Origin of the sequence: Paenibacillus sp. MDMC362, from assembly GCF_003269305.1 — a bacterium.
Classification (GTDB): domain Bacteria; phylum Bacillota; class Bacilli; order Paenibacillales; family Paenibacillaceae; genus Paenibacillus_AQ.
Genome location: NZ_QLYT01000016.1, coordinates 115,343 through 173,013 on the forward strand (window position 1 = coordinate 115,343; position 57,671 = coordinate 173,013).

A 57,671-nucleotide genomic window follows, 5' to 3' on the forward strand; every position below is an offset into this window, starting at 1 on the left:
CTGGGTCACGGGGCAGATGGTCGATGCAACCGGCGGTTCTCATCTGTAACGATGGCTGGCATCATATCCTCCGAAGTTTATACTTTCTGATATCTTAACAAAGAAGCGATCCGTGCCTGGCATCAACGCCAAGCAGGATCGCTCTTTTCCTTGTATCTGTGATTTAGTTGGATTAGCCCGTCCGCACAACCGACTTCCGCTCCGGATCCCAGCGCCATGACGGATCCTTCCCCCGCACATGCAAGCCTCCTACCCATTTATCGATCGTTCCGGAGCAGGCATAGTCGGTCTTCCCGGTTAATACCTCACGCCCCAGGCTCGTTACTTGCAGCAGCCGATCTTGGAAATGGGGTACAGCCCGTTTGAAGTCGGGAAACGGTGCTGTACCATCGATAACCAGCAACGAATCCGGACCCTCCGTCATCTTCGCCAGGTAATACCAGAACTCCAGATCTCCCATTCCGAGTGTATGGAGCTTATCACCTACCTCTCGGAACAACTCATACGGCTTATGGATTCCGCCCGCTACAGCCTCTAACGCGGTCTGTTCGATGATCCCGAGTCCATTGTGCATAGAGGGCAGCCGCGCCAGATGGGCTTCGAATGCAGCCCCAGCAAAAGGCAGTGCCGAGGAATCAACCTCCAGCATGCGCTGTTGTCTCTCCGGCAGATCCGAGGTATAGCCTTCCCACAACATGCTGCCCAGCCTAAGCTCTTCTTCTCCAATCGTGTGCCATGTGCCCGATAAAGTCTCGAGCTGCTCCGTGCTAAGCTGCCCCAGCCCGCGAAAAAGCTCGATGCCCGGGTAGGCGCCAATGCACAGCAGACTCAGCTTCGTTTTTCCCAATGACTGTTCCTTAAACCAACGCAGCAAATAGGCCAGCATGGTCTGGTCAAACAGATCATGCTCAAACCAGAGCACGATTTCATCATAATTCCGAAAATCCTGCAGCTTCCTCTCCTGCGACTCGCAGGTCTCGATGTATTCCTTCTGCGGAATCCCGAGCGTTTGCTCCAAATACCGAGCTCTCGTTCTCCGATGATCCGGCTCGTCCATCTTCGTGTAGACCGGGCCAAACGTATAGAGCTCCCTCCACACCAGAATATCTCCTTGAATGTTTCCTTGCTTCAGCTTATCCCCTACCGAATCCCCGTTAACGATATGCAGCATACGTTTTCCTCCCTCATACAGATCGGTGAACACCGATACAAAGTCGGCTACGTGCAGCGTGTTCTTCAGCTTCCGTCGGGCATCAAAGAGTCGCTTCTTCAAAGCCGCCAGGGATATATCCAAGTATTGCGAGATCTCCCGCAGGCTGTAGCCTTGAAAATAATAGAGCTGGACCGCAATCCGCATGCTTGATGGCAAATCCGCAATCGTGGCATGCAGCTGGCGAATCATCTCTCTCTTTTCCACGACAAACTCCAAGCTTCGCTGGTCGCCAGCCGGCAATTCCATCTCATGCAGCGATAACGTCTGAAATTGCTTGCGGCGCATGTCTCTGTAGCACTGCCGCTCCACAATCACTTTGAACCATCCGGGAAAACGCCGGGGATCCTGCAGCTTGTGCAGATTCGCAAAGGCCTCCGTAAAGGCCTCCTGCACGGCATCTTCCGCCAAATAAGAATCCTGCAATTTATCGTAGGCCACGGCCAGCGCCATGCCGGTAAAATGCCGGACCAAGCTTCCTTGTGCCTCCGCACTGCCCTGACGAGCTTCCTCAATCCACTGGAACACGTTCACTAAAACCTCCCTTCACGGTGTCTCTATCCCTTAAGTGCCGATCTGAATGAAAAAGGTTACCTCTCTTCAGGAACTCTGCACCGGATGGATGATATATCGAAAATTCTCCATCGCCTTCGCCGGCGCCTCCCAGGCACGGTTCAGACCATCCGATTCCTCTTGACATTCACCTAACACCTGTGTGATGATACTCACCAAATCATCTTGTTCTCTCTTTACATCCGAAAAGAGCTGGGTTAGATGAATTTAAGAACAACATACCACACGGCTATGAGAAGAAATAGTAGCTTATCTCTCGAGGTCCAAGCGAACCGGCGAATGGTGCGAGGCCCGGTACCCCGGAATAAGTGAATGGATCTTCTCGCTTCAACCCGAACCTTTCGGCTGTGCCGGAGCAGTAGGCCTTGACGGTTCTCCACCGTTATTATGGAGATATGGCAGGAATAATGGTTCTTTTCCCCATTTCCACGTCATGCTAAAGCGCGACTGTACAGTCGAATTTGGGTGGTACCGCGAAGATTACACTTCGTCCCATAGAGGGATGAGGTGTTTTTGTGTTGTTCGTAAACCATTAGGAGGTGTTTTTATGCAACGATTATTGTCAGGCATCAAGCCGAGCGGAGATTTGAATATCGGCGGGTATGGAGGTGCTCTTCGTCAATACGTGAAGCTGCAGCATGAGTATGAATCGTATTTCTTCGTGCCGGATCTGCACGCGGTAACCGTCTATCAGGATCCCAAGGAGCTGCACCAGCGCACGCGGGACATTGCCGCTCTGTACATTGCGTCGGGCATTGACCCCGATAAAGCGACGATCTTTCTGCAATCCCAGGTCCCCGCGCATGTAGAGCTCGGGTGGTTGCTGGAGACGCAGGCGCATTTCGGTGAATTAAAACGAATGACCCAATTCAAAGAGAAATCCGAAGGTCAAGAAACGGTAAGCTCGGCGCTCTTCACGTATCCCGTCCTGATGGCTGCCGATGTGCTGCTCTATCAGGCAACGCATGTGCCTGTCGGCGACGACCAGAAGCAGCATCTGGAACTGACCCGCGATGTGGCCGAACGCTTCAACAACCGGTATGGCAGCACGTTTACGGTGCCTGAACCGATCATTCAGGATATTGGCTCCCGCATCATGGGTCTTGACGATCCGTCCAAGAAGATGAGCAAGAGCAATCCGAACAAAAACAGCTGTGTCCACATGATGGATACGCCGGAGGATATCCGCAAGAAATTCTCGAAGGCCGTTACCGACTCAGACGGCGAGGTCCGGCATGACTGGGAGCAGAAGCCGGCGGTCAGCAATCTGATCGAGATTTATTCGGTATTCTCCGAGGAAGCCATCTCCGTCATCGAGAAACGGTATGAAGGCCACGGATACGGCACGTTCAAGAAGGAATTGGCCGAAGTGGTCATCGAGAAACTTCAACCGATCCAGGAGAGGTTCCATCAAATCGTGAATTCCTCCGAACTTGATCGTATCTTGATGGACGGAGCGAAGCGGGCTTCCGAAACCGCTGGCCCAACACTGCTTGCCGCCAAGAAAGCGATGGGATTGGTCACGTTCTGAAAGAACCGAGAGGGCGTCCCTTTAATATCTGCATCCTGCTTCAGGAATCAGATCAAGGGGATGCCCTGCTTATTTTTGCTGCCTTGCCTTTTTGCGTTGTATGCCGAGAGCACGCCGGCTGTCTCTTGCGGATACGCGCGACTCAACACCTTGGCATATGGGGCTTCCTTGAAGCCGTCACATCATAAAGAAAAAAGGAGCTGTGCTGTTCAAACAAGCCCCTGATTGCTTATAATCGGCTATCCTATGTGCAGTACAAGGGGCCCCCATCATGAATTTAAATATAGCTCTGCGTATCTCTATTTCTTGCGAACTTGTAGGTTGCAATCAGCGATAATGCCAGGGCAAAAGCCAGTAGAATCGCCACATTCAATATAATGTCGGTCAGCGTGCTTCCTTGCTGAAGCTTGCCGAACGTATCGAGCAGCCAATACTGCGGCAGGAAATCGGCAATTCGCTGAATCGCTTCGGGCATCACGGAAAGCGGGAACACACACCCCGCCAGCAGCGAAGTCGGCATGATCACCATCGTCTGGATTCCGTTCGCCATCATGGTGCTGTCCGAGAATGCGACAATGACCTGCGATAAACTGACCGCGACCAGAGCGAACAGCGACAGAATCAGGAACATCTGCCAGAGCGGAATGCCGGGCTCGATATGAAAGAACCGGGTCATGACAAACAAGGTGGCCGCAATCTGGATCATCATCAGAACGATGTTCACGATGGCATTCGAGAAGACGTAACTGCGGGCCGTAATAGGCGACGATAAGAGTCTATAGTACGTACGGTTCTCGCGATCCCGGATCGTTAATGCCGATAGATTCACGGCGGAGAATAACATGAACACAACCAAGTAACCAATCGTCCGGTTGGTCATATCATGATTGGCCGATTGATCCGCAACCGTAGTCGTGGACAATTGAAACGTTGAACTCCGATAACCGCTGTATAATTCGTTAAATGCGGCGGCATCGCCACCCGCCATAACTCCCATGGATGAAATATTCCGGATGTACGCGTTCAGATACGATTTGACATACCCCGTAACCTGAGCTCCCTTAATCGATTCGATCCGGACCGGCTCGGGTGCCCCCTGAATTACGCTCTGCGCAAACCCCTCGGGGAAAATCAGCACCGCATCCAGTTCACCCGACACAACCAAGTCATCCGCTTCCGATTCCTCAATAACCGATGCCTCGGTATGCTCCAAATGAGCAACATAATCGATCATATCTTGCGTGACCTTCTGTTCGATATCGTGGTTGACGATGCCAATGTTAACGGAAGTCTCTCCAGAACCCTTGTAGATTAAGGTGGATAGCAGAATACCGACAATAGGAAGCGCGATAACGAGCAGCAGATTTTTATAATCCTTCAACGAGGTCAATATCGTCTTTCGAATGAGCCAGAGCATATCCTTCATCATTACAGCCCTTCCCTTCTCCGCATCGAAATCATAGCTACCGCTAAGAGCAGGACGGAAAATCCCGCATTCAGCATCATCGCATGCACGGCTGCAGTCCCATCGCCTGAATAGATGATTTGCAGCAGAGCCTCATTGGACCAATGCAGGGGAGAATATGTTGCGGCCTCCCTCATGAATCCCGTTGTGCTTGCAACCGGCGTATATCCTCCGCCGAAAAACGCAGCCAGTTGAATAATGACCATGATGACAGCTCCGGCTGCATTTCCCTTCAGCACGTAACTGATGCCGAGCCCCAGGCTGAGCGCAAACAGGATCTCGGTGAACAAAACCAGGAATACCATAATTGGGTTCTCCCCCCAATAGGCATTAAACATATATTTGCTGATCAGCACAACGATGATGACAAATACGGCATTGATTGCAAGCGTGCCCATTATTTTTCCGGCAAAAATCTCGGCTTTCGTCACCGGTGAGGCCAACAGGCGCTGCGCGGTGTTTCGCTTTCGCTCACTATCGATGAGTCCGCCTGCCGTCAAGGCGCTGTACAGGATGATCATCGTAGTGACCGCAATCGAAAAATAATCAAGCGAACCCGGCTGCCTCGCCCCCTGAATGGAAGACTCCAGCACATAACTCCCTCCATCATCAACAAGCGGCTTGTTCTCATATGCCGAATCGATCTTCGCGGCTTCGGCTGACAGCCGGTACCGGTCGGTAAATGCGGACAGCATCCCCTGGACAATCCCGTTCTCCGTACTGTTGCGGCTGTTTCCATCATAACGGATGCCTTGGCCGTCCATTTCCACGTAACCGGTGTATCGGTTGTTTCTCACTTCCTGCTCTCCGTCCATGCCTTCCTCGACTTGCTGAAAGACAATGCCCGATGAGCGCTCCGCCTCCTGCATGAAAACCTGCCATTGCTCCGTAAGCTCGGGTCCTGCGCCGTCGTTATGGTATAACAACCGGATATCTCCAATCGCGGTACTGCCGTTAAAAGCATTCGAAAGCGCCGTCCCTAGAATCAGAATGAGCAGCACCGGGGTTGCCAGCATGAATACCAGCATCCGCGGCTCCCGGACGATCTTCATCTCCTTCAGCGCGATTCTCAGTACGTTCATGTACTTCCACCTCCCTCTTCCTAGGTCCGATTAATCCCGAAGGCTCCGGCCGGTCAACGTTAGGAACACTGTTTCCAAATTCGGCTCGGACGCTTGAACGGAACGAATTTCAATGCCTTGCGCCATGAATTGCTGAATGATTTTATTTAGGTTATTGACCCCTGCGTCGGAGCTGATGTGCACGATATTCTCCTTCACTTCAACCGATTTGACGCCTGCAATTTCCTTCAGCTTGCTCGCTTCAAGATGGGCGGCCGTTTGCACTTCGATCCCGATATCCTTCTGGTCGGTAATAATGGCCTTCAGCTGTGCCTTCGTGCCCTCTGCTATGATCTTGCCGTGGTCGATAATGGCAATCCGGGTGCAGAGCTCCTCCACTTCCTCCATATAATGGCTCGTGTACAGGATCGTGCTGCCCATCTCGCTCAGCTTCCTGACCGCGTTTAGTATATAATTCCTCGATTGGGGATCAATGCCGACGGTCGGCTCATCCATGATGATCAGCTTCGGTCTGTGGGCAATCGCGCAAGCGATATTCAGTCGTCTCTTCATGCCTCCGGAGAAGCTCTTCGGGTACATTTTATGTTTGTCGCTAAGTCCGACGAAGGCAAGCGCCTCTTCGGCTCTGCTTCTAAGCTCCGATCCTCTCAGACCATACAATCCTGCAAAAAAATGAACATTCTCATAAGCGGTCAGATCCTCATATATTGCGACCTCTTGCGGAACCATGCCGATCTGCTGCTTCGCGAACTTTCGATGCTTCATCAGATTCTTGCCCAGGACATGAACCTCTCCCTTGGTCATGGGCATGAGCGACGATATGATATTGATGGTTGTGCTCTTGCCTGCACCGTTCGCACCCAGGAAGCCGAAGATCTCGCCTTCCCGTATGTTCAACGACAACTGGTCTACCGCTATGAAATCCCCAAACTTCTTCGTGAGCCCTTTTATCTCCAGCACGTTCATACATATTCGCCTCCATATTCCATCCACGCATCAACCGGTGGACTTGATCTGCATTTATCGTACGAAAAAAGGATGCCCTTGCGATAGTGCACAAGTTCATCCTTACCCATGAGAATCTTCATGTTGTTGATGATCCAAATCTTCACCCTTGTGGGGAGGGAATGTCATTTTGACCCGATATCTCTAATCCGCCAAATGTGCTTACCGAGTTTTAGCTATAAGGAATTAAAGTGGTCACCGAGAAGCCGTCGGAGCCATCCACGATCACGGTTCCATTCACGACCGCGGCGCGTTCCTCCATGCCTATGATCCCAAGCCCCTTGATGACCTTCTGCATGCCCTTGCCGTTATCGCTGACCTTGGCCTTGATCATGGTGCCCAGAACTTCGATATGTAACGAGACTGCCGTTGCATTCGCATACTTCATCGTATTGGTTAATGCTTCCTGGGTGTTATCCTGAATGATTTTCCACTGAAGCGGCGTAATCACATCCATATTGCCCTCATGCGTTAATACGGTCTTGATCGGGTGCTGGGCGGAGAACTCCTCTAAGAATAAACGCATTCGGTTAATGCCGAGCTGTTCCGTCGGAGGCTTTACGTTCTTCAGAACCAGCCTGATGCTCTCAATGCCTTCTTTGGAGATCGATATGGCATTCTGCAGCAGCTCGGCGGACTTGTCCGGATTCGTTGTCATCAAGCGTTTGGCCGCTTCCATCTGAATCAACGCTCCCGTCATGGAATGCCCGATCTTGTCATGAATTTCCTGAGACAGCCGATTTCGCTCTTCCAGCTTGAACATATATTCAAACTGCCGGATGTACTCATTATTCTCGCTCAGTCGCTGGGTCAACCGATCCAGTTCACGATGCATCTGCTCGTTCTGCTCCTGATAGGATGTGACTCGGTTTATAAAAGTCCTCAGCATCGTGAGATAAATATAGGATAGAACGGATATAAAGACATAGGTCATGGCAAGCTCCTGAGGCACCATAAGCGCTGGAACCAGCAGCGGGATCAGGATCATCCAGCTCCTGCGAAGATATAAAGACAGCAGCTCATACAGATTCGCGGGAAGCAGCATGAAGAACAGCGGATGGATGTAGAATGAGGACGCCACGACGACAAGAATAGCCAGTACCATGAAGTATGGCTGTGTATTGCGACTCTTGAAAATATAGACGGATATATTCACGGACAGGTAGAGAAGCGTGACCAGTATATACCATGGCGTTATCGCAAGATCAGAGGCATACGACTGGCCGATCACATACAGGAACAGCATGCTTTTGAAAGCGATGACCCACAGTTCGGCATATTTTCGGCGTTCGCTCACTTATTCACTTCTCCCGTCAGATAAAAAATCGCAATCTGGGTCCGATGCTCAAGACCTGTCTTGCTGAGAACCGAGGTGATGTGATTGGCAATCGTACCTTCGGAAATAAACAGTTTCTTCGAGATTTCCTTGTTGGCCAGCCCTTTGGCGATGAGCGCCATAATATCCAGTTCCCGTTCGGTGAATAGACTCCGGTCGAACTTGTCTTCCTTATCTTCCTTGTCAGGCTTTCCGGGAGACAGCCCGGATTTGATTTTATCCAGTACGACGTCCTGCAGCACATGATGGCCGTGGTACACGGTTTTGATTGCATCGCGAATCCGTTCCGGGTCGTTATTCTTCAGCAGATAACCCTTGGCGCCATTCAGGATCGCATCGGTAATGTATTCATCGTCGTCGAAGGTCGTTAAGATCAGCGTCTTGGTCTTGGTACGCTCCGTGAGCTGCTTCGCGGCCTCAACGCCGTTCAGATTCGGCATCCGGACGTCCATCAGCGCCACATCCACTTCATGCGCTTCGCAATAGGCCACCGCTTCCTGGCCGTCTTCAACGGTCGCCACGACGTCAAACTCATCAAACGTAGTCAGGATGATTTTCATACCTTCCCTGATAAACGAATTATCGTCCGCTATGATCACTTTAATCTTCAACTTACGCTCACACTCCCTTATTCAGGATTATACAGGCTGTCATCTTGAAGAACGATAGTATTTTATTCACCTAATAAAAGGGGGCCTCAAGACCAGCGGACTGCTGCCATGTTCCCGGCTAACATGCACCAACCTGCTTGAGCGAAGCAAAAAAGCAGTGCGGGTGTAAACCCACACTGCCCATTGGCCAGCCTAATCTATTAAGAGACAGTCATCGACTTTCTTTTGTCGGAATGGCTCCCCTTCTTCAGCACCGAGGCAAGCAGCAGAACAAGGAAACCTCCGGCGATAGACCACAGTACGGCAGCATTCGCGGAAGATGCGGAAACGCCGTCAAAATACATCACATCTCTTAGAGCCGAAGCAGCAAAGCGGAGCGGCGTCCACGAGTACAGCCAATCCTGTGTTGCCTGCGGCAGAAACTCCGGCGCCATATTGAGAAGCGGCATCGAGAAGAACATCAGGAGCACCAAGATGCCCATAGCCGGGATTCCCATCCAGTTGAGCAGGGTCGACTGAAGGAGGAAAAAAGCGGAACCTGCCAGCCACAGCATCAGCCAAACACGGCTCCCGTTGGTAAACTCCATGCCATACCAGGAGGATGCCATCCATACCAGGAAACCGGAAGCCAGACCCGCCAGCAGCATACCGGCAGCGCCTTGCAGCACAATCGAGGTCCCCCTGCGGCTGCCACCAGCTACGGCTTTCTGCAGCGCCTGGAACAAGAACACGCTAATGATCAGGCATCCAATCCATAAAATCTGTATCAGCATGCCCGGTGCATTGCCGCTTGCGTGGTTAGTCCCGACAGGGTGAACAACCTCCTCCTGAACCTCAAACGGAGCAAGGAGAGCCTGTGCGGTTGTTACAGGCAGCATATCCGTCTGCGTGCTGATCATGGTCAATGCCTGGTTGGAGAGCTGCGCTCCCGCCATCTTCATCGCTTGCCCGAGCATCTGTTTCACCGCTGTGGATGCCTGCGCGCTCATCCCCTCGTTCACCAGCACCTGTACCACAGCCGGCTTCGGAGCAGGCGATTGCAGCGACAAGATGCTCGCGCTTAAGTCCTCGGGCAGGATAAGGGCTCCATAATACTTCTGGCTGTCGAGCCCTTCCCGTGCCTCCGCTTCCGAATTTACGATGTTCCACAGAATGGGCAGCTGTGAGTTGCCCTGCAGCATCCCCTTCATCATATCGCCAACAGCAAGGGGTTCGCCGTTCGGTAACTTCGCCGGCTGATCCAAGACGACCAATGCAACGGGCAGAGACTTCGGCTTCGCTCCCGCGATCGATCCCATCATGGCCACGCCGAAGACCGACAGGGCCAGAATAACAACCAATGCGCCGATCCACAGCATGTTTTGTCTTAAGAAACCCATATCTACCACTCCTCGTCATTAATGAACATACTGTTGATTAAAGATCACAGCGTTAATTATAATGAAGGGAGACTTTTGTTCAATCATCAGCTTTCGGCGGAGTGTTCATTACTCATCAGTGTTCAAGCATTCTGTTGATTAAGTGTTCAAATTGTACTGGAGGGAAGTTCCTTGATCAAAAAGACGGATCGCCGGCAAATTCGGACGAATCAGCTGTTGCGGCAAACCTTGTTTGAGCTCATGGACGAAAAAAACATAAACGCGATTACCGTCACCGATATCGCCAATCGCGCCAATCTCAACCGAGGTACCTTCTATCTGCATTATCGGGACGTGCCGGATATGCTGGATAAGCTCAAAGGAGAGGTGCTCCAGAAGATTAAGGATATCGTCGTACATATTGACCCCAGGGATTCCAGAGACTATGCGGAAAAGGGAGAGCCTTATCCGGCGTCAGAACAAATATTCGAGGAGCTCATCCGTCATGCCGCCTTCTTGAGAGCCATTGTCGGCCCGAATGGGGACATATCCTTCGTGCGGCAATTCAGGGAATTCATGAAAGATCATATGTTTGCTAAGCATGCGTTCAGAATGCCCGCAGGTGAGAATCAAATCATTCCGAGCGATTACCTGATTGCGTATATGACCTCCGCCAATATCGGCCTGGTCATACACTGGATCGAGTCCGGGATGAACAAGTCCGCAAGAGAGATGGGGATCATGATGACCCAGCTGATCAACTACGGCCCGTTGATTACTTCAGGAATTATCCAAAAACAATAATGCAACGTAAAAAAGAGAAGCGGGGACTCCCTCGCTTCTCTTCTGTGCTTAATGGCATATAGGCACTTTGCCTGCTTCGCTAATTGATCAATTGCTTTACTAATTCGCGGTTTCGCTCCTTGAATACCTCATTATGCGAGGAGACCATCGCGTACTTTTTGGCATCCGGCTCAATGAACTGCTTCGCGCTGTTCACCGCGTTCGCGGCATCCTGGAAGGCGCCCGCAATCAGGTGCAGCTTCCCGTCAAAATGCAGGATGTCGCCCGCGGCATATAATCCCGGTATGGAAGAGTTGCAGCTTGCGTTCCCCGCGATATAGTAATCATCCACCCGATGAATATCGAGCTGGCTGTTCTCCAAGAGCGACATATCCCGTTCATAGCCATGGTTAATGATCACTTCGTCTACGGCCAGATAGGAAACTTCCCCCGTCTCATTATTCGTCAATTCCACCCGCTCGATCACCTCATGGTTATCCGAAGCAATAAGCTTCGTGATCGATGTATTGAGATGGCAAGTGGCCTTGCTGTTCATCAACTGATCGACTTGGGCTTCATGGCCTGACAATTCGCCTTTGCGATAGGCCAGGTACACCTTCTTCGCCACAGGCTCCAGCTCGTTCGCCCAATCCACGGCCGAGTTTCCTCCGCCGGACACAATCACCGTTTTGCCCTTGAAATGCTGCAGGGACTTCACCGTGTAGTTCAGGTTCGACACCTCAAACCGCTCGGCTCCTTCGATATCCAGCTTCTGCGGATTCAGGATGCCTCCGCCGACCGCCACGATGACCGTTTTGGACAGATGCACGCCGGAATTCGCCGTATGTAATTCGAACAGCCCTTCCTCATTGCGGGTGATCGATTCAACCTTCTCGTTTAACAGCACTTCGGGATTAAACGTCAGACCTTGCTGAACCATCTGCTCGATCAGCTTCGCGCCCGGAACGGGTGTCAGTCCGCCGACGTCCCATATCATTTTTTCCGGATAGACGTGAACCTTCCCGCCAAGCATGGGTTGATATTCTATAATCTTGGTTTTCATGCCGCGCAGTCCACTATAAAAAGCAGAATATAATCCTGCTGGTCCTCCACCAATAACCGTTACATCAAATATCTCTTTCCCACTCATGCATTTCACTCCCGGTCTATAGATTAAAAGGCTGTTTGTGATCACCTTGTAACGTAAATGATTATCATTATCAATTAGTATACGTTGCCTTTCACCGTTTTACAATCAATCATTTAGAAAAAATTCATATTGTCACAATTTCGCCTATATTTAGGTTTGTATCACTCTTCCAAATCTATATATGGATATTATTCGGCTGAAAAATGAATATTATTTAAAATTTCCATTAAGATATTTATTGACAACAATGCGGCCCCACATTATATTTATGGATGAAATTGAGAATCATTATCGTTTGATAGCTAACTACTCTGGAGGTGAAATGATGATTCGCCTAAGTACAGATCGAATAAGCGTCGGTTACGGCGAGAATCTGATATTGAATCGTCTTAACGTAGATATTCCCGATAAAAGAATCACAACCATTATTGGGCCGAACGGCTGCGGCAAATCCACTCTTTTGAAGGCTGTTACCCGCATTATTCCTTACCAGTCCGGTGCTGCCATTCTGGATGGAGAAGAAATCGCCAAGATGAACACCAAGCTGCTGGCGAAGAAGCTGGCCATTCTGCCCCAAACTCCGGAAGGACCGGGCGGTTTAACGGTTGGCGAGCTTGTCTCCTATGGCCGATATCCTCATCAACGCGGTTTTGGCCGCTTGACCAAGCAGGATATGGAAGTGATTGACTGGGCGCTGGAGGTTACCGGGACCCAGGATTACAAATATCGCTCGGTGGATGCTCTATCGGGGGGACAAAGACAGCGGGTGTGGATTGCGATGGCACTTGCTCAGGAGACCGAAATGATCTTCCTCGACGAACCGACAACGTATTTGGACATGGCGCATCAGCTCGAGATCCTGGAACTGCTGGAGAGGCTTAACATCGAGCAGGAGCGTACCATTGTTATGGTTCTGCATGATTTAAACCAAGCCGCCAGATTCGCTGATTACATAATCGCGATGAAGGATGGAGACATCATTCAGGCCGGAGATCCGGAAGCCGTCATTTCACACGACGTATTAAAGAAAGTATTCCATATCGACGCCGAGATCGGCCGCGATCCGCGCACCGCAAAACCGATCTGTATCACATACAATCTATTAAAAGGGGAAAAAGAGGATGTACTCAAAACGGAGCAAAACGACAACTACGAAGAAACTACTCATCCCGTTTATAGCGCTGCTGCTCATTCTTAGCGCTTGCAGCAGCAAGCCTGCGGAGACAAGCAGCAATCATACAGGAACGGCCGAAACACCGAAAACGGAACAAAGCGAAGCTCCATCCGGGACCATTACATATGAGTCCGAGAACGGACCCGTCGAAGTGCCTGCCAATCCGCAGCGCGTGGTTGTGCTGTCCTCTTACGTAGGCGACCTGCTTGCACTCGGCGTCAACATGGTGGGCGTTGATTCCTGGTCCAAGGCCAATCCCGCATTTGCGGACAAAATCAAGGATGCCGAAGAAGTCACGGATGAAAGCCTGGAAAAAATCATCGAGCTGGACCCCGACCTCATCATCGGCCTGTCCACTATCAAGAACGTCGATAAGCTGAAAGAGATTGCCCCAACCGTGACCTTCACCTACGGAAAAGTCGATTATTTGACGCAGCATCTTGAAATCGGCAAGCTTGTGAACAAAGAAAAAGAAGCCCAAGCCTGGATCGATGATTTCAAGCAACGGGCGCAAAAAGCCGGTGAGGACATCCGTGCCAAAATTGGAGAAGACGCCACCGTATCCGTTATCGAGAGCTTTGATAAACAGCTTTATGTATACGGCGATAACTGGGGGCGCGGTACTGAAATCCTGTATCAGGAAATGAAGCTGAACATGCCGGAAAAAGTGAAAGAAATGGCACTGAAGGACGGTTACTATGCCCTTTCCGCGGAAGTGCTGCCGGAGTATGCCGGCGACTATGTTATTCTGAGCAAATTTGCCGATGCCGATACGTCCTTCCAGCAAACCGAGACGTATAAGCAAATCCCGGCGGTGAAGAATGGCCGCGTATACGAAGCAGACGGAAACCGGATTTATTTTAATGATGCCACCACGCTGGAGTACCAACTGGAGTTCATTACGGAACACTTTTTGGGCAACTAGCATTTAGGCTGCCTTTGCTCAGACTTATTTCGATTGCATATTCCAACTTTAAGATGAAAAGATGATTCCATTGACAATGCCTACGAAACGGTCCATTCCTATTTCCATCAAATTGATTGCAGGCATCATCGTATTTATAGGCATGTTTGTTGTTGCGATGGTGTTCGGCGCAGCTGAAACCAGCATCAAGGATGTATGGTTTGCCCTTACCACCTCGATGGAGGGCGAGAAATTATCCCTCCTTCGCGAAATCCGCCTGCCCCGTGAGGTTGCCGCCATTCTGGTCGGAGCCGCGCTTGCGGTCTCCGGCGCCATCATGCAGGGCATTACCCGCAATCCGCTGGCGGATCCCGGCCTGCTTGGCCTTACCAGCGGGGCGAATGCAGCGCTTGCCTTCACGCTGGCTTTCCTGCCGGCTGCCAATTATTTTGGCATTATGGTGGCCTGCTTCATCGGAGCAGCGGTCGGTGCCGTGATGGTCTTCGGCATCGGAGCCATGCGAAAGGGCGGCTTCTCTCCCTTGCAGATGGTACTGGCTGGCTCAGCCGTATCCGCATTCCTGTACGCCATTGCTGAAGGAATCGGCATTTATTTTAAAATATCCAAGGATGTGTCCATGTGGACGGCAGGCGGTGTGATCGGCACATCATGGGGACAGCTGCAGACGATATTTCCGTTTATTCTCATTGGAATTCTAATTGCCATCGTGTTATCAAGACAGCTGACCATCCTTAGCCTGAGTGAAGAAGTCGCCGTCGGTTTGGGACAGAACATTGCTGCTATCAAAGGCATCCTGTTTGTCGTGATTGTTCTCCTGGCTGGAACCTCTGTGGCCTTGGTGGGAAATCTGGCCTTCCTCGGCCTGATGATTCCCCATATCGTCCGCGGGATCGTCGGAACCGACTACCGCCATGTCATTCCGATGTCCGCCCTCGTGGGAGCCATCTTCATGCTGTTTGCCGACACGGTTGGACGTACGCTGCATGCTCCTTACGAAACACCCGTAGCTGCTCTGATCGCCATCATGGGATTGCCCTTCTTCCTGTTTATCGTACGCAAAGGAGGGCGGGGACTGTCATGATTCATCCATCGTTAATAAGAAAACAACGCATTACATTTCTGGTCTTGTTGATCCTTACAGTGGTTACAGTCCTCGTTGGTCTGGGTCTCGGTTATTCGTCCGTTAGCTATGACCGGATTATTCCAACCCTGCTGGGCCAAGGCAGCTTCAAAGAGAAATTCATTATCTTCGATGTGCGCTTGCCGCGCATGCTTATTACTTTGCTGGCCGGAATGGCGCTCGCCTTATCGGGTGCCATTCTGCAGAGCATTACCCGAAATGATCTCGCGGATCCCGGAATTATCGGCATTAACTCGGGGGCCGGGGTCGGCGTAGCCGTATTTTTCCTGTTCTTCCCGATCGAAGCCGGCTCCTTTATATACATGCTGCCCTTGGCGGCATTTATCGGAGCTGTGCTAACGGCCGTAGGCATCTACCTGTTCTCTTTCCGAAAAGGTGAAGGCCTGCAGCCCGTTAAATTGGTGCTTACCGGTGTCGGGTTCTCCATGGCACTCTCGGGCGTCATGATTGTGCTCACGTCGTCTGCCGAGCGGACCAAAGTCGATTTTATTGCCAAGTGGCTGGCGGGGGGGATATATGGAACCGATTGGCCCTTCATTGCGGCGCTGCTGCCCTGGCTGATCATCCTGATTCCGTTCACCCTGTACAAAGCGCAGCGCATGAATCTGCTGGGATTAAGCGATCCCGTGGGCATCGGCGTCGGCGTATCCATTGAGAAGGAGCGTATCGTGCTGCTTCTGGCTGCCGTAGCGCTTGCAGCATCCGCGGTATCCGTTACGGGCGGGATTACATTCATCGGACTCATGGGTCCACACATTGCCAAAGCCCTGGTTGGCCCGCGGAATCAGATGTACATTCCGATTGCCGTATTGATCGGGGGCTGGCTGCTGCTGCTCGCGGACACGATCGGACGCAATATCGTGGATCCTGACGGCATCGCCGCAGGCATTATGGTCGCCATCATCGGCGCGCCGTATTTTGTATATTTGCTGCTGAAGAAAAAATAACCATTATTCTCTGTTTAACTGAATGCCTAAGCCCCTATTGCACTATTTCAGGTGTAATAAGGGCTTTTTTGACTGGTTTGGCTATGGCTGCCGTCATTTTCGAGCACAAAATAAAGAGGGCACCGCATGGATGCCCTCTTTATCGCGTAGGGAGTAAGAAATCTCGTTCGGCCGAGTGTTAGCCCTTTACTTCTTCCCCCGGTTGGCCGCCTCCTCCAGGCGCCGGAACCGTTTCAGATCAGCCTTCCGAATCGGAATCGGCTCTCGGCTCAGCAGCTTCACTACGGCAATGACCAACAACAGCAGCAGCACCGTAAACGGCAATGCCGCAATCAATGAAGCCGTCTGCAAGGCTTCCAGCCCGCCTGCAAACAGCAGTACACCGGCTATGGCTGCCATGAGCGTGCCCCACACGATTTTTGCCACTTGAGGAGGGTTCAGACTGCCATAAGTGGTCATGCTGGATAAGATGTAGGTTGCTGAGTCCGCTGATGTTACCAGGAACGTCAGAATAAGTAAAATCGCCAGCACATTCATGACCATGGAGAAGGGTAATTGGTTAAAGAGCTGAAACAGAGCAGATGTCACATCTGCATTAACGGCTGCGGCAATCCCTGTGCCCTCGTGCAGGTCAAACCAGATGGCCGTCCCGCCGAATACCGCGATCCATAAACAGGCAATGACTGGCGGCACAACCATCACGCCCACAATGAATTCGCGAACCGTTCTTCCCTTGGATACCCTCGCCACGAAAGCTCCTACATACGGAGACCAAGCAATTGCCCAGGCCCAGTAAAAGATCGTCCATTCCCGTACCCATGTACCTTCGGCATAGGGTTGAAGCCGCAGGCTGTACGATACGAAATTCGTAATGTAATCGCCCAGCGCCAATGTAAAGGTCTCCAGAATGAAAACGGATGGTCCGCTAACAAACACAAACAACAGAAAAATGAGCGCCATCGCGAGGTTCAGGTTGCTTAAGTATTTAATCCCTTTATCAAGCCCGGTTGTTGACGAGATCATATAAGCAACGTAAATAAGCCCCAGCATGATTAATTGCAACCCAACGCCGTTGTTTACTCCCATAATCGTGTTCAAACCACCGCTCATCTGCAGGACGCCAAGTCCAATGGAAGTCGCGATGCCCATGACTGTTGCAATTACCGCTAGGATATCAATTGTATTCTTCACAGCGGGCTTCGAGCCGGTGACAGGCTCCAGTGCTGTAGACACCAGCCCATCCTTCTGCTTACGGAATTGAAGAAACGCGATCACAAGTCCGACAAGGGCAAACACGGACCACTGACTAATCCCCCAATGAAAAAAAGAATAGCCCATAGCCACACGCGCTGCGTCCACACCTTGTGCTTGGACGCCCCCGAACGGCGTCTTAAAAAAATGGCTCATGGGTTCGGCCACGCCCCAAAACACCAGCCCTACACCAAACCCCGCAGAGAACAGCATTCCGATCCAGGTGAAGAACGGATACTCGGGCTTCTCCTTATCTCCGCCAAGGCGAATCGTTCCGTATTTACTGGCTGCCACCCAGATCAAAAAGATAATAATCACAAAGATCGAGAGCAGATAGAACCAGCCGAACGTATTCGTCGTAAATCTGTACAAATACCCTGCCACTTCACCGAATGCTCCAGGCATAGCAGCCCCTAGAATAGCAAGAATGGCAATGATAACGGCCGAAACCGTAAACACGATATTCTTGAACATATGCTCCACCTCAGGCTATTAAGTCATCCATTCCTATACAGTATTTGTATTTAAACCAGAATTGATGTACTTCATCGGTAAAAGTGTGCAGCAGGGGATGATTCTTCTGATCGAGGGGAACTTGAAGTACTATTCGTTAGGAACCTGTTGCGTATCGATATGCTGTTGTCCCAGAATGACCATTTGCTCGAGCACCGCTTTGAAATGGGTACCGAACTCCGTTATGGAGTATTCCACCTTGGGGGGGGACCTCTTGATACACCGTCCGTTTCACGATGCCGCTCTCCTCTAACTCACGCAATTGAACGGTAAGCACATGCCTTGATACTTCCGGTATTCTCCGATGCAGTTCACCAAAACGCAGCGTTTGCTGAAACAGTTCATACAGCACTCGAGGCTTCCACTTTCCACTAATCATGTGCAGGCCCACTTCAGCCGGGCACTCATACCGCTCATCCTGATATGGCATATGTATTGCTGAACCTCCTTTAAGTCATTGGTCATAAATAGATGACTATGTCATAAAATTGTGCGTACTTATCACAGCTTTCATTTTCAGATAGGCTATGGCTATCATCATACAGAAAGAGGAGATTCAATGAAACCGTCCATTCCCGCAAGCCGAGTCTGGAAGCCGGAGGTGATGAATGCCGCATTTGCTGATGCATATAACTCAGGGGACATCGATCAAATGCTGGCGTTGTATGAACTGAACAGTATTCATGTCCACAGCAATGGAAGCCTGGAGATCGGAATTCATTCCTTCCGCCATACGCTGGAGGAACTGCTGCTGCTTCAGGGCAAGATGGTCTCCACCAATCTATACTGCATTCCCTTTGAAAATATCGCTATGCTGCGTGCCCATTTCACCTTGCATACCGTGGACCCGGATGGCCAACCTCTTGTGCTGCAAGGTTATACCTCCGAGATCGTGAGACAACAGCCTGATGGAAGCTGGCTGTACATTGTGGACCATCCGTTTAGTTCGGATGTTACGGAATGAAGAGGAGTCGTGTTTGTCACGGTACAAAAAAAACAATCCGGATGGTCATAAACCATCCGAATTGCCTCTCAAAGATGAATTGCATTATTCCTTCACGAATTCCTTCGTGCTGCGCACGGTATCGATTGGACGAACCATACTCTCGATCTGTTCGCGCTTTGGCTCCAGGAATGGAGGCAGGGACAATTTCTCGCCCAGAGTTTCATATGGCTCATCTCCCATGAAGCCTGGACCGTCCGTTGCAAACTCAAACAGAATTTGAGGTGCAACTCGCGCGTACAAGGACTGGAAGAAATAGCGGTCTACAAAGCCCGACGTATGGAATTGAAAGTCGTCAAGACGCTTGATCCAATGCTCCAGCACCGAGCGGTCCTCTACCCGGAAAGCCGCGTGGTGTACAGTGCCGAAGCCCTGCTGAGCTCTTGGAAGCACGGCGTTGTATTCGACAACCACCTGTGCGCCATTGCCGCCTTCACCAACCTCAAACAGGTGAAGCGAACCTTCCTTGCCGATTTCCTTGAATTCGAGCACTTTCTCCATCATATCCTTGAAATAATCGAAGTTGGACACCCGTACAAACACCGGGCCAAGTCCTGTAATCGCGTGCTCCAGCGGAATCGGTCCCTTCTGCCAAGGAGTTCCTGAAGCCACGCCCTCGTTGTTCTCATCGGAGATGAGCTGATACTGCTGATCGTCAAAATCAACAAAGGCGAGTGTCTTTTTGCCAAACAACTCTTGAATGCCTTGATGCTTTACATCCAGCCGATCAAATCGCTTGACCCAATATTCAAGCGCTGCATCGTCAGGAACACGGAACGAGGTTTTGTAGATCTCGTCTGTGCCGTGTCTGCCTTGCGGGATACCCGGAAAATCAAAGAAGGTCATATCGGTGCCGGCACTACCCTTGTCATCCGCAAAGAACAGGTGGTATGTTTGAATATCGTCCTGATTAACTGTTTTCTTCACAAGTCGCATGCCGAGCACATAGGTGAAAAACTCGTAGTTCTTCTCGGCACTGCTCGTAATGGCTGTTACATGGTGAATTCCTTTTAATCCGTTCATGGTTAATTTCCCCCGTCTCTTCTATTTAGAAAGTGTTTGCCCGACCTTCAAAAATTATTATTTCGACTTAAAACATCTTTAATTTAAGATAATAATATCACGACCATTCTGTTCCGTCAACCTTCTAAGTTCAATATCTTATTTTGGTCGTGAATGATATAAAAAAACGGCCGGACATAAGAACATCCGGCCGTTCTATTTCTATTCCTTATAAGAGTGTCCTCATGTCCGTTACACGCCAGTATTGGATAATCCAATGACAGGAAACAGCTGGATGCGCTGGTGGGTCTCCTCGTGATACAACCAACCATCCCGAACATGGTCCACAAACAATATGCCGTTCAGATGATCAATCTCGTGCTGCATACATCTGGCCAGATAATCTTCGCCTTCGAGGATCACCGTCTGGCCTTGACGATTCAATGTCTTTACCTTAACCTTATTGGCCCTCTTCACATATCCGTAATACCCCGGATAGGACAGACAAGCTTCGGGGCCCATCTGTTCCCCGTCCATCTCTACGATTTCCGGATTAATCAGCTCGATCAAACCTTCTCCGCAGTCCATGACAATAAGCCTTCGTAAAATACCGATTTGGGGTGCGGCAAGACCAGCGCGCCCTTCACTGTCATACAGCGTCTCCGCCATATCATCCAGAATCTTCATTGCTCTGGCGTTTACGGTATCGACTGGCCGGGCGATCTTTCGTAAGATCGGATCACCGAATGGCACAATAGCTTTAACCGTCATTCACTTAAGCCCCCTTAGTTCTAGAAGGAGGTGTATGCACCCATAAGTCACCTGGAGTACACTCTAAGGTTGTGCAAAGGGCATCTAACGTCTCTGCCTTCATCTGCCTGGGCTGGTTCGTCAGCAATGCACTAATGGAAGCAGCTGATAAGCTGTAATTCGCCTTCTCTTTCATCAGCCGCGCCAAAGCGGCTCCCGACCATATCCCTCTCTCCGCCATCACATTACGTAGCATCCATTCGAGCAAAGGGTCCCCTCCCATCCCACGAAAAATTAGCTTGCACCTTATTTTATTAGGTAATACCTAATATCTCAAGCCCAATTTTTTAGGAGCTAACGAAAGTCGTTCTCTCCAAGATCTTAACGATCCTTAAGAGACACTTAATCGGAAACGAGTTCAGCCTGCACAATCAAACGATGTGTAGCCTCGTAGAGAGGATCGCAAGTGATCAGTGTAATGATCTGCTCATCCGCGTCTCCTTCCAGGACAGATACATCGGTCGGTTCTACGATGGAAATCTGGCCGACTCGGTAAATCAATTCACGGCCATCCGTCTTAATGATGATCTCATCCCCATATGTGAGCTCATTTAATCGATTGAATAGACGTCCGGTCTTATGGGCCCGGTGGGCTGCAATGGCAGCATTACCGGCTTCTCCGAGTCTTGCCGTCCCTGTAACGTGAGCAGCTGCATTCTTCATATTCGACTGGGTTGCTCCCTCCAGAATAGGAAGCTCTAATTCTAATTTGCTAATGGTGATAATGCCGATAGGCGAACCTTCTTCATAACCAGTCTGTTCCTCCAGTGTTGAGTCCGCTGTCTCTCCCTCGTCCAGGATCCGGGACAGCTCCTTGTAATGAACAGCAACATTATCTCGAGCGGAACCCTGTTGAGCCTCAGCCTCAATTTGCGCTGCTTCCTTCAGTAAATCCCTTTGTTGGCGGTCTGCATTCCAATCGCGGAGGAACGGATATAAGAATATGAGAAGTCCGACAAGAATCAAGCCAACCGAAAGTTTCCGCATGAACAGCCCTCCTTCCCTACTATGATTGAAATTCAAATCCCCCTCTCCAGTTTACACGCAGGGAGAAGGGGATATCATCAAATTATTGACGTTTGTTACGCAGACGGCGGCTTAAGAAGAAGCCTGCAAGCATGAGTGCCAGTCCTCCGAGTTGGAACGGTACTGGATTGCTCTCCCCTGTTTTGGGGAGCGTCGCAATTGGGCCGCTTTCCGGCTTAGTTTCATGAACCGGATTACGATTCGTATCATTCTCGGCGGATGGTGTAGAAGGATCTTCCGGCTTCGCCGTCTCGTTCCCAACCTGGGTGTCATCATCTTCCGGTACCTCTACAGGGATTGGTACTGGATCAACTTCGCCCGGTACGACGGGATCGGTTTCCCCAGGTTGTACAATTTCCCCGGGAACGGTTGGCGTTGCTTCATCGGTATTACCACCTGGTGTTTCGCCACCCGGTGATGTACCTGGGTTTGGATCCGGATTGCCCGGATTCGGATCGGGGTCCCCCGGATTTGGATCCGGATTACCTGGGTTTGGATCCGGGTTCCCTGGATTGGGATCCGGATTGCCCGGATTTGGATCCGGGTTCCCTGGGTTTGGATCCGGATTGCCCGGGTTTGGATCCGGGTTCCCCGGGTTTGGATCCGGATTGCCCGGATCCGGGCCCGGTCCTGGCGGAACGCTATCCTTGCTATTCGTTATGGTGATTCGCTTGATGTTGCCAGTCTGTTTAATGCTTGAATCGATCGTAATGGATGTAGTTGCTTGATCGATTACATATCCTTGAGGAGCCGAAGTCTCCTTGAGAATGTAATCGCCGTAGAGCAGCTTCGTAAACAAAGCCTTTCCAGCTGCATCGGTTGTAAGCGTCACTTCAGGACGCTTGCCTTGCGTGTCTTGAAGAACAAACGTTGCTCCTTCCAATGTAAGCGACGGATCAGCCTTGTCCACCTTCAAGACCTCCAGACTTCCTCGAACGCCCGAACCGCTGCCGGAGCCAGAAGACATGCGAACTTCGAATCTTTGTTTACTATCTGTAATTCCAGCCGTAATGCCTTTACCTTCAAAGCCAGCCGAATTGCTGACAACTTCCCGGTCGGCAGCATCAATCAGCGTCTCGTATTCCAAAATGTAAGGACGATCTATCGGGCTCAAGAATTCCAATACGAACTTCTCGGTATCGCCATAGATAAATTGCAGTTTATAATCCGAAGGATTAACGAGTGTGTCCGTCTTCGTGACCGTTCCGTCCATCGCAACCTTGGTCTCGTACAAGCGGAAGGAATCCTCGACCAAGATCAGGTTGCCTGACGGCTCGTCGCTGACTTTGGCTGCTTCCACGTAGGACTGACCCCGATTAATATGCAGCGTCCACTCGATCTTTTCGCCGTTTTGGACCCCGGTCTTCGCAACATACTCTCCGCCCCGCGGAACTCTAGCTGAACCATTCCAGCTGGAGACAGGCGTATTGTCGTCCATCAATATCGCTTCGTTGGCGATCGATTCCCGCTCTATGATTCGATCACCCAACGCGGTTTTGAACGTGATCAGGAACGGAGCGTCAATCTTATCCTTAAAGGCAATTTGCAGTTCATTTCCGTTCGTCTCCGACGGCACCGTTACCGAATACTGAGTGGATGGGATTACAACCCCTCTACTTGTATTCCCTGAAGCGTCTACATTCAGGTTATACACTTCTAATGACCCATCTACGTACTGCTGTGGAGAAACCAGCTTGTCCTTAACGACAGGTTTGTCCACACTATTGAAATTGTAATTCCCCTGGATGGTCCAGGTAATCTCCTTATAAACGGCATCATAGACTCCCGATTTATCCCCGTTTTCAACAGTCAATGGGTTGGGCTTCAGGCTCGCGTTTCTAGTCGCCGAGAACGGCTTGCCGCCTTCCTCCCAGGATAAATCGGCACGGTTCCAAAAGCTCTCGTTATCCTTATTTTGGCGGAGATCATAGTCAAACTTGGTTGTGTACGTGATAATGATTGCCTTGTCAATAGGCTTAAGGAATTCTACGGTAAAGCCCTGGTCAGGGGTGCTCGCATCCACCGTATAATCTGAACCCTCATCCCAAGGGGTACCGACAGCATCCTTTACAACGATGGGGCCAGTCAGCTCAAGCCCGCCATTCGTAAACAAGTCCTCCAGTATCACGTTGTCCATGCTGTAAGCGTCTTGGTTAAGCGTGATTTTCCATTTGATCGTTTTGTCCTTGTAGTCGATGCCATCGTTGCTTTTTATAAGCGCCTTGCTCTGCATCCATTGCTCGGCTCTTCTCGTCACACCGTTCGCATACACGCTGTTCGTTACAGTTTCGTCCTTAATGACACGCCCGCTTGCCTTGGTCTGATAAGTTATCTCGTGCTCAGTGGTAATGTCTTTTTCAAACTTTAGATCGAACCCGGTTTTCCCTCCGCTGCTAACCACCGGCGTAAGGACATAATCTGTTCCTTCCGTCAGAATCACACCTGTCTGTGTGTCCTTGACTTGAAGTGAACCGTTTACTAACTCTTGCGTTGAGTTAAAACGATCTTCAAGCCTAGCATCCGCTGCCAGAATGGTGGTTTCGCGGGAATTATACAGGATGGACCAATCGATCGTCCGGGTTTTCTCATCGTAATGCACCTTGCTTTTCGTTAAAATTTCCCCACGGTCAATTGTCTGTTTATTCTCGGCATAAGCCTTCTGCTGACCGTTATCCAACAACGTTGCCGTATTGAGGAATTCCGATGTATCCCCTGCGTCAATCGTCGTAGAGTACTCGATTTGATACGCCGAATTCATCGGCGAACTCTTGGTGACGACTAATTTAGAAGCATCGGAAGTGTCGATACTAAACTCTCCGATGGCCGCTTCGGCGCCAACCGCGGTGCTGCCATCCACATTAACGGTGAGATGGTTGATCTTCACGGAGCCTGTTTCCAGCGTAAGCCCGGAGGGAATCAGATCCACTATAACGGGCTTGTCTATCCGTTCCAAGACCGTATTGACTTGAAGCGTCCATACGATCGCGGACGGTTTGCCCCTGGCATCATTGACAACCTTGCCGCTCTTGTCCAGAAGATTGCCTTTTGCCGGCTTCACCGGGATAATGATTTGCTTCACGCCATCCCGAAGCTCAATCGGGATTTCAACATCCGGATTACCGCCGCTGATTCCCTCTTTGCTTAGCTCGGTCTGGAATCTCAGCGTTCCCCGGACTTCGGAGTTTTCCACTTCCGTGTTGAACGTCATCACAACATGACCGTCCACAGATACGGTGAAGGTCCCCACATCCCCGATGTCCGTCTCAAGAACCCCGTTGATGCTGTTGTACAGTTTGAATGCCTTGGGCAGATCGAACTCAAACGTTGAGCCATCCACATAGTTATGATTGTCCCCAAGCTCCCAATCGTAGAGCAGGATGACGTCGGAGCCTAGCTCTACCCGACCCGCATTCGGATTGTAGACCGAGTCGATGACGGTCCCCTTCGAATCCTGGACAGTGACATTCGTCAGAATGCTCTGCCCTGAGCCTGCCCCGTATACCGCGTTAGTAACGGATGTTCCGTTACCCGGACCTGATGCAGGATTAGCTGCCCCAGCCGCGCTGACCCTCTGCCCATTGAATGTGCCAAAGCCCGTACCAAATATACCCTGGACCATCAAGATGACAATGAGAGCCAGCATGCTTCCTTTCCTTTTCATAGTTTAACTCCACCTCTAAGTATGATTTCATCTGTTTTTAGTAGAATATTATGACAAGTGGCAGTGTTAACAGATGCTACAGCCTGTAATTATACAGGGTGGAACTCGACAATTTCTCTACATTAAACAGATTAAGCTGGTTTCGACTTGTTCCGCCCAAGTGCCTTACGACTAGCGCTCTTGGACCTCCCGGCAAGGCTGGTCCCGATCACCCCGATAATGACGAGTGCTGCGCCGATAACATGATAATAAGCCAGCTCTTCATTCAAAAAGGCGACACCTCCGAAAATCGTGACGACGGTAGCCAGATTGTTAAAGATGCCCATTCGGGATGCTTCCATCTTGGATAAGGAATAATTCGACAGTAGCGATGTTCCAAGGGAGGATAGAACGCCAAGATACAGAACGGCCCATACGAAGGACGGATGCATGAACGGGTCAAAATAATGGACAAGCGTCCCCTGCGCGGCATGTTGAGCGGCCGATATCAGGTTAAACAGCACGAATCCGATCATCGACATGATGAACGTTATATCCAGTACCGGCTGCTTCTGCGTTAGCTTGCGGGCCATCACGCTGTAAATAGCGTTGGAAAGCGCCGACAGCAGAATTAGCACAATCCCAAGTGTACTCGATGTCTCGAAGGAAACACCCTTCAGCACGAAGATAGAAATGATCCCTGTCACCGACAATACGGTAAACAGCTTCTGTGCCCAGCCGGAGCGTTCCTTCAATAGCAGCGATGCCAAGAGCATCGTAAAGATCGGTACCGTAGCGTGGATGATCCCGGCCTCGGCTGAAGAGGTGTAGACCAAACCGAAGGTTTGGAGCGTGAAGAACAGGAACGGATAAAAAATCGCCAGCGGCACGATGGTCAGCAGCCGTTTCAAATCCAGCGGGACCTTTCTACGGGCTATGAGAAGCGCGAGCGATGCGGCAATGAACGAAATGGTGAACCGGTGTGCCAGCGTATCCAACGGGTTAGCATGGATCAGCGCCAGCTTTACAAACATAAACGAAAAACCAATGATGGCCGTATATCCTAACGCGGCGGCATAGGCACGGCTTGTATGCGGTATATTCATACTATGTATTCTCCTTCATCTTCTTTTTTTGATGACAACCGGAAGGTTGATGCATTTGTTACTTATCTTACGGCAGGGAGAATCCTGTTACGATTTGAAATAGCTGAAACTGTACCGGTACAGTTCATGCGATGAAGGAAGTAATGACAAAAAGGGCTGTTTCCCACCATCCCAAGATGATAGGAAACAGCCCCGCAATACTTTACCTTGTATAGGTTTCATAACAGGCATACCCAGGCCAGCCCGTTATCAATAACAATTATCATTAATCACGCTTAATCGAAATCCAGCCATCGCCCTCCAGGTGAAGCGTCGCACCGAGCGCTTCTGCCATAAACCGGAGCGGAACGTAGGTAGATCCGTTGTTATGAACGAATGGAGCTGCCTGCAGCGTCACGTTTTTACCGCCGACGCTGGCTGTTTTGGAGCCTACGGTCAATACGATTTCTTCCCCTGTCAGATCATTGACGACTGTAATTTTCTTGGAACCTTTGGTCCACTTCACTTCGGCGTCCAATTGGTCTGTCAAGTAACGAAGCGGAACGAAGCTCTGATTGTTCTTCTTGATTACACCATATCCATAATCATCGCTTTCGGGACTAAGAAACATCGTTTTGTGCGTGATTTTCAGATCATCCTTCAACACGTTATAGATTTGGGAATCCTTCTCAAAGTTCCGCAGCACTTGACCCGGCGTCACCGATTCATTCAAGACGTCCAGCACGCCTTTGGACGTGTCCACCTGATTGGCCTTCACTGCGCCGCCGATATTCCACACTTCGCCTTCGGAATACACCTTGAATGCTTTCAATGGCAGGTCCTCGGAAGCCGGAAGCGCGACGGTCAGCTCCAGCGCATTCTTGCGCGTATTCAGCTGCTCATCGAAATAGTAGTCCAGCTTGAGGATCGTATCCTTGCCGAAGACGGTTTCGGATCCCGGAAGCTCCTCCAGTAACTGTTCCTTCTGTTCGTCATAGTTCTCCGTGAATTCGATCAGTGCGCCGTGCACGATCTCGTAGAGCGAAGCGACGACCTCCTCCTTGGATTCCTGTGGCAGGAGTTCTATATCTTCGCCGTAGGCCTCGCCGATGCTGGTTATCATCGGATAAATGGCATCATAAGCATCGCCGATCACTTGCTTCAAGCCCGCTTCATCTTTAAGCAGACTTTCGGCGAAAGGCTTAACCATGTTCAAGATCTCTTCGCCGGTGAGCTCCATGTGGAGATGCGTCAGGTTCAGGCTTTCTCCGTTCACCTTCTCCTGAGCGGACTTCACCGCAATTGTTGATGGATTTGGAAAATGCTTCAGCACGAGTCCGGCAGCCTTCTTCACGACATCTTGGATCGCCTGTTCGTATTGACTGGTATCAGGCAATCCGGGAACGGTCGTATCCATCGATAAATAGAACGGCTGCTTGGCGCCTTCCAATTGAATCGCCATTCCTTTGGAATCCATGGACACATGAAGCGGAATCTTCTTGTCCGAATATTGGATACTGCCTTGAATGGACACCGTTTTGCTATCCTGCACGATGGCATGGTCCATATTCAGAGATAACGAATTAATGAGATCAATTGCTTCTTTATCTTCAGTCGATAGGGCCTTGTCCGATGGCACCACCTCGAATCGAATACTTGCTTTGGATTCGCTGGATTTAACATCGAGACTGGTAAGCAACGCCTTGTTGATATCCAGTCCCCCGACGGCCTGACATCCTGTCATAACAACCAGCACAGCTGCAACGAGTACAGTCAACCATTTGAACTTCTTATACATAACGATATTTGTCCCCTCCCAGGTCATAGGCTCAATTCTATTATGGGAAGATAGGAAATGTTTGTAAATAGGTATTTAAGCCTCGTCATATACGCACACGCGGATGGGTCCCACAGATAGCACATATCGACATTTTGCTATACACTGGGAATGAAATGCTGCAGTAATTTGCTAGTTCACTAGTCAGCTTTTTTAGCACCGGGAAGGTTTGCTAAGGGGGCTTTGATCAACCTTATAAAGCGTGGTGAATCTCTTGTTTAAAATTATGTTAATCGAAGACGACGTAACCCTATTCCATGAAATGCAGGAGCGCTTGTCCAAATGGTCGTATAACGTTTATGGCGTACGGGATTTCAGTGCCGTACTTCAGGAATTTACAGCGGTTCAGCCCGATCTGGTCATTATCGACATCCAGCTGCCGAAGTTTGACGGGTTCCATTGGTGCCGAATGATTCGCTCCCACTCGAACGTGCCGATTATCTTCCTGTCTTCCCGCGATCATCCGACCGATATGGTGATGTCCATGCAGCTTGGAGCCGACGATTTCATTCAGAAGCCGTTCCACTTTGATGTCCTGGTTGCCAAAATCCAGGCCACTCTGCGCCGGGTATACAATTACAATACCGAACGGACCGAGCTGAGAACATGGCGGGGAGCCACCGTCGAATTCGGTAAGAATACCATTAGCAGCTCCCAGGGCACCGCTGAACTGACAAAGAATGAAATGTTCATTCTGAAAATCCTCATGGAGCGAAAGAATCAAATCGTCAGCCGTGAGGATCTGATCAAGAGTTTATGGGATAACGAGCATTTTGTCAGCGATAATACGTTAACGGTCAACGTCAATCGGCTGCGAAAGAAGCTGGAGCCCCTCGGGCTTGATCCCTACATCGAAACCAAGGTGGGACAAGGTTATATCGCCACGGAAGAGGCCCATGCATGATGATCGCCTACATCCGGGAACGACTAAGCTGGATTCTGTTCTTCGTGTTTCTGCAGCTGCTGTTTCTGTTCATAGCCGCCATGGACTCCCAGATCCCGTTCTTGCCCATTCTTTATATCGTTTTTCTGTCGATGCTGTTCTTCCTGGTGTTTCTGTTCGTGAGGTATAACCGGGAAACCAAGTTTTACAAAAGCCTCCAGTCGTGGGATGACACTTATGATTTAGCCGCCATCAGCGAGCCGGAGCACCCCTTTGAGGCGATTGCCATGGACATCCTCTCCCTTCAAACCGAGCGCTTCAAGAAGGAATCCTCCATGCGTCTAATGGAGATCCAAGGGGAGAAGGACGAGCTGTTATCCTGGATTCACGAAGTGAAAACCCCGCTCACCACGATGCAATTGATGATCGAGCGCATGGAGGATGAAACGTTAAAGGCTCAGCTTCAGTATGAGTGGCTCCGCATCCATCTGCTGCTTGACCAGCAGCTGCACCAGAAGCGCATCCCCTTTATCCGGAATGATCTGCTGATCGAGAAATTCGCGCTTGAGCCAATCATCTTCCAGGAAATACGTGCGCTCAAGTCTTGGTGCATGCAGAAAGGCATCGGATTTGACGTTTCCCTTGGGGTAACGGAAGTGCTCAGCGATGCCAAGTGGCTGGGCTTTATCATCCGTCAGCTGCTGACCAACGCGGTCAAATACAGCAGCGCTTCGGACATCAGCATCGAGAGTGATCTCACGGATGACCATGTCAGACTTGCCATTCAGGATGCCGGACGCGGTATTGATCCGAAGGACATGCCCCGTATTTTCGACAAAGGCTTCACCTCGACCACCTCGCATCAGGACAGTGCCGCGACCGGCATGGGGCTCTATTTGACGCAAAAAGTAACCGATGCCCTGTTGATTCGCATTCAGGTGGAATCAAGGCCCGGCATCGGCACAACCTTCACCTTGATCTTTCCGAAACGGAATGATTTTGTGAGCGTTACCGGCATGTGACAACAATGTCACATGCTTTTGCGCTTTGTTCGGCGAATCGAAGGAAAAGGCGCTGCGACTCCTTTATGATAAGGACAGATAACGAAGGAGTGAGTGAAATTGGCAATTCTTGAAGCAAACCAAATTCATAAAAGCTACGGCAACAAATTCAATAAACAGGAAGTGCTGAAGGGTATCGATATCCGCGTGGATAAAGGCGAGTTCGTCAGCATCATGGGCGCATCGGGCTCGGGGAAAACCACGCTGCTGAACGTGCTTTCCTCAATCGATAAAGTGAGCCTCGGCAGCATCAAGATCGAGGGTAAGGAGTTTACGGGCCTGAAGGAGAAGGAGCTGGCGGAGTTCCGGAAGCATCATCTGGGTTTTATTTTTCAGGAGTACAACCTGCTGGATACATTGACCGTCAAGGAAAACGTGCTGCTGCCGCTCTCCATTAAGAAAGTCTCGAAAAAAGAAGCGGATCAGAAATTCCAAAAAATCGCGACCGAGCTTGGCATCTACGAACTCAAGGATAAATATCCGAACCAAATTTCCGGGGGACAGAAGCAGCGAACCTCCGCGGCTCGCGCATTTATCCATGATCCCAGCATTATTTTTGCCGATGAGCCGACAGGCGCGCTGGACTCAAAGTCCGCTTCCGATCTGTTGAACAAGCTAAGCGAATTAAATCAGAAGATCGATTCCACGATCATCATGGTTACCCATGATCCCGTGGCCGCCAGCTATTGCACCCGGGTCGTCTTCATTAAGGATGGACAGATCTATACCCAGCTGAACAAGGGTGAGCAGTCCCGGCAGGCCTTCTTCAATGACATCATCAAAACTCAGGGCGTGCTAGGCGGTGTTCAGAATGAACATTAATTATCTGATCTACCGGAATTTGAAGAAGAATATCAAGAATTATTATCTGTACGTATTTGCGCTCATCTTCAGCGTGGGTCTGTACTTCGCATTTGTCACGCTGCAATATGATCCGGCGATGGATGAAGCGAAGGGCTCTGTGAAGGGAGCAGCAGCGCTTGGCGCTGCCTCCGTGCTGCTCGTGGCAATCGTAGCGATATTCCTGCTGTATGCCAATACGATTTTTATTAAACGGCGCAGCAAAGAGATCGGGCTGTTTCAGCTCATCGGACTGACCAAGGGCAAGATATTCCGGATCCTTAGCGCGGAGAATCTGATTCTGTATTTCGGTTCGATGGTCATCGGTATTTTTGCCGGCTTCGCGGCTTCGCGCTTAATCCTGATGATACTGTTCAAGGTGACCGGCGTAGATACCGAAGCGGCTTTATCCTTCTCCACCGAGGCGATGATCCAGACCGTGATTGTGTTTGCCGCCATCTACGTTCTGATTATGATCATGAATTATACATTCATCAAAAGACAGAGCATTCTGTCCCTCTTCCGCGCCGTATCCACAACCGAGAACCAAATCAAGAAAATGTCATTCGCCGAAATGTTATTCGGACTGCTCGGCATCGGACTCATCCTTCTCGGTTATTATGTATCGACCAAGCTGTTCAGCGGAGATTTCACCACCATGAACGAGCTGTTCATGGCCATGATCCTGATCTTGGGATCGGTTATCATCGGGACTTATCTGTTCTATAAGGGGTCGGTCAGCTTTCTATTCAACGCGATTCGGAAGAGCAAGGGCGGTTACTTGTCCCTGAACGATGTGCTGTCCCTCTCCTCCATCATGTTCCGCATGAAATCGAATGCGCTGCTGCTGACCATCATTACGACCGTATCCGCACTTGCGATCGGACTATTGTCACTCAGCTATATCTCATACTATTCTGCGGAGAAATCGGCCGAGCAGGGCGTGCCCAACCATTTTGCGGTAGCGGATCAGAAGGACTATGCCGCCTTCACCCAGTCACTTACGGATGAAGATATCGAATTTACGAAGACCGTACGGGACGTAATCCAGGTGAATGCGGACCTATCCGACATTATCGGGGCCAGCCTGGAAATCTCCGGGCAAGTGGATTCCAGTTCCATGATCATCCCGGTAATCAGTGATGCCAGCGTGAAGGGCAAGGATGTTTCCCCCGGGGAGACGCTGTTCACGGGATACAGTGACGCAATCCAGCAATTTATGGCGATTCAAACCACAGGGGAAATTGAACTCATAAGCCCTAAGCAAAGCTTTAAGCAGAAGCTGATCGGCTTGGACAAGGAAGCCTACGTATCCTATTATTATGCAAGCGGCGGGCTGCCAACGGCGATTGTGGACCAGACCGTATTTGATAAGCTGGTTCAAGACCTGGATCCGAAGATCCAGAAGAAGTCCAATGTCTATCACGGCATTGATATTGTGGATCCAAATGCTGTGGATCAGGCCAATCAAATCTTTAAGAGCCTCGACATTAGCGAGGGAACAGGGAACCTATCTCAGACGGAAATGGCCTTCAACCAGAAGAGCAATATGGGCTTGATGATGTTTATCGTAGGATTCCTGGGACTTACCTTCCTGATTACTTCAGGATGTATCCTGTACTTTAAGCAGATGGATGAAGGTGAAGAGGAGAAGCCGAACTATACCATTCTCCGGAAGCTGGGCTTCACGCAAGGAAACCTGCTGAAGGGGATTCAGATCAAGCAGCTGTTCAACTTCGGCATTCCGCTGGTCGTCGGGTTGTCCCACAGTTACTTTGCCGTTAAATCCGGCTGGTTCTTCTTCGGAACCGAGCTCTGGCTGCCCATGGTCATAGTTATGCTGTTGTATACGGCACTGTATTCCATATTCGGGTTGTTATCGGTCATGTTCTATAAACGGGTAATTAAAGAAGCGTTATAAACGAGGTGCATGGGTGGCCCAGGGAAGATTCGGGTACCATCCATGCATTTTTCGTGTGCAGGGAGATGTCATTAGCAATCTGGGAGCAACGAAGCTGTACGAGATTTCAACCGTGGAACACCTTCAGGGGTGATAAAAACCGCGGATTACCATTCTAAGGGGGTACAGCTCTTCTGAAGCTTGCGGATATACGCAATCTGACCGATATGATAGGCATTGTGCGTAGCAGCATTGCCCACTATTTCCCACCATTTGGCCGGTTCCGGGAATCCATTCACTTCCTGCTCTAGCTTGGCCGCTGACAGCAGGTCCTGCCATCGCAATAGGACCTTCAGCAATCGGTCTCTTAGCTCGGCGAAGGTTGCGTGATCCGGAATGATAAAGCTTTTATGGTTGTCTCCAATAGAAGGAACGGCATCGACCCGCGATTCGCGGTAGCGCGTCTGCCATGTCTCATTCCAATACAGCAGATGCTGTATGATCTCGACAATGCTGTGACTATCGTTGGCAGGTGTCCAGAACGCTTCATCCTCGGTCAGATGTTCCACGGATTGTTGGAACGGGATATGCCAGCTGGGATCATTTGCGTTCGCTAACAGCTGATTCATTAGAACATCATTTGCATGCGCCATGGGTCATTCACTCCTTCATGAGTCTTGTAATAAGCAGCATCACAAATCATGACTAATTTTACTATAGGATGAAGTCCTGTGATTCGCAGAAAATGATTAAAATCATTCTTTCTCGACCAGCCTGTCAGCAGAGGCGTCTACCTCACATGGAACAAGTCCAAATAATACTGCGCTGTTGGCGTATCATTCTTGAAACGCAGTTCGATCTTCTCCCCGCTTTCCTTGCACAGGCCCACCGTAATCTCAAAATAGCTTGCCCCATGCATCGCATCAACCGGACGGGCCTGTTGGTTATCCTCCGCCATCGTCGTCCGCTCATTGATTGATACAATTCGTTCGCAGCCAAAAGCAGGATACGTCTCCCTATATATGTCCTGAAGGGACGATCGGATAACCGGGTATAACTGCTGCAGCATGGCCTTCTCGAGCTGCTGCTCTCTAGGCTTTCCTTCCGGTCCTGCATAAGCTGAGCTTCCAGAGGCCGATAGAAGGAGCCCGCCTGCGAGCAGCAGGCAGAAGAAGAATCGCGACTTCATGCGAGTTCACCTTTTTCGTTTTCTTCTTAGGATTTCCTTTCTCATCTTATTTAGTCCGCCTTGTTATTGGGTTCATCACTATACAAAAGAAGACTGCCCCAAAGGCAGTCTTTCCTCCGTTTGTCTTTTGGGCGGGTTTCTTCTTTTCGGTCCCGTTCGACGGTACCCTTGTTTTCAACGGGCCTGGCTCCTAACGCAGCACTTTGACAAGCGCGCCAAGCTCCTCATTTCCGTAACCCGCATCCACTGCTTTCTGGAAAAGACCTAAAGCGAACGTTGGAAACTCAGCGTTGATTCCAGCTTCCCGCGCTTGCTCCACGAACATTTTTACCGTTACCAAACATGTATTGAGAGAGCTCTGCGGCTGATCGAACGTGTTGGCATGAATCATATCTCCCTCATATTTGATCATTTCTCCCATTGCTGGGGCTATTGCAGAGATCATCGATCCGAACTCATCTACGCGAAGACCATCGGATTCCAGGATGCGTGCAGCATGAAAGAATCCCATCATTGAACCGAACAGCGTCGAGAGAAATGCCAAATCCGTCGAGGACGCTGCGCTGACCTTTTCTCCCAGAAAGGGAACATTTCCAGCCAAGCTTTTGAGCAGCAGCTCGCTTTTCTGGTAGGCGGTTTGCGTGCCCGATGTGAAAATTGTAGTGTCGGGTCTTCCGATCTGCGGTGGCGTAGCGGGGATGGCACCATCCAGGTAGTCAGCTCCGCGCTCCAGTGCCCATGCTGCATTGTCCCTTGCCTCCTGCGGAGTTCCAGTGCTTAACTGCACGAGCACCCGTCCAGCGAGGGCGGCCGTAACATCAGGGGTATCCAAAATGCTGTAAGAGGTCTTATAATTGGCTACACAGACAATCGTAACCGGACTAGCGGCTATCGCAGAAGCTGCATTGGGTGCAAGAATCGCTCCGTTCTGGACTAACGGTTCTGCTCTCTCCACCGTTCGATTCCATACTGTAACTTGATGGCCGTTATGGAGTAGTGTCTGTGCAAGCGCGGCGCCCATTGGTCCTAAACCGATAACTGTTACTTCACTCATATTATTTCCTCCAGATATCATTTAATTTTTGAAACAAAACTGTTTCGTTTCGTTTCGTTTGGTAAAAAGATACAACGCGGTGTGACACTGTGTCAAGTTATTTTATTTCGTGCAACTTCATCAGATTAGCCCTCTCAAACCCTAGGAACCGAAACATTCTGCGTGCGTTTTTTGTGACATTACTAAATTTGTTCATTTCAAAAAACACAAAAAAACCTTAAGCCGGTTAAGTAGCTTAAGGTTCAGGGAGTCAAGCTCTATTGATTCCTTCGGTCGAGATATAACTCGATCAAATGTGTTGCTAATGTTTTAAGTTGGGCTGCCGGTCCAGAAAAACCGTACACGGAAACGGAGGACAACGCGCCGTTTATAACAAGCATCAACTGATCCGTCAATGTGTCATCATTCACGCCGGCTAACTGTGTCAGGCGGGATAAACGCTGACGGATGGCACGGTTGTACTCTACGGCTAGCAAATGAACAGGGTGATCCTCTTCGGAGAACTCAGCAAGAGCGTTTAAGAAATGACACCCTCGATGGTAGCCCGGCTCCAGCATCTCGATCGTTGCATCGATCAGAGCCAATAACTGCTCTTTGGGCTTCCCCTCTTTTTTAGCGATCACTTCGTCAAAATGCTCCCAATTAATATGATCCTGTTCTTGAAGATATGCCATTACTAAATCGTCCTTGGTTGGGAAATGACGATAAAGCGTGGCTTTGCTTACGCCGGCTCGTTCTACAATGGTATCGATTCCAACGGAACGAATGCCTTCGCGGTAGAAAGATTCTGAAGCGACGTCCAGAATATGTTGGCGTGCAGAAGCGCGTACCATTTCCTTCACCTAGCCTTCTTCGTGTTATGCTAAACGAAACAATTCTGTTTCGAATTGTAGCATGTTTTCTAGCATAACAGCAAGGCACCTGGGACAATGAGGCTCCCGAAAAATGTGGGCACATGCACACTAACTCTAGATAAATACTCCGGAATTGTATATGTGGTACCTCTCAAAATCCTTGAGCTGCCTCTGCAGCTTGCCGCAATCCCTGCTCAATGATCTCCTCACTCCGGTCGCGGAATTGATTATGCCCTTCAATCACAAGAGTTGTCACATTCGTAATGCCGAATACGTTCAAGTGATTCTTAACGAAGCTTACCGCCATCTCCGACGTGTCTCCTTCCGCATATACGCCGCCTCTGGCATTCAATAAGGCCGCCTTTTTGTCGGATAAGAGCCCGACCAATCCTTGCTCGGTGTACTGGAAGGTTTTGCGCGGATGGTGCATGTAGTCCAGGTACGAGTGCAAAACAGCCGGGACGGTCAGGTTCCATAGCGGGAACGCAAACACCACCTTGTCTGCGGCTATGAACTGCTCCAGATGTTTGGTGACTATATCACTCATAGCCTTTTCTTCCGGTGTGAGTTCCATGCCCATTGCAGACTTAAAATTCCCGTTAATCATCACTTCATCCAGATAAGGAATATGCTCCTTATACAGATCCACTTCAATTACGGTGTCCTTCGGATGGGCCACCCGATAGCTCTCCAGAAAGGCGTCATACAGTCTTCCCGTTACGGACCCTTGGCGGTTATTGGCTTTGATAAATAAGGTTGTTGTCATGTAAATCTCCTCCATAATGTATGATGATGTTGCATGAGGTGCTTAATTTGGGTTTTCCAACACAATCCCCTTGGACTCTCTTTGACCGAACTGAACATAATAGAACAGCATAATGGCTAACAGCAGCACAACCAAAGCTAGGTAGATATTGCTATAGAGGTTCCCCTCCGTGTAGAAGTGGACCGGATTCCAGTGGATGCCGGACTGGATATCCAGCATTTTGCCGTACACGCCCGAGGCCATGCCTGCCGATATAAAATTCAGCATCTGCATCAGTCCCATCCCGACTCCCGCTTGTTCCTTGTGCAGGCTGAGCGAAACCGAATTGGACAACGCAATCATGACAAACGTCTGCCCCACATGTCCGAGAATCAAGAAGACCGCGATCAGAACAGGCGATATGCCAATGAAAGTAGACAACAGCGCAAAGCATGCCAGCAATAATCCGACAGCCACAAGGAAGAGATACGTATTCCCCCTCCCATCCGCAAGCCTTCCGCCTGCTTTACCCAGCAAGGCCGACGCGACTGCGGCCGGTACCATGACAAAACCAACCCACCCCGGCGAGAGTCCCTGTACCTCAGACAACAACAACGGGCTTAGAAAATGCAGAGAGAACCCGATGCCGCTAACGATGAACATCACGATTAGTCGGAGGGTATAGCCTTTGTTCCGGAATAACTCCGGATCTACAAACGGTACGGCTGCCGTACGAATGCGTATGATAAGCAGCCCCATAGCCAGCAGCCCAAGTAGAGGCTGCAACCAGGATCCGTTCGTGACGCCAAGCAGGAGAAAGGTGACCGCAGCCGCTAACAGTCCGCCTCCCAACCAATCGAATTGGCCGGAGGACTGGAGTTCTTCTTCCTTCAGATATTTCCGATATAAAGGAATCGTGATTACGATCAGCAGCGGAATACAGAATAACCAGCGCCAATCCGCAATACTGGCTACAAGTGAAGAAACGATGGGACCCAGCGCACTGCCGATGGACAATCCTACGAATGCCGTGGCCATAGCCGATCCCCTTCGCTCGGGTGCAATGTAGCGTATCGGAATTAACATCGCCGTTGCCGGAATCGCCGCGGCTCCGACGGCCTGCAGACATCTGCTGACCAGCACCATCCAGAACACTTGCGAGAACAGGCCGACCAGCGATCCGACCGCGAACAGGAGCAGTCCGAACGTAATCAGATTTCGAAGTTGAATTCTTTCCGTGAGCTTCCCATATAGGACCGTTCCGACACCATAGATCAAGGAATATGAAGAACTGACCCAGCTGACTTGGGCCGTTGTGAGGCCGAATTCCTCCCGCATGTCCGGCAGCACGAAGTTAAACATCAAACCGCTCATCGCGGACAGACATAATGTGAACATCACAACGCGCATTAATCTCTGTGTTTCCATCTTCTGAACCACCTCTCATTGGCTTCTTTCATGAGTTCGGTATACTATCAAAATGACCGTCAGTACTTACTGACATACTTTAGGAAAAAAATACTAGGGGGTTAATGCCCTAGCAAAAATCCGCACGCTTTCCTCGATAAAGGCATCAAGCGTCACGGAAGAGAAGAGTTCTTCCGAGTCCAACTCATTCATAAACGCCCCGAAGTTCATCATCATGAACGAAATGGCCCGCAGCTCCGGATCGCCTGCGATCATTTTGCCCTTCTCGGTCATCACGGTAAAATACTTCGTCAATACATCCATGTATTGCTTGGGATGTTTGCTGGTAATCTCCCGCAGGCCCGGTAAGTTATCGTTCTCCTTCACGCTGATCGTGATCAGCTTCCGATTCCGAATCATCAGCTCATGGTACGTCCGGCTGATAAGAAGCAAGTCTTCGCTTAAATCTCCTACCAGCCTCTCTTCAAACAGCTTTGTCATTTCTTGACCATAATGATAGCGCTCAAAGGCTGTTTCCAAGAGGTTCTGCTTGCTCCCGAATTTACGAAACAAGGTTTTCTCGCTTAAGCCGGCAGCCGTAGCGATTTCCAGCGTGGTTACTCCGTTGTAGCCCTTCCGAGAGATGAGATCGATCGCGGCCAGCAGCAGCTTATCATCCGTGCTCAGGTTGTCACTATGCTTCATGAAGGCCCTCCCTCTCCCCTTAGGGATGTCAGTACTTACTGTCATTTGTTGAACCCATCATATTCCACTCGGGTATGCTCTGTCAAGCATTTAACAAAAAATAGGCCAATCCTATTTCCCGAAGGAGCTTACAGGACCTACACACTTTGTTGCAGCATATTGACGCCCGAGCGCCTGCAGCCGTTCCGCAATCGCATGCTCGATATCCTGATCCAGCTGAAGGTGTTCCGAGGAATACGGTGCCAGCAGCGGATGATCACCGATCATTACCGCGTGCAGCGCATGCTGGAACATCGTAATATCGTTGGCATCGTTGCCGAAGGCAACATACTCGCCCTCCTTCACACTCAGCTGCTGAAGCCCGGTCCATTTATGTATCCCCTTAGGGCTGATATCCAGCACATTTTCCCCTCCATGCACGTGAACAACGACATCCAGTTGTCTCAGTCTCTCCTCGACTTCCGCCATATGGTCCGAGGTCAGCATCAATATTTTCACAACCGAATTCAGTTCCTGGAGCGCCACGTTCTTGGCCAGCTTGTGCGGGTCAGGCCTGTCCCTTTTACATTGCAGCAATACGAGCCTGGCGAAATCATCCTGCATGAAGGCTTCGCCATGAATTCCCTTTTGTTCCTTGTGCAAGGGAAGATTAAGGTGACTTCATGCATTGAAACCGGCAAATCGCTTCTTCTGCGCTTTGGCCATCCTTTTTCCATCATCGGGGATATTGAATTGATTCGAAGCGTTCCGGTCCAGTCGCAGATTGAGGCCGTTAACGAATGCCTCTTTATCGGGCTGTCCTTTGACTATATTAAGCAACATGAAATGACAAACGCCCGCTTTACATCCACCTTGCTGGATCACCTAAGCTACAAACTCCAGACGTGCACGACCGCTTCCCGCGTCAATCTGTTGGCATCCGTCGAGAACCGGTTTGCCAGCTATCTCATGTCCACCATGTCGCCGGGATCCAGCCCTTCCTTCGGAATGGAGCTGAAGACCGACCATATCGGAGAGATCGCCAGCTTGCTTGGCACCACGCATCGACATTTGAACCGGGTCATGCATGCTTTTGCACAACAGGGGATCCTGGGGCGAGACGGAAAGACCATCCGCATTCTGGACTGGAACGCGATGGAGACGGCATCGAATGGGATCCGCTATGAGTAGATCGCCCGGCCGAAATTTATTTTTCTAAATCTTGTAACGAATCGGCCATGGCCCGGTCCTATAGGCAAGGAGGTGAACAGGTGACGGATTTGCACCAGATCTATCATCAACACTTTCAAGACGTGTATCGGTTCCTGCTGTCGCTTAGCAGAGATGAACATGTTGCGGAAGAACTCACACAGGAGACGTTTTTCAAAGCGCTGAAGCATATCGATTCGTTTCAAGGTACGTGCAAACTAAGCGTTTGGCTCTGCCAAATCGCTAAACATACATACTTCTCCTATCTTGAAAAACAAAAGCGGTATGAGCCGGCCTCGCATGTCGATCACAGCAGCGGTCTGGATATCGAATGGCAAACCGTCGATAAAGCAGAGGCTTTCCGAATCCACCAGATTCTGCACTTGATGGACGAGCCGTATAAAGAGGTGTTCACGCTCCGGGTGTTCGGAGAGTTGTCTTTTGGCGAAATCAGCCAGCTGTTCGAGAAAACCGAGAGCTGGGCAAGAGTCACCTTCTTTCGAGCCAAGCAAAAAATTCAAAGCCTGTACAAGGAGGAGAATCGTTCGTGAGCCGAGTTTCGTGTGATATTATTCAGGACTTGCTGCCCCTGTACCATGATCGTGTGTGCAGCGCAGACACCAAGGCCCTGGTAGAAGATCATCTAGTCGATTGCCCGGATTGCCGGGAGGTGCTAAGCCATATGAGCTCCCCTATGCCGCTGCCAGCCCAAACGGTTGATCAAAACCATGATGAGGGAGCCGGATTGCGGCAAGTTGCCGCCCAATGGTCGCGCACCAAGTGGATCGCGTTTACCAAAGGTTTGTTGCTCACTTGTCTAGCCGTTGGACTCCTGTTCCTGGTGTATGTGGGCCTGTTCAAATGGAACATTACCAACGTGCCTACCCGCGTTATGCAAGTATCCGATATCAGCCAGCTGAAGAATGGACGCATTGTCTATCATGTGAAGATGAGCGACGGTTTCAACGTCAATCAGGCCAGCTACGACACGGATACGGAAGGAAAATTCTATGTAACACCCAAGCGCCCCATCATCAAGTCGAAAAGGTTCGCGGATATGGGATTATCCAACATGTACTATTCCATTGATATTAAAGAGCGTGAGAAGAGCTTGGGGGAAGACGTTCAAATTAAGGCCCTCTACCTGGGAACGGCCGATGACCGGATTCTGATCTGGGAACAAGGCATGGAGCTGCCTCCGGCAAGCGAGTCCGTCGAGTTACAGTTTAAAAGTGATGAGAATGAAAACAAGAGACCGCCAGGGCAGCCATCTGGGCCCTGAAGCGGTCTCTTGACCTTTAAACCGTCGCAACGGAGCTACGCAATAATCTCCACTCGATCCATGCGTAGACCAAGCCGACCGTACCGAACAGAATAACGGCGGTACTGACATGGAGTTCATATTCCTGTATGAATCGAGCATCATAGCATTCGTAGAACAGGAAACCCCCCACCCCGGCCCACATCACAGCATACAGCAGAGCATACAGGAGAAGTGAAGCTCCAACCCATCGCATGCTGCCGATTAGCCACGATAACGGAAGCACGATCACCGGATATACGAGCGATGACAGTAAGATCGGGATGATCACCAACACGAAACCCAAATTACGAAGGCCGTAATATTCCGTCGTTGCAATCTTATATCCTTCGATATACTCCAAGCCTACGATCGCACCGGTAAAGAGAAATATAAATACGAACCACAGCACAAAATATCTGGCAACCCGCAAGGTGTACACCGCCTTGTCCGTTTATGTCATAAACGATGCGGGCCGAAAAAAGTTCCGTGTAATTCCATTCCATATGAATTAAAGTGCTCCAGCTTATTCCACAGGTTCACCAGCGGCTTCCCAGCGGTCGATTTCCTTGCGCACCCGAGGGGCGACTTCGGTTCCCAGCAGTTCAATGGCTCTCATGACTTCGTCGTGAGGCATCGTTCCCACGGGCACGTGCAGCATGAAGCGGGTAATGCCCACATGCTTGCGCAGATGAATGATTTTTTGGGCGACCGTCTCCGGGTCGCCGACATAGAGCGCACCTTCGAAGCTTCGAGCCGCATCGAATCTTGCGCGGTCATAGAATCCCCACCCCCGCTCCCGTCCCAATACATTCATGCTGGCTTGGGTGGATGGGAAGAACTTGTCCGCTGCCATCTCCGTATCTTCCGCAATAAATCCATGGGAATGCGAGCCGATCGGCAGCTTTGATACATCATGTCCCGCGTGCGCGGCCGCTTCTTTATACAGCTTAACCAGCGGCGCGAACTGCAGGGGACTTCCGCCGATAATCGCCAGTACCAGCGGCAGACCGAGCAGTCCTGCCCGCACGACCGATTCCGAATTGCCTCCGCTTCCAATCCATACCGGCAGCGGATTCTGAACCGGGCGCGGATAGACGCCTAAATTATGAATCGCAGGGCGATGCCCGCCCTGCCAGGTTACTTTTTCAGACTCGCGGATTTTGAGCAGCAGCTCCAGCTTCTCCTCGAACAGCTCATCATAATGGCTCAGATCGTAGCCGAATAACGGGAATGATTCGATGAATGATCCTCTGCCCGCCATAATCTCGGCACGCCCGTTCGAGATGGCATCCAAGGTGGCAAAATCCTGAAACACCCGCACCGGATCAGCGGAGGACAGCACCGTAACCGCACTCGTCAGCCGAATCCACTTCGTCTGGGACGCAGCCGCGGCGAGCACAACCGCAGGCGATGATGCCGCATAATCCTTACGATGATGCTCACCTACCCCATACACATCCAATCCCACCTGATCAGCAAGGACGATTTCCTCAACAACCTCGCGCAGCCGCTGCGCGTGGCTTATCACTTCGCCTGTCTTCACATCCGGCCAAGTCTCTACGAACGAGCTAACCCCAATCTCCATCATGATTTCCTCCTATTATGCTTTGCCGCGAGGCAGAACCGTGGCAAAAAAGGGTATCGTTGTTTCATGCCATCGGGCAGTCAACATCGTTATCTATTATCCAATTATCTTTATATTGAACTTTTAGCTCGGATTTTTCAAGTTACAAGTTAACTGATAACTCGAATTCAACCGATTCCATTCATAAATAATACAAAAATGGCCGGGATCCACGCGGATTCCGGCCATTCATTCTACCTTGTAACATTGTAAGTGAGACTAACTTATTGTTTGGCTGCCAAGTATTCCTCTAGACGATCCCAGGTTTGCGTTACGCCCTCTTCCATCCCCATATCCAGCACGGTTTTAAGAGCCTCCGGAGAATCGTACACTGCCCGGTTGATCAGCTTGGTCTTCCCATCCTGCTCCACAAAGGTCATCGTAGAAATAGGAGCAGGCATTCCCTCTGCAATGGTACCTTCCGCATCGGAGAAATAATCGATAAGGACAATTTTCTCCGGCTCTTCGATCTCCTGGTACACCGATTTGCCCCAGGATTCCATTCCGTAGAAATCCCCTTGATTCTGATCCAAACACTTCATGCAGTAATGCCACGAGCCGCCTGGACGGAAATCCATGTTGGATACGGTAACCTCCCATCCGCGAGGCCCCCACCATTGCTTCAGATGCTCTCCATCCGTAAATACCTTGTATACCAGTTCTCTTGGTGCATTAAATACACGTTCCAATACAAGTACTTGCCCTTCAACCCGCGTAATCATTTGGTTTGTCATTATAAATTCCTCCTCATATTAGGTGTTAATCCTGATTCTTACCTGTTCCTTCCGATTGCAGTTTCTCCAAGTATTTATCCAAGTTGTCAAAGCGCTCGTTCCATATGCTTCGGTAGTTATTCAGCCAATGGTCCAATTCCTGAAACGGCTCCGACCGCAGCTTGTAGCTCCGCCGGTTGGCCTCCGCCCTTACCTCTACCAAGCCGGCTTCCAGCAGCACCTTCAGATGCTTGGAGGCTTGTGGCTGCCGAATGTCAAGACGTTCAGCGATTTCTCCTACCGTTAAAGAACCCTTCAGCAGGAGACTCACAATACGAAAACGGTTCGGTTCGGCCAAAGCGTTAAATGTTGTTAGTTCCATCTTGTAGTGATGACGGGTACAGACCCGCTGCGATAGCGTGTACGGTGATTGTCAGTTCTCTCTGTCCACGTCACCATCATCACCTCTTTTTTTGCTGATTTAATGGTGTGCCGTATTTCCTGATAATAATATACCACGATAGGAATATTCCTGTAAAGGAATATTTAAGTTATTTTTTGATTTTTTTTCACAAACAAAAAAAGCAATAAACGCGGGTCTTTTACTCAACCACGTCTATTGCTCCTTGTCATTTATCCTTCGTATTCCTTACTTAAAGAACACCTTGTCTATATTATATTTGGCCTTGAATTCATTAATGATATAGGTCTCATAGATCTCTCTATGAACGGCGTCTTCAATGACGCAGACCTCGATTCTTGTAACCTCTTCCCGATGCTCCTTGATCGGAGAGACGCTATCTTCGAAATGCTTCTTGATCCGCGGTCTGAGCTTTCTTGCTTTGCCAACAAACAGGAGCTCCTCTTTGCTGTTGTAGAACATGAAGATCCCGCCCCGATCTCTTGGAATCAGGTGAAAATCTGTAAATCCGTAAATGTGGCTCAACTCCGGAGCAGCCTGCTTGGTAATGGAAACGTCCACCTTGGGAATGGTTATATTGATCACGACTAACGCTCACTTCCTCAATCATATATTGATCTAAATCGTATCACTAATCTGCTTATTTGCCCATGCGGGAAATTCAAAATCACCCTTCTCTAGGCATCCGCATAGGATGGAAACTAGGTATGACTAATAACGATGGGGGTCTTTTTTATATGAGCATTCAACATTCCGGACACCAGGAACAAACCTTATATCAAGCCGAACCCAACATGACACACAACATCAAATCGGTTCGCGATCATATTCACCATCTATGCGAGCAGCATGCGAATCAGCTGGTTCGTGTCGAAACGCTCGACGGTGATGTTTTTGAAGGAACAATCATGCATTGCGAGAAGGGAGTTCTGTACTTGAGTCTGTCCGGGTACGAAAACCAGCGCGGCTTCGGTCCCGGTTACTATAATAATGTCATTCTCCCCTTAGTTCTCTTCGAATTGCTTGTCATTACGCTGCTGTATACCTAGAATTTGGGGACTGTATCCATGCTTGCCTTAGTTTGCAGCTTCAAGAGCAATTGCCAACCTATATAAACCCGATTAAGGAGTGAACCCAATATGGCATTTATGCCGCCGCAAGGACCTCAGGGACCACAGCAAGGGCCCTTATCCCCACCTCCAACCACGATCCCCCAACAACCTTTGGCCAGTGTCTTTGCTGTTGACCCGGGAGCGATCACAGGATGTTTGTTTCGCTTCACCTATATTTGGCCGAGATTTGGGCCTGGCTTCTGGTTTTTTCCGACCTTCGTCGGCCGCACCTCGGTCGCCGGTTTCCGATGGACGGGAAGAAGATGGGTCTTCTCGGGATTCGATTTAAGAAGGATCGAGTCGTTTACCTGTTACTAACCCTTATCATCATCAAGGGCTGAAGTCAGCAGGTACGATCAATGACCCCGGTGATCCACTTGCTCATCAAGAGAGTGCCCCTGCGGCGCTCTCGAGCTGCTCTTGCATCATGGACAAGCTTCCCTTAGCAGAGGCTTCCTCTTCAGGGTACCCATTTTCCCAAAAAAATAAAGTTCTTGATTATCCTCCGGCAACATTAAATAATATGTAACAGTCCCTCTTTAAATCCGATAATGAAGATTGGGATATACCATTAATAAACACAGCAGAAAGGTTGACTTGAACACCATGGAACTATCGCAGCACGCCACTGGGAAACAAAGCGCCAAAGAGCCCTTTCCCATCTCTATACTGTCTTTAACCGTTGGCGCTTTTGCTATTGGCATGACGGAATTTGTCATCATGGGAATACTCCCGAATGTCGCAGATGACCTGAATGTCAGCATCGCATCGGCCGGGCAGCTGATTACAATGTACGCCCTCGGGGTAGCCGTAGGAGCCCCTATTCTAACGGTTCTAACCCACCAAATACCGCAAAAAAAGCTGCTTCTGCTGCTCATGGGCCTATTTATTCTGGGTAACGGCATTTCGGTATTTGCTCCGAGCTATGCCGTTCTTATGGGTGCCCGAATGCTGACCGCGCTGACGCACGGCACTTTCTTCGGCGTGGGAGCCGTCATTGCTTCGAACCTCGTGCGGCCGGACAAGCGTGCCGGGGCGGTATCCATCATGATGGCCGGATTAACGATAGCCAATATCATCGGGGTTCCGATCGGCACCTTCATCGGCCAGACGATGGGCTGGCGCGCTTCATTCGGAGCAATTGCCGTTATGGGGGTATTGGCATTGATCGGCATTATGATCTTCATTCCGAAGCTACGTCAGGAACAAGCGTCAAGCATCACGCAGCAAATTACAGCCCTTATCAGACCACAACTCCTTCTCTTCCTGCTCATCGGGGCGCTTGGCAACGCCGGCCTGTTCGCCGTCTTCACTTATATCGCGCCGCTGCTGATTGAGATCACCGGCTTTGCCGAACCGAGCGTCACCTGGATTCTGATCCTGTTCGGCATCGGCGTAACTGCCGGTAATATCGTGGGCGGTAGGCTGGCCGACTGGAAGCTCCTGCCCTCCATACTGGGTGTTTACTTTGCGACAGCCGTCATTCTGACCATCCTCACCGTGACGATCCATAACCCGGTCACCGCCGTGCTGACCGTCGTATTGTGGGGAGCCGCCTCTTTCGCCGTTATGCCGGGAATGCAGGTGCGAGTCATGAATCTGGCCCAGTCCGCTCCCGCTCTCGCCTCTACGGCAACCCACTCTGCGGGCAATCTCGGAAACGCAGCAGGGGCCTTTATCGGAGGGTTGGTCATTACCCACCTAAGCTTAACGGCCCTGCCTTGGGTGGGGGCTGGTTTGGTGGGACTCGCCTTCATTCTGGGAGCAGCTTGTTATATGTATGAGCGCAAGACCATAGCGGTTAATGCTTAATGTGTCCCCATAGCTACAAAACGCTCGTTGCCACACAAGGCACGAACCATGTTGAAAAGGCGTAACCGGCCATTCCACCCCCGGTTACGCCTTATATTTATATATTCGATGATCCTTCTGCGTTTACAGAGCTTTGATCTCCAGCAGCTCGTACTTAACGATACCCATCGGCGCGTCCACGTTGACCTGGTCGCCTACTGCTTTGCCCATTAGCGCTTTGCCAAGAGGACTTTCATAGGAGACTTTATTGTTCAATACGTCGGCTTCTGCCGGTCCTACGACCTGATATTCAAGCTTCTCCGCAAACTCGATGTCGTTCAGAACGACATTCGAACCAACATTCACCGTTTTCGAGCTCACTTGATTGGCGTCGACAATCCGGGCGTTGTTGAGTGTTTTTTCCAGGATGATGATGCGCGTTTCCATAAACGCCTGGTCGTTCTTGGCCGAGTGGTACTCGCTGTTCTCCTTCAAGTCACCATAGCTGATCGCGAGCTTGATCCGTTCCGCTAACTCTTTGCGTTTTACATACTTGAGGTCATCAAGTTCTTCCTGGAGTTTATCATAGCCCTCCTGGGTCAAGATCAGTTCTTCTGCCATGTTCATCACATCCACTTTTTAATTTCTTACTTCTAGTGTACTCTTTATTTCGAAAATAAGCGAAAACTTTCTGAAAATCGATGGATGGAATATTTGGGATTTAAAACCAACAGCGGTATTGCCCCTACCCGAATTGAACCACTTGGACAGCTATATATGGAGGATTATTTTGAACAAATCAGGACCGTTGTATGCCTGCAGAGAGTACCATAATAGCCCCTGATTTCTCCGCAAGGAGAACCAGGGGCTATGCATGATAGAGGAATGGCGTGGCCTATCGGCACATGCATCCGTCGGCTATGATATTCACTGCCAATACCTTACGAACCCGCTTCGATATCAGCCTTCAACGCATCATATTGCTCCATCAGCTCACCCATGATCGGATGCTCACCGGCAATGCCGGTATATTGGGAAGCCGTGTCGCTTGCACCGATATCCCGGACGGATGCTTGCAGCTCCACACTCTCCGGATCTTCCGGAACATCGAACATCAGAGCCGCTGCCATGGATTTTGCCAAACTCTTGTACGCAAGCCCGCTTTCGAAAGCCAGCATGGCTGGCGACACCAGGCGGTCGCCCGGGGACAGCTTCCGGATCGGGGAGCGGCCGACGCGGGACACCTCGTCGGTCAGCGCCGGATTGCGGAACCGCTCCAGGATGGTATCGATATAAGCTCCATGCTCGGAAGGATTGAAGCCGTGTTTATGCACGAGCGCAGCTCCCGTCTCCTCCAGCACCGCACGGACATGACTCGCTACCTCTTCGTCCTTCATGGCGTCCTGGATCGTCTCGTAGCCCTTAAGAAAGCCTACATAAGCAGCCGAGCAGTGTCCGGTATTTACCGTGAACAGCTTGCGTTCAATATACGGCTCCAGGCGATCCACATAGTGAATGCCCTCCACAGGGACATAGTCCTTAAACATCTGCGAGCGGTCCACCGCCCACTCATAGAACGGCTCCACCACGACCTTCAGACGGTCCTCATGCTGCTGCAGCGGCACAATCCGGTCTACGGCCGCATCCGGAAAAGCAACCCGCTGATCGGCCTTCTGCTTCGTCTCGTCATCAAGCTTCCCGTAGACGTGCTCTTTCAGCTGCGTGCTGCCGCCGATGGCATTCTCGCATGCAATAATATGAAGGGGGGCGGCCGACTCCGCTTGCAGCCGGAGCTTCAGCCCCTCGGCAATGGTGCCGGCGATGAACTTCAGAATGTTCACGCCTACCGCCGTTGTCACGAGATCCGCTTCCGCTACTGCACGTGCAGCAGCTTCCGGCTCCGAGGCGCTGTTGAGTGCCGTGATGCCTTTAACGATCGTGGTCTCCTGTCCTTCGCTGGCCAAGGTTACGGGATACTCCCCGCGCGCTTTCAGCTCCGACACCAACTCTTCGTTCACGTCGATAAAACAAACCTCGTAACCGGCTTGTGACAGCAAGAGCCCTATAAAACCGCGTCCGATGTTCCCTGCTCCGAAATGGACTGCTTTCATGCGCCCATTCCTCCTTCGAAGATGGCCAGAATCTCCTCTTCGCTGGAAGCGTTCATCACCTTCTCAATGCTCTCGTCGTCCGTGAAGATCATGGCCACATTCGTCAGAATCTCCATGTGGTCACCACCGGCAGCCGCGATACCAATGACAATAAACGCCGGCTCATCTCCTCCGAAATCTACTCCTTCCGGGAAGCGAACGATGGACAGTCCCGTTGAGATTACCATGCCTTTAGCCTCTTTGGTGCCATGGGGAATCGCGAGTCCTCCGCCCATATAAGTGGAGGCAATCTCTTCGCGTTCCAGCATTTTATCTACGTAATCTTCGGATACATGGCCTGCCTGCACTAGCAGATTCCCCACCATGCGGATGGCTTCGCTCTTGCTATCAGCCTTTGCGTTCAGTACGACTTTATCTTTGGACAGTATGTTACTCATGTTGGTCTCCTTCTTTCTATGGTCTGTGATTGAAAAAATGCTGAAGCTCTTCCGCTAAATACGATCGAATTTCTTCCTCGCTGCCCTGCTCCATCAGCTCAATCAGCTCGGAGTGAAGCAGCATGGCGCTAATTTCACTGAGCACCTCCAAGCTCTCCTTCGGAAGCTGCTTCGGTGCCAGCATCAGCAGTATGACACCCGCCTCCGCCCCGTCCTCCAGCGGCGCTCGATGCGTCAGCCGGAACAAGGTTAGCGACGGCCAGGTAATATGGCGGCTGCGCGTATGGAACAAGGCCAGCGTCGTATCTGGAATGAGCTGGGTGCCCATCCGTTCGCGCTCAAGCAAACGCTCCTTCACCTTCTCCGCATCACGAACAGCCCCGCGCTCAACCACCTTAGTCAAAACTTCGCTCAATGTGCCCTGCAGATCATCCTGCCGATTATCCAGGTGGTACACATGAAAGCCATCCAACAGCGATACAATCTCGTTCATCAGGGCTGCCTGCATGCGCAGACGCTCGAATGATGCAACCTTACGCTCTTCCTCGATGCGCTTACTGGCAGCCATGCCCGCAGCCGGTTTCAAGGATGTGCTCTGGATGAATTGCAGCAGCGCCTCTTTATCATCCGCCGTGAGCAGCGGACTTAATCTCACATACCGATCCTTCGGCAGTGGAAGATCAATAGTCGAAATAATAAGATCATACTGCTCCTTCGGTATCCGGGCCGCTTCATACCACGAGACGTTGCCGAGCACCTCAATCTGCGGCATCTCCTTATTCAGCCGGGTCCCGAGAAGCCTTGAGGAGCTAAGACCGCTGGAACATACCAGGATGGCCTTCAGATGATGTCCCAGCTGGTTCAGCCGTTCGCTGGAAGCCCCGAAATGCATAACCAGAAACCCGATTTCTTCATCCGGGACCATCATGTCCAGCTTCATGTCATCGACTGAACGACGGACGATTCCGAACAGCTCCTCATAATCCTTCCGAATCGGGCTCAGCAAGGGATTCCGGATCCGGGTCCCTTCCCGAATCCTTTTCATGGCAGCCCCGAAGTGCTCCACCAGACCTGCCCGCAGCGTGCGGTCCTCCTGGAACGGAATGCCGGTGCGCCCCTGAACCCGTTCGATAAGATGCTGAGCGATTTCCACCATCTCTACATCCGTGAGAGCCAGTTCGCTGATCTCGGACATGTCCTTCGCTGATTCGAACAAATGAGCAATATATTTCATTTCAGGATCGTGAATATCTATCTTCAAGACTTGGCCTAGACGACTCGCGAAATCCTTTGCCTCCTCCACCGACGGGAGGGATTCACCATATGCCGTAATATCCGTCGTCTCTATGCTCCGCCCCTGCTTGATCCTGTTTACGGAAACCGATAACGCTATGAGCATCGCGGTATATGCACCTTCGCTAAGCCCCTCCGTCCAATCCCAGTTCATATCCCATAAACATTTCTCTACATCCAGCAGCACCGGTTTATCAATCATGGAGAGCAGACGTGCGGTCACCGGCTCGCTTTGATCACGATATCCATCCCCGACAAGATCGGAGTAATCCAAATATTCCTCGACAAGCCGACAAATCGCCGACCGCCTTACGCCTTCCGAGCCTTCAATCTCGATACCGTAGCCTCTGCGGCGAATTAGAGTAAGGTTAAACCGCTTCATCCATGGCTCCAGCTCATCCAGGTCATTACTGATGGTCGGCACGGTGACCTTTAAACTATGGGCCAAAGCAAACAGTTTGACGGGCTCAATCGCCTCAAGCAGGGCGCATAACATGAGGATTTTGCGCTCTTCCACGGAATAATCGGCCGGCTTGCCTGTAAGCAGGCGCTTCCGCAGCTGAACCATGTCCTCAGGCGTCTCCTCTTCCAGCCGGATGCCCGTTCCCGACTTTTTATGAATCAGAACGCCCGTGCCCTGCAGTTCCTTCTCAATCTCCTCCATTTCCCGGTGAACCGTCCTGACGCTGACCCCGACCTCAGCGGCTATTTCTGCAGCCGTCATGCCCTCGTTCCTGCTCATCAGGAGCAGAAGGATTTGTCGTTGGCGGGCAGTGATGTGTCCCAGACGCATGGCCCCCTTCTTCATGAAATGAAAGACAACGCCGGCGTTGCTACGCCAGCGTGTCATATGGTTTTAGGCTTATGTTAGTCTTTGAGTCGTTCCACCAGCTCATCATATCTCGGACTCTTCAGGAAGTTGTCGATGGAGATATGCTCCGCATTCGGATTCTTCGCGATGGCCCGCTCAGTGAGTGTCTTCTGGGTAATGACGATATCCGCGTCATCCGGTATTTCGCTTACCGCCGAGTTCACAACCGTAATATCGACGCCAGCCTGCTGCAACTTCTTTCTTAATACCGAAGCGCCCATCGCACTGGAGCCCATGCCGGCATCGCAAGCGAACACGATTTTGTTCACATTCTCTTTGTCCAGATTAGCTACAGCCGCCGAAGCAGGAGCGACTTGGTCGTTCATACCGCCGGCTTTCATTTCCTTCATTTTGGCGGATGCTTCTTCAAGGTTTGGCTCTTCTTCGGTCTTTTTGCCTGTTTTGAGCAGTAATGCCGCTACAGCAAAGGAGACAATCGTTGCAACAAGAACACCGGCCAGTACCGATATCAAGCCGCCTTTAGGCGCCATGGCGAAGTAAGCAATGATGCTGCCCGGCGACGCTGGGCCCACCAAACCCGCTCCAAGAATCTGGAAGGTGAATGTTCCGGCAACGCCACCCGCGATGGCAGCCAGGATCAGAACCGGCTTCATCAGAATATACGGGAAGTAAATCTCATGAATACCGCCCAGGAAGTGAATGACAACTGCCCCCGGCGCGGAAGACTTGGCAGAGCCGCGTCCGAAGAACCAATAGGCGAGAAGAATGCCCAGTCCCGGACCCGGATTCGATTCCAGCATATACAGGACCGATTGACCGATCCGTGCCGACTCCTCTGTGGCGATCGGACTGAAAATCCCGTGGTTGATCGCATTGTTAAGGAACAATACTTTTGCAGGCTCAACGATAATGTTGACCAGCGGCAGCAGGTTCGCATTCACCAGTACGTCAACACCGGCTGACAACGCTTGGGTAATCCCCTGTACAAGCGGCCCGATTCCGGTGTATGCCACCAATGTCAGCGCGCCGCCAATGATTCCGAGCGAGAAGTTATTCACGAGCATTTCGAAGCCGGATTTGATTTTGCCTTCAATCAGCTTGTCGAACTGCTTTAATACCCATGCGGCCAGCGGACCGACGATCATCGCGCCGAGGAACATCGGAATCTCCGCCCCGACGATAACGCCGACCGTGGTAACCGCGCCGATCACCGCACCGCGTTTGCCATGGATCATCTGTCCGCCCGTGTAACCGATCAAGAGCGGGAGCAGGTACTTGATCATCGGGTCAACCAGCGCTCCCAGATTCTCATTCGGGAACCAGCCGGTCGGGATGAACAGAGCCGTAATCAGACCCCAAGCAATAAACGCACCGATATTCGGCATCACCATGCCGCTAAGGAGACGGCCGAGCTGCTGTACCCTTACGCGAATGCCTTTGGAAGCGTTTGTATTTGTCTCGTTGGACATCGTATTGACCTCCTAGTCATATTTGAAAATAAAACGGAATGTAGTTGTGTCGCTTTCATCTGACATCTCTATGTTAAGTCACCCCGGCAAAAGGCTCAACGAAAGGAAAAGCGGGTTTCGTCAAGAATATTGTTGACAACTTTTAAAAGGATCATGTCGTTTTTATGAAAATACCGCCGCAACGCGGTTTCATTCGTAGATCAAGCCTGTCCCTTGATCCAACGCTAGCCATGAACGGCCGATACAAAAAAAGAAACGTCGAGCATCTCTCGGCGCTTCTTTTGCTTCAGCATCCTTTATTCTTCTATACAAAATGAGATAACACGAACACAGCCGGCGAGTTCCAATAGATGGCCACCTCGTTGGTAGAATAACTCTCCATCACATCGGCAAATGATGCTGCGGGCGCCTTTCCGGCCAAGTGCTCACGCGCATAGTCATCGTGAAGCCCATTGTTCGGCCCGCCGGAGACGAGGCCCGGAACCGGCTCCTCCACGCCATCGCCTTCGGAAGGACGATGATGAGGGTGCAGGATTGGCTTAGCCCCATACCCGGTCACATAACTCGTCCCCGTCACGTTAGCCCCGAACACATAGTGGATATGCTCATGAACATGCCGATCATAATCTTCGGAACCTGACAGTCTTCCCGCCACCAGCAGAAGCATCGCGTGGTTCAATACCACCATATTGCTGCCCCAAATATATTGATCCGGCAGCAGCGAGATCCCATAGCCGTCCCGGTCGCTGACAGCGGCAAGCTCATCCGCACGCTGAAGCAGACCCGTCATCAGTTCCTTTGCCAGCGCGGGCTCTTCTTCCCGCTCCGACATCAGATAGGCGAAGGTTCCATAGCCGCCCATGTCCGCCCAACCCAATTCGTATTTCCCGAATGAGCCCTGCCTGGCTAATGCTTGAAAAGCCTCATGGTACCGCGCCTCGCCCGTTGCGCGGTATAACTCTGCCGCGGCCCAGTACCGTTCATCCGCATCCTGGCCGTCGCCGTATTCACCTGTAGCGATATCTGGCGGATTGCGGAATCTCGGCATGTCGGGATGCGCCTCCAGCCATGCCCAGGCCCGTTCCGCTGCCTGCAGACAGCTTGCGGCGAAGGCTTCATCATAGGGAGAATAGATCCGCGATGACATCGCCATGACTCCGGCAAAACAACCGGTCGCCGTTGCGGAGATCGGCGACAGATACAGCGGAGCCGTATCGTCCTCCGGCATAACGTCTCCCGCCGGAAACCGCAGGGTCGTGAGTTTATGGAACACGCCTCCCGATTCCTCCTGCATGCGCTGCATCCATTCCAGCTCATACCGGCATTCGTGAAGCACATCCGGCATGCGACCGTCGCTTTCCGGCAGTGGCAGCCGCTGCGCGAACGCCTCCGGGTAAAACTCGAAAGCCAGCAGCAGGTCGGCTACCGCTTTGGCACCGGGAACGACATACTTGCCATAGTCGCCGGCATCATGCCATCCTCCCCAGGCATCCACCTGCCGCGATGCCTCTCCATGAACGATGGCGGGCGTAAGATGGCAGGCTCCGTGTTGCCAGGGTCCGGCATGCAGCTCATCCAGTTTCGTCCCGCAGCGGAAATAATAGAACGCTTTCAACAATGCGCGGTGCGCATCCCTGTATACCTCGTCGGCTATGACAAAAGGCACCGACGCTTGCCCATGCTCCGTCTCGATCCGATACGTGCCGGGCACTGCCCATGCGGTGAAATCCCCCCGGCTTACCGTCTGCCCGCTGGCCACATCCTCGATGGCGGGTGATGTTTGGCCCTGCCAAACCAGCTCGCCATTCAACGCGTGGACGATATGAAACCGTCCACCTTGACCGGCAATGACGGCAACCTTGGCATCCTGGCTGCGATAGCCTAGCTGGTTGACCGCAATGCTGTTATGCTGTCCATGCCTATTATTCATGCTCCCCTGTTCATCCCTTTCCGATTGTCGATTCGAAAGTTCCACGCTTTACAACTTCGATAGCGTTTGCCAATCCCCTCTCATCCGCGATATAAAATGCAATGCAAAATGAAGCAAGCCCTTCCTGCCCATGAGGAAGAGCTTGTCTGTTGCGTATTCATCTTTGTTTCATTTGAGTCCTGACAATCACGTTTAGCCATCGGCTTGCGTCTGCAAAATATAACCTTTTCCCCGGATGCTCTCAATGTCCAGAACGTCTCTTGTCTTCTTACGGACCCGATAAATCAGCGCATTCAGCTCCTCCGAGCTCACATCGGGCACTTCATCCGTTCCGTAGCTTCGCTCGGGCCAAACGTATGCCTTGAGCTGATCCTTGGACACAAACTGTCCTTGGTGGTTGATCAGCAGCTCCATGCATTTGTACTCTTTTTCCGAAAAAGCGTACACATCCTCGCCGTATACCAGCTCCTGCTTGAACGGATTCAACCTAAGCCCACGTGAAGCCTCGACTGCAGCCAGCTGTTTGATGAGCGGTGTAATGTCCATCGTCTCATCCATGCTGAGGATGGAGAAGGACAACACGATCAGATCTCCAGCGAGTACAATGGTATCTCCATGCTGGAGGGGAATTTCATCATGGGGGACCAACCGTTCCTGATTGACGAAGGTACCATGCTTGCTGTTCAGATCCTTAATGCTGAACTTCCCGTTTCGATACAGCAGCGCTGCATGCCGCCGGGACACAAAGATATTATCAAACGCGATATCCGGATCAAAATGCTGGCCCTTGCGGCCAAGCACCGTTATGGGTTTGGTCAAAGCTATAACGTCCCCACGCTCGTAGGGATTCCCCCGCTCCACCATCAAAAAGGAGGATTTGTCCATCATGCTCCCTCCCGTTCTTATATGCTGCTCATTGTGTTTATCAGTACGCTATTATGCAATTGTTATGATCCAGCTATTGAGTATGCGCCCAAAATCACTAAGATTTATGGAAGAAGGATTTAATATAGAGAACTTAGATAGAGATAAATATAAATCTACTACTGCATATTGTATACGATTTTGGGGGATTGGATCATGCGAAAACTAAAAAAATGGAAGAAAATCATACTGTTTTTCCTCGTGTTGTTTGTATTTCTGTTTGTTAATAATACATCCCTGTTCACCAAAGACCGTGACGCCGAGCCGCTGCTGCTGGCGCATCGGGGGCTTGGTCAAACCTTCTCGATGGAAGGCATTCAAGCCGACACTTGCACTGCCTCCCGCATCTATGTGCCGGAGCATGCTTACCTGGAGAACACGATCCCGTCCATGAAAACCGCATTCGAAGCAGGTGCCGATATCGTTGAGCTGGATATCAAGCCAACCAAGGACGGACAGTTCGCCGTGTTCCACGACTGGACCCTGGAATGCCGCACCAACGTGGAGGGCTCGGTCAACGATTATACCATGGAGCAGCTAAAAAACATAGACATCGGGTATGGTTACACCGCCGATCATGGAGCGACATATCCTTTTCGAGGAAAAGGAGTCGGGCTGATTCCGTCGTTAGACGAGGTATTGGAGGCATTTCCTGACGGTTCATTCCTGATCCATATCAAAAGCACCGACCCCGAAGAGGGAAAACTCCTGGCAGAGTATCTGTCCGGACTGCCGATGAAGCGTCTCAGCCAGCTGACCGTATATGGGGATGACGAACCGATCCGAGCATTAAAATCACAGCTCCCATCCCTACGCGTCATGTCGATGGGCACGCTGAAGAGCTGTCTCGCATCCTACGCCGGAGCCGGCTGGAGCGGCTACCTCCCATCGGTCTGCCGCAACACCCAGCTGCATATACCGGAGAAATACGCCCGTTACTTGTGGGGATGGCCGGATAAATTCCTGAACCGTATGGACAGCATCAATACACGGGTCATCCTCGTCGCCGGGGATGGCGGCTGGTCGGAAGGGTTCGACTCCGTGTCGGATTTGGAGCGACTGCCGGAAGGCTACAGCGGCGGCATTTGGACGAATCGGGTCGACGTTATCGCTCCGGAGCTGACCATCAAAAAGAATGAATAATCGAAGGGAAAGCCCCTCGCCCCGCTGCGGGGCTTTTTTTATTTTCACGGGATGCAGGGCAAAGTTTTTGGGACGTTTTTACCGATTACTAATAATAGGGGTCTTTTAGCCTAATTTCATACTAGAATCATTGAATATATAGGAGTTGATATTTTGGCCAGGGAAACAGAGAAAAAAGGAATGGCGTGGTTTAAGAGTGCCCGCTCGAATCAGAACCAGCCCGATAAGAACAGTACCGAACAAGAGGATATTGCTGTAACGGCAGAAGAAGAGGCGGCTTCTTC

General features: G+C 50.8%; 57 protein-coding genes, 1 pseudogene and 1 other annotated feature (2 of these 59 running past the window's edge). Of the genes and pseudogenes, 20 read left to right on the top strand and 38 right to left on the bottom strand.

Annotated features, from left to right (window positions below):
- Positions 1 to 49: the 3' portion of an SDR family oxidoreductase gene (locus DP091_RS08225; protein ID WP_113057872.1), read on the top strand. It extends 716 nt beyond the left edge of the window; 49 of the gene's 765 nt are visible here — the last part of the coding sequence; its start codon lies off the left edge, out of view; the stop codon is at positions 47 to 49.
- A 123-nt stretch (positions 50 to 172) separates the two neighbouring features.
- Here DP091_RS08225 and DP091_RS08230 read toward each other — a convergent pair whose 3' ends face one another.
- Entirely contained in the window at positions 173 to 1,738 is a 1,566-nt protein-coding gene (locus DP091_RS08230; protein ID WP_113057999.1) for a sigma-70 family RNA polymerase sigma factor, read from the bottom strand.
- Positions 1,739 to 2,005: 267 nt separating this feature from the next.
- Positions 2,006 to 2,281, top strand: a binding site (T-box leader).
- 49 nt (positions 2,282 to 2,330) lie between these two features.
- Between DP091_RS08230 and trpS the strand changes: the two genes are divergently transcribed.
- The gene (gene trpS / locus DP091_RS08235) at positions 2,331 to 3,314 is read left to right on the top strand and encodes a tryptophan--tRNA ligase (RefSeq protein ID WP_113057873.1); all 984 of its coding nucleotides are present in this window, start codon (positions 2,331 to 2,333) and stop codon (positions 3,312 to 3,314) included.
- Between the two features lie 277 nt (positions 3,315 to 3,591).
- On the opposite strand, the gene DP091_RS08240 is transcribed toward trpS, so the two are convergent.
- The 6 genes from DP091_RS08240 to DP091_RS08265 form a co-directional block, all read right to left on the bottom strand.
- Positions 3,592 to 4,743: an ABC transporter permease gene (locus tag DP091_RS08240; protein WP_113057874.1), complete on the bottom strand. Its 1,152-nt coding sequence runs from the start codon at positions 4,741 to 4,743 to the stop codon at positions 3,592 to 3,594.
- On the bottom strand, positions 4,743 to 5,861 hold the full coding sequence (locus DP091_RS08245) for an ABC transporter permease (protein WP_113057875.1): 1,119 nt from the start codon (positions 5,859 to 5,861) through the stop codon (positions 4,743 to 4,745). The genes DP091_RS08240 and DP091_RS08245 overlap by 1 nt, the downstream gene beginning before the upstream one ends.
- A 30-nt stretch (positions 5,862 to 5,891) precedes the next feature.
- Positions 5,892 to 6,827 carry an ABC transporter ATP-binding protein gene (locus tag DP091_RS08250; protein ID WP_113057876.1) on the bottom strand — a complete coding sequence of 312 codons (936 nt, stop codon included), beginning with the start codon at positions 6,825 to 6,827 and terminating at the stop codon, positions 5,892 to 5,894.
- A 211-nt stretch (positions 6,828 to 7,038) separates the two neighbouring features.
- Positions 7,039 to 8,112: a sensor histidine kinase gene (locus tag DP091_RS08255; RefSeq protein WP_181469760.1), complete on the bottom strand. Its 1,074-nt coding sequence runs from the start codon at positions 8,110 to 8,112 to the stop codon at positions 7,039 to 7,041.
- 47 nt (positions 8,113 to 8,159) lie between these two features.
- Entirely contained in the window at positions 8,160 to 8,813 is a 654-nt protein-coding gene (locus tag DP091_RS08260) for a response regulator (protein WP_113057878.1), read from the bottom strand.
- Positions 8,814 to 9,013: 200 nt separating this feature from the next.
- Positions 9,014 to 10,192 carry a YhgE/Pip domain-containing protein gene (locus DP091_RS08265; protein WP_113057879.1) on the bottom strand — a complete coding sequence of 393 codons (1,179 nt, stop codon included), beginning with the start codon at positions 10,190 to 10,192 and terminating at the stop codon, positions 9,014 to 9,016.
- Between the two features lie 171 nt (positions 10,193 to 10,363).
- Between DP091_RS08265 and DP091_RS08270 the strand changes: the two genes are divergently transcribed.
- Complete coding sequence (locus DP091_RS08270; protein ID WP_113057880.1) at positions 10,364 to 10,975, top strand: TetR/AcrR family transcriptional regulator; 612 nt, start codon at positions 10,364 to 10,366, stop codon at positions 10,973 to 10,975.
- A gap of 79 nt (positions 10,976 to 11,054) precedes the next feature.
- Here DP091_RS08270 and DP091_RS08275 read toward each other — a convergent pair whose 3' ends face one another.
- Positions 11,055 to 12,104, bottom strand: coding sequence for an NAD(P)/FAD-dependent oxidoreductase (locus DP091_RS08275; protein ID WP_113057881.1), 1,050 nt, complete (start codon positions 12,102 to 12,104; stop codon positions 11,055 to 11,057).
- Between the two features lie 325 nt (positions 12,105 to 12,429).
- Between DP091_RS08275 and DP091_RS08280 the strand changes: the two genes are divergently transcribed.
- From DP091_RS08280 to DP091_RS08295, 4 genes are all read left to right on the top strand, one after another.
- A complete protein-coding gene (locus DP091_RS08280; protein ID WP_071220524.1) occupies positions 12,430 to 13,302 on the top strand; it encodes an ABC transporter ATP-binding protein in 873 nt (290 codons plus the stop codon).
- Positions 13,226 to 14,203: an iron-hydroxamate ABC transporter substrate-binding protein gene (locus DP091_RS08285; RefSeq protein WP_113057882.1), complete on the top strand. Its 978-nt coding sequence runs from the start codon at positions 13,226 to 13,228 to the stop codon at positions 14,201 to 14,203. Before DP091_RS08280 ends, DP091_RS08285 begins: the two co-directional genes overlap by 77 nt.
- 76 nt (positions 14,204 to 14,279) lie before the next feature.
- Positions 14,280 to 15,284, top strand: a complete 1,005-nt coding sequence (locus DP091_RS08290; protein WP_113058000.1) for a FecCD family ABC transporter permease — start codon at positions 14,280 to 14,282, stop codon at positions 15,282 to 15,284.
- On the top strand, positions 15,281 to 16,291 hold the full coding sequence (locus tag DP091_RS08295) for a FecCD family ABC transporter permease (protein WP_113057883.1): 1,011 nt from the start codon (positions 15,281 to 15,283) through the stop codon (positions 16,289 to 16,291). Before DP091_RS08290 ends, DP091_RS08295 begins: the two co-directional genes overlap by 4 nt.
- 186 nt (positions 16,292 to 16,477) lie before the next feature.
- Here DP091_RS08295 and DP091_RS08300 read toward each other — a convergent pair whose 3' ends face one another.
- From DP091_RS08300 to DP091_RS32245, 3 genes and pseudogenes are all read right to left on the bottom strand, one after another.
- Positions 16,478 to 18,016: a BCCT family transporter gene (locus DP091_RS08300; protein WP_113057884.1), complete on the bottom strand. Its 1,539-nt coding sequence runs from the start codon at positions 18,014 to 18,016 to the stop codon at positions 16,478 to 16,480.
- A gap of 129 nt (positions 18,017 to 18,145) precedes the next feature.
- Entirely contained in the window at positions 18,146 to 18,253 is a 108-nt protein-coding gene (locus DP091_RS32240) for a hypothetical protein (RefSeq protein WP_306438098.1), read from the bottom strand.
- Between the two features lie 61 nt (positions 18,254 to 18,314).
- Positions 18,315 to 18,485, bottom strand: a pseudogene (locus DP091_RS32245) (winged helix-turn-helix transcriptional regulator); the annotation flags it as partial.
- 129 nt (positions 18,486 to 18,614) lie between these two features.
- Between DP091_RS32245 and DP091_RS08310 the strand changes: the two are divergent.
- The gene (locus DP091_RS08310) at positions 18,615 to 19,019 is read left to right on the top strand and encodes a YybH family protein (protein ID WP_113057885.1); all 405 of its coding nucleotides are present in this window, start codon (positions 18,615 to 18,617) and stop codon (positions 19,017 to 19,019) included.
- 84 nt (positions 19,020 to 19,103) lie between these two features.
- Here DP091_RS08310 and DP091_RS08315 read toward each other — a convergent pair whose 3' ends face one another.
- The 7 genes from DP091_RS08315 to DP091_RS08345 all read right to left on the bottom strand — a co-directional run bounded on the left by DP091_RS08315 (position 19,104) and on the right by DP091_RS08345 (position 28,419).
- Positions 19,104 to 20,081: a ring-cleaving dioxygenase gene (locus DP091_RS08315; protein ID WP_113057886.1), complete on the bottom strand. Its 978-nt coding sequence runs from the start codon at positions 20,079 to 20,081 to the stop codon at positions 19,104 to 19,106.
- A 231-nt stretch (positions 20,082 to 20,312) separates the two neighbouring features.
- Positions 20,313 to 20,831 (bottom strand): peptide deformylase, encoded by a 519-nt coding sequence (def, locus tag DP091_RS08320; protein ID WP_113057887.1) that lies wholly within the window; start codon positions 20,829 to 20,831, stop codon positions 20,313 to 20,315.
- 4 nt (positions 20,832 to 20,835) lie between these two features.
- A complete protein-coding gene (locus DP091_RS08325; protein WP_071220536.1) occupies positions 20,836 to 21,078 on the bottom strand; it encodes a helix-turn-helix domain-containing protein in 243 nt (80 codons plus the stop codon).
- A gap of 134 nt (positions 21,079 to 21,212) precedes the next feature.
- Complete coding sequence (locus DP091_RS08330; RefSeq protein ID WP_113057888.1) at positions 21,213 to 21,857, bottom strand: class D sortase; 645 nt, start codon at positions 21,855 to 21,857, stop codon at positions 21,213 to 21,215.
- Positions 21,858 to 21,939: 82 nt separating this feature from the next.
- Positions 21,940 to 25,557 (bottom strand): collagen binding domain-containing protein, encoded by a 3,618-nt coding sequence (locus DP091_RS08335; RefSeq protein ID WP_113057889.1) that lies wholly within the window; start codon positions 25,555 to 25,557, stop codon positions 21,940 to 21,942.
- A 131-nt stretch (positions 25,558 to 25,688) separates the two neighbouring features.
- Positions 25,689 to 26,642 carry a DMT family transporter gene (locus DP091_RS08340; protein ID WP_113057890.1) on the bottom strand — a complete coding sequence of 318 codons (954 nt, stop codon included), beginning with the start codon at positions 26,640 to 26,642 and terminating at the stop codon, positions 25,689 to 25,691.
- A gap of 265 nt (positions 26,643 to 26,907) precedes the next feature.
- Positions 26,908 to 28,419 (bottom strand): copper amine oxidase N-terminal domain-containing protein, encoded by a 1,512-nt coding sequence (locus tag DP091_RS08345; RefSeq protein ID WP_258394438.1) that lies wholly within the window; start codon positions 28,417 to 28,419, stop codon positions 26,908 to 26,910.
- A gap of 253 nt (positions 28,420 to 28,672) precedes the next feature.
- Between DP091_RS08345 and DP091_RS08350 the strand changes: the two genes are divergently transcribed.
- The 4 genes from DP091_RS08350 (at position 28,673) to DP091_RS08365 (ending at position 33,163) form a co-directional block, all read left to right on the top strand.
- Positions 28,673 to 29,362 carry a response regulator transcription factor gene (locus DP091_RS08350; protein ID WP_113057892.1) on the top strand — a complete coding sequence of 230 codons (690 nt, stop codon included), beginning with the start codon at positions 28,673 to 28,675 and terminating at the stop codon, positions 29,360 to 29,362.
- Positions 29,359 to 30,363, top strand: coding sequence for a sensor histidine kinase (locus tag DP091_RS08355; RefSeq protein ID WP_113057893.1), 1,005 nt, complete (start codon positions 29,359 to 29,361; stop codon positions 30,361 to 30,363). The genes DP091_RS08350 and DP091_RS08355 overlap by 4 nt, the downstream gene beginning before the upstream one ends.
- Positions 30,364 to 30,462: 99 nt before the next feature.
- On the top strand, positions 30,463 to 31,224 hold the full coding sequence (locus DP091_RS08360) for an ABC transporter ATP-binding protein (protein ID WP_113057894.1): 762 nt from the start codon (positions 30,463 to 30,465) through the stop codon (positions 31,222 to 31,224).
- The gene (locus DP091_RS08365; protein ID WP_113057895.1) at positions 31,214 to 33,163 is read left to right on the top strand and encodes an FtsX-like permease family protein; all 1,950 of its coding nucleotides are present in this window, start codon (positions 31,214 to 31,216) and stop codon (positions 33,161 to 33,163) included. Before DP091_RS08360 ends, DP091_RS08365 begins: the two co-directional genes overlap by 11 nt.
- A 146-nt stretch (positions 33,164 to 33,309) precedes the next feature.
- Here the strand turns inward: DP091_RS08365 and DP091_RS08370 are convergent, their stop codons facing one another.
- The 8 genes from DP091_RS08370 to DP091_RS08405 form a co-directional block, all read right to left on the bottom strand.
- Positions 33,310 to 33,795 carry a DinB family protein gene (locus tag DP091_RS08370; protein WP_113057896.1) on the bottom strand — a complete coding sequence of 162 codons (486 nt, stop codon included), beginning with the start codon at positions 33,793 to 33,795 and terminating at the stop codon, positions 33,310 to 33,312.
- Positions 33,796 to 33,932: 137 nt separating this feature from the next.
- The gene (locus DP091_RS08375) at positions 33,933 to 34,331 is read right to left on the bottom strand and encodes a hypothetical protein (RefSeq protein WP_113057897.1); all 399 of its coding nucleotides are present in this window, start codon (positions 34,329 to 34,331) and stop codon (positions 33,933 to 33,935) included.
- 190 nt (positions 34,332 to 34,521) lie between these two features.
- A complete protein-coding gene (locus tag DP091_RS08380; protein ID WP_113057898.1) occupies positions 34,522 to 35,385 on the bottom strand; it encodes an NAD(P)-dependent oxidoreductase in 864 nt (287 codons plus the stop codon).
- 257 nt (positions 35,386 to 35,642) lie between these two features.
- The gene (locus DP091_RS08385) at positions 35,643 to 36,218 is read right to left on the bottom strand and encodes a TetR/AcrR family transcriptional regulator (RefSeq protein WP_113057899.1); all 576 of its coding nucleotides are present in this window, start codon (positions 36,216 to 36,218) and stop codon (positions 35,643 to 35,645) included.
- Positions 36,219 to 36,390: 172 nt separating this feature from the next.
- Positions 36,391 to 37,005, bottom strand: a complete 615-nt coding sequence (locus DP091_RS08390; RefSeq protein ID WP_113057900.1) for an FMN-dependent NADH-azoreductase — start codon at positions 37,003 to 37,005, stop codon at positions 36,391 to 36,393.
- Between the two features lie 42 nt (positions 37,006 to 37,047).
- A complete protein-coding gene (locus DP091_RS08395) occupies positions 37,048 to 38,412 on the bottom strand; it encodes an MFS transporter (RefSeq protein ID WP_113057901.1) in 1,365 nt (454 codons plus the stop codon).
- A gap of 93 nt (positions 38,413 to 38,505) precedes the next feature.
- On the bottom strand, positions 38,506 to 39,096 hold the full coding sequence (locus tag DP091_RS08400) for a TetR/AcrR family transcriptional regulator (protein ID WP_113057902.1): 591 nt from the start codon (positions 39,094 to 39,096) through the stop codon (positions 38,506 to 38,508).
- Between the two features lie 111 nt (positions 39,097 to 39,207).
- Positions 39,208 to 39,699 (bottom strand): HAD family hydrolase, encoded by a 492-nt coding sequence (locus DP091_RS08405; protein WP_373456903.1) that lies wholly within the window; start codon positions 39,697 to 39,699, stop codon positions 39,208 to 39,210.
- Between the two features lie 12 nt (positions 39,700 to 39,711).
- Here DP091_RS08405 and DP091_RS08410 point away from each other — a divergent pair, with 12 nt between their 5' ends.
- From DP091_RS08410 to DP091_RS08420, 3 genes are all read left to right on the top strand, one after another.
- Positions 39,712 to 40,266 carry a Crp/Fnr family transcriptional regulator gene (locus DP091_RS08410; protein WP_258394439.1) on the top strand — a complete coding sequence of 185 codons (555 nt, stop codon included), beginning with the start codon at positions 39,712 to 39,714 and terminating at the stop codon, positions 40,264 to 40,266.
- Positions 40,267 to 40,346: 80 nt separating this feature from the next.
- Positions 40,347 to 40,835, top strand: a complete 489-nt coding sequence (locus DP091_RS08415; RefSeq protein WP_113057903.1) for an RNA polymerase sigma factor — start codon at positions 40,347 to 40,349, stop codon at positions 40,833 to 40,835.
- Complete coding sequence (locus tag DP091_RS08420; RefSeq protein ID WP_113057904.1) at positions 40,832 to 41,566, top strand: zf-HC2 domain-containing protein; 735 nt, start codon at positions 40,832 to 40,834, stop codon at positions 41,564 to 41,566. The genes DP091_RS08415 and DP091_RS08420 overlap by 4 nt, the downstream gene beginning before the upstream one ends.
- 16 nt (positions 41,567 to 41,582) lie before the next feature.
- Here DP091_RS08420 and DP091_RS08425 read toward each other — a convergent pair whose 3' ends face one another.
- The 5 genes from DP091_RS08425 to DP091_RS08445 form a co-directional block, all read right to left on the bottom strand.
- A complete protein-coding gene (locus DP091_RS08425) occupies positions 41,583 to 42,017 on the bottom strand; it encodes a hypothetical protein (RefSeq protein ID WP_113057905.1) in 435 nt (144 codons plus the stop codon).
- Between the two features lie 93 nt (positions 42,018 to 42,110).
- On the bottom strand, positions 42,111 to 43,172 hold the full coding sequence (locus DP091_RS08430) for an LLM class flavin-dependent oxidoreductase (RefSeq protein ID WP_113057906.1): 1,062 nt from the start codon (positions 43,170 to 43,172) through the stop codon (positions 42,111 to 42,113).
- Positions 43,173 to 43,435: 263 nt separating this feature from the next.
- Positions 43,436 to 43,945: an SRPBCC domain-containing protein gene (locus tag DP091_RS08435; RefSeq protein ID WP_113057907.1), complete on the bottom strand. Its 510-nt coding sequence runs from the start codon at positions 43,943 to 43,945 to the stop codon at positions 43,436 to 43,438.
- Positions 43,946 to 43,970: 25 nt separating this feature from the next.
- Positions 43,971 to 44,306, bottom strand: a complete 336-nt coding sequence (locus tag DP091_RS08440) for an ArsR/SmtB family transcription factor (RefSeq protein WP_113057908.1) — start codon at positions 44,304 to 44,306, stop codon at positions 43,971 to 43,973.
- Positions 44,307 to 44,573: 267 nt separating this feature from the next.
- Entirely contained in the window at positions 44,574 to 44,930 is a 357-nt protein-coding gene (locus DP091_RS08445; protein WP_113057909.1) for a nucleotide excision repair endonuclease, read from the bottom strand.
- 152 nt (positions 44,931 to 45,082) lie between these two features.
- On the opposite strand from DP091_RS08445, the gene DP091_RS08450 reads away from it, so the two are divergent.
- The 3 genes from DP091_RS08450 (at position 45,083) to DP091_RS08460 (ending at position 47,269) form a co-directional block, all read left to right on the top strand.
- The gene (locus DP091_RS08450) at positions 45,083 to 45,394 is read left to right on the top strand and encodes a hypothetical protein (RefSeq protein WP_113057910.1); all 312 of its coding nucleotides are present in this window, start codon (positions 45,083 to 45,085) and stop codon (positions 45,392 to 45,394) included.
- Between the two features lie 215 nt (positions 45,395 to 45,609).
- Positions 45,610 to 45,798 carry a hypothetical protein gene (locus DP091_RS31285; protein ID WP_181469752.1) on the top strand — a complete coding sequence of 63 codons (189 nt, stop codon included), beginning with the start codon at positions 45,610 to 45,612 and terminating at the stop codon, positions 45,796 to 45,798.
- A 265-nt stretch (positions 45,799 to 46,063) separates the two neighbouring features.
- Positions 46,064 to 47,269 carry an MFS transporter gene (locus DP091_RS08460; protein WP_113057912.1) on the top strand — a complete coding sequence of 402 codons (1,206 nt, stop codon included), beginning with the start codon at positions 46,064 to 46,066 and terminating at the stop codon, positions 47,267 to 47,269.
- Between the two features lie 123 nt (positions 47,270 to 47,392).
- Here the strand turns inward: DP091_RS08460 and greA are convergent, their stop codons facing one another.
- The 7 genes from greA to DP091_RS08495 form a co-directional block, all read right to left on the bottom strand.
- A complete protein-coding gene (greA, locus tag DP091_RS08465; protein WP_071220557.1) occupies positions 47,393 to 47,869 on the bottom strand; it encodes a transcription elongation factor GreA in 477 nt (158 codons plus the stop codon).
- 320 nt (positions 47,870 to 48,189) lie between these two features.
- On the bottom strand, positions 48,190 to 49,359 hold the full coding sequence (locus tag DP091_RS08470; protein ID WP_113057913.1) for a mannitol-1-phosphate 5-dehydrogenase: 1,170 nt from the start codon (positions 49,357 to 49,359) through the stop codon (positions 48,190 to 48,192).
- A complete protein-coding gene (locus tag DP091_RS08475) occupies positions 49,356 to 49,796 on the bottom strand; it encodes a PTS mannitol transporter subunit IIA (protein ID WP_113057914.1) in 441 nt (146 codons plus the stop codon). Before DP091_RS08475 ends, DP091_RS08470 begins: the two co-directional genes overlap by 4 nt.
- Positions 49,797 to 49,812: 16 nt before the next feature.
- Complete coding sequence (locus DP091_RS08480; RefSeq protein ID WP_306438099.1) at positions 49,813 to 51,939, bottom strand: BglG family transcription antiterminator; 2,127 nt, start codon at positions 51,937 to 51,939, stop codon at positions 49,813 to 49,815.
- Between the two features lie 17 nt (positions 51,940 to 51,956).
- Positions 51,957 to 53,390, bottom strand: coding sequence for a PTS mannitol transporter subunit IIBC (locus DP091_RS08485; protein ID WP_113057916.1), 1,434 nt, complete (start codon positions 53,388 to 53,390; stop codon positions 51,957 to 51,959).
- A gap of 304 nt (positions 53,391 to 53,694) precedes the next feature.
- Positions 53,695 to 55,320, bottom strand: coding sequence for a glycoside hydrolase family 9 protein (locus tag DP091_RS08490; RefSeq protein ID WP_113057917.1), 1,626 nt, complete (start codon positions 55,318 to 55,320; stop codon positions 53,695 to 53,697).
- Positions 55,321 to 55,512: 192 nt separating this feature from the next.
- On the bottom strand, positions 55,513 to 56,208 hold the full coding sequence (locus DP091_RS08495; protein WP_258394440.1) for an FHA domain-containing protein: 696 nt from the start codon (positions 56,206 to 56,208) through the stop codon (positions 55,513 to 55,515).
- 192 nt (positions 56,209 to 56,400) lie between these two features.
- On the opposite strand from DP091_RS08495, the gene DP091_RS08500 reads away from it, so the two are divergent.
- Positions 56,401 to 57,387: a glycerophosphodiester phosphodiesterase family protein gene (locus DP091_RS08500; protein WP_113057919.1), complete on the top strand. Its 987-nt coding sequence runs from the start codon at positions 56,401 to 56,403 to the stop codon at positions 57,385 to 57,387.
- 153 nt (positions 57,388 to 57,540) lie between these two features.
- Positions 57,541 to 57,671 carry the beginning of a hypothetical protein gene (locus DP091_RS08505; RefSeq protein WP_113057920.1) on the top strand. 610 nt of this gene lie beyond the right edge of the window, so 131 of the gene's 741 nt are visible here — the first part of the coding sequence; the start codon lies at positions 57,541 to 57,543; its stop codon lies beyond the right edge, outside the window.

Coding starts and splice junctions, on each gene's coding strand:
- DP091_RS08475 (WP_113057914.1), bottom strand. CDS start 49,796: ATGAGTAACATACTGTCCAAAGATAAAGTCGTACTGAACGCAAAGGCT.
- DP091_RS08280 (WP_071220524.1), top strand. CDS start 12,430: ATGATTCGCCTAAGTACAGATCGAATAAGCGTCGGTTACGGCGAGAAT.
- DP091_RS08495 (WP_258394440.1), bottom strand. CDS start 56,208: ATGATGGACAAATCCTCCTTTTTGATGGTGGAGCGGGGGAATCCCTAC.
- DP091_RS08430 (WP_113057906.1), bottom strand. CDS start 43,172: ATGGAGATTGGGGTTAGCTCGTTCGTAGAGACTTGGCCGGATGTGAAG.
- DP091_RS08300 (WP_113057884.1), bottom strand. CDS start 18,016: ATGTTCAAGAATATCGTGTTTACGGTTTCGGCCGTTATCATTGCCATT.
- DP091_RS08435 (WP_113057907.1), bottom strand. CDS start 43,945: ATGACAAACCAAATGATTACGCGGGTTGAAGGGCAAGTACTTGTATTG.
- DP091_RS08240 (WP_113057874.1), bottom strand. CDS start 4,743: ATGATGAAGGATATGCTCTGGCTCATTCGAAAGACGATATTGACCTCG.
- DP091_RS08310 (WP_113057885.1), top strand. CDS start 18,615: ATGAAACCGTCCATTCCCGCAAGCCGAGTCTGGAAGCCGGAGGTGATG.
- DP091_RS08340 (WP_113057890.1), bottom strand. CDS start 26,642: ATGAATATACCGCATACAAGCCGTGCCTATGCCGCCGCGTTAGGATAT.
- DP091_RS08395 (WP_113057901.1), bottom strand. CDS start 38,412: ATGGAAACACAGAGATTAATGCGCGTTGTGATGTTCACATTATGTCTG.
- DP091_RS08365 (WP_113057895.1), top strand. CDS start 31,214: ATGAACATTAATTATCTGATCTACCGGAATTTGAAGAAGAATATCAAG.
- DP091_RS08400 (WP_113057902.1), bottom strand. CDS start 39,096: ATGAAGCATAGTGACAACCTGAGCACGGATGATAAGCTGCTGCTGGCC.
- DP091_RS08285 (WP_113057882.1), top strand. CDS start 13,226: ATGTACTCAAAACGGAGCAAAACGACAACTACGAAGAAACTACTCATC.
- greA (WP_071220557.1), bottom strand. CDS start 47,869: ATGGCAGAAGAACTGATCTTGACCCAGGAGGGCTATGATAAACTCCAG.
- DP091_RS31285 (WP_181469752.1), top strand. CDS start 45,610: ATGTTTGTTTCGCTTCACCTATATTTGGCCGAGATTTGGGCCTGGCTT.
- trpS (WP_113057873.1), top strand. CDS start 2,331: ATGCAACGATTATTGTCAGGCATCAAGCCGAGCGGAGATTTGAATATC.
- DP091_RS08380 (WP_113057898.1), bottom strand. CDS start 35,385: ATGAGTGAAGTAACAGTTATCGGTTTAGGACCAATGGGCGCCGCGCTT.
- DP091_RS08355 (WP_113057893.1), top strand. CDS start 29,359: ATGATGATCGCCTACATCCGGGAACGACTAAGCTGGATTCTGTTCTTC.
- DP091_RS08290 (WP_113058000.1), top strand. CDS start 14,280: ATGCCTACGAAACGGTCCATTCCTATTTCCATCAAATTGATTGCAGGC.
- DP091_RS08275 (WP_113057881.1), bottom strand. CDS start 12,104: ATGAGTGGGAAAGAGATATTTGATGTAACGGTTATTGGTGGAGGACCA.
- DP091_RS08345 (WP_258394438.1), bottom strand. CDS start 28,419: ATGTATAAGAAGTTCAAATGGTTGACTGTACTCGTTGCAGCTGTGCTG.
- DP091_RS08330 (WP_113057888.1), bottom strand. CDS start 21,857: ATGCGGAAACTTTCGGTTGGCTTGATTCTTGTCGGACTTCTCATATTC.
- DP091_RS08295 (WP_113057883.1), top strand. CDS start 15,281: ATGATTCATCCATCGTTAATAAGAAAACAACGCATTACATTTCTGGTC.
- DP091_RS08480 (WP_306438099.1), bottom strand. CDS start 51,939: ATGACACGCTGGCGTAGCAACGCCGGCGTTGTCTTTCATTTCATGAAG.
- DP091_RS08490 (WP_113057917.1), bottom strand. CDS start 55,320: ATGAATAATAGGCATGGACAGCATAACAGCATTGCGGTCAACCAGCTA.
- DP091_RS08440 (WP_113057908.1), bottom strand. CDS start 44,306: ATGGAACTAACAACATTTAACGCTTTGGCCGAACCGAACCGTTTTCGT.
- DP091_RS08410 (WP_258394439.1), top strand. CDS start 39,712: ATGAATTCCCTTTTGTTCCTTGTGCAAGGGAAGATTAAGGTGACTTCA.
- DP091_RS08500 (WP_113057919.1), top strand. CDS start 56,401: ATGCGAAAACTAAAAAAATGGAAGAAAATCATACTGTTTTTCCTCGTG.
- DP091_RS08470 (WP_113057913.1), bottom strand. CDS start 49,359: ATGAAAGCAGTCCATTTCGGAGCAGGGAACATCGGACGCGGTTTTATA.
- DP091_RS08250 (WP_113057876.1), bottom strand. CDS start 6,827: ATGAACGTGCTGGAGATAAAAGGGCTCACGAAGAAGTTTGGGGATTTC.
- DP091_RS08265 (WP_113057879.1), bottom strand. CDS start 10,192: ATGGGTTTCTTAAGACAAAACATGCTGTGGATCGGCGCATTGGTTGTT.
- DP091_RS08255 (WP_181469760.1), bottom strand. CDS start 8,112: ATGCTGTTCCTGTATGTGATCGGCCAGTCGTATGCCTCTGATCTTGCG.
- DP091_RS08385 (WP_113057899.1), bottom strand. CDS start 36,218: ATGGTACGCGCTTCTGCACGCCAACATATTCTGGACGTCGCTTCAGAA.
- DP091_RS08450 (WP_113057910.1), top strand. CDS start 45,083: ATGAGCATTCAACATTCCGGACACCAGGAACAAACCTTATATCAAGCC.
- DP091_RS08405 (WP_373456903.1), bottom strand. CDS start 39,699: ATGCAGGATGATTTCGCCAGGCTCGTATTGCTGCAATGTAAAAGGGAC.
- DP091_RS08375 (WP_113057897.1), bottom strand. CDS start 34,331: ATGAAGTCGCGATTCTTCTTCTGCCTGCTGCTCGCAGGCGGGCTCCTT.
- def (WP_113057887.1), bottom strand. CDS start 20,831: ATGACGGTTAAAGCTATTGTGCCATTCGGTGATCCGATCTTACGAAAG.
- DP091_RS08390 (WP_113057900.1), bottom strand. CDS start 37,005: ATGACAACAACCTTATTTATCAAAGCCAATAACCGCCAAGGGTCCGTA.
- DP091_RS08245 (WP_113057875.1), bottom strand. CDS start 5,861: ATGAACGTACTGAGAATCGCGCTGAAGGAGATGAAGATCGTCCGGGAG.
- DP091_RS08460 (WP_113057912.1), top strand. CDS start 46,064: ATGGAACTATCGCAGCACGCCACTGGGAAACAAAGCGCCAAAGAGCCC.
- DP091_RS08485 (WP_113057916.1), bottom strand. CDS start 53,390: ATGTCCAACGAGACAAATACAAACGCTTCCAAAGGCATTCGCGTAAGG.
- DP091_RS08315 (WP_113057886.1), bottom strand. CDS start 20,081: ATGAACGGATTAAAAGGAATTCACCATGTAACAGCCATTACGAGCAGT.
- DP091_RS08335 (WP_113057889.1), bottom strand. CDS start 25,557: ATGAAAAGGAAAGGAAGCATGCTGGCTCTCATTGTCATCTTGATGGTC.
- DP091_RS08370 (WP_113057896.1), bottom strand. CDS start 33,795: ATGGCGCATGCAAATGATGTTCTAATGAATCAGCTGTTAGCGAACGCA.